Source organism: Rhizobium oryziradicis, from assembly GCF_001939045.1.
Taxonomy (GTDB): Bacteria; Pseudomonadota; Alphaproteobacteria; order Rhizobiales; family Rhizobiaceae; genus Allorhizobium; species Allorhizobium oryziradicis.
Window position 1 is genome coordinate 173,014 of record NZ_MKIM01000031.1, and the last position, 57,671, is coordinate 230,684.

51 protein-coding genes, 4 tRNA genes, 3 pseudogenes and 2 riboswitches (1 of these 60 running past the window's edge) are annotated in these 57,671 nt (G+C 54.5%); of the genes and pseudogenes, 36 read left to right on the forward strand and 22 right to left on the reverse strand.

From position 1 onward, the window contains the following. From rplU to BJF95_RS20705, 4 genes are all read left to right on the forward strand, one after another. Window positions 1-118: the 3' end of a 50S ribosomal protein L21 gene (gene rplU, locus BJF95_RS20690; RefSeq protein ID WP_075641381.1), read on the forward strand. The gene continues 197 nt to the left of window position 1, outside the view; the window shows 118 of its 315 coding nt (coding positions 198-315); its start codon lies off the left edge, out of view; it ends in the stop codon at window positions 116-118. A 39-nt stretch (window positions 119-157) separates the two neighbouring features. Then, entirely contained in the window at window positions 158-430 is a 273-nt protein-coding gene (rpmA, locus tag BJF95_RS20695) for a 50S ribosomal protein L27 (RefSeq protein ID WP_075641382.1), read from the forward strand. Between the two features lie 132 nt (window positions 431-562). Beyond that, window positions 563-1,195 (forward strand): GNAT family N-acetyltransferase, encoded by a 633-nt coding sequence (locus tag BJF95_RS20700; protein ID WP_075641383.1) that lies wholly within the window; start codon window positions 563-565, stop codon window positions 1,193-1,195. Then, the gene (locus tag BJF95_RS20705; protein ID WP_083638933.1) at window positions 1,135-1,776 is read left to right on the forward strand and encodes a GNAT family N-acetyltransferase; all 642 of its coding nucleotides are present in this window, start codon (window positions 1,135-1,137) and stop codon (window positions 1,774-1,776) included. The genes BJF95_RS20700 and BJF95_RS20705 overlap by 61 nt, the downstream gene beginning before the upstream one ends. Window positions 1,777-1,811: 35 nt before the next feature. Here BJF95_RS20705 and BJF95_RS20710 read toward each other — a convergent pair whose 3' ends face one another. After that, window positions 1,812-2,675 (reverse strand): endonuclease/exonuclease/phosphatase family protein, encoded by an 864-nt coding sequence (locus tag BJF95_RS20710; protein WP_075641385.1) that lies wholly within the window; start codon window positions 2,673-2,675, stop codon window positions 1,812-1,814. Window positions 2,676-2,887: 212 nt separating this feature from the next. Here BJF95_RS20710 and obgE point away from each other — a divergent pair. The 8 genes and pseudogenes from obgE to bfr all read left to right on the forward strand — a co-directional run. After that, window positions 2,888-3,875: pseudogene (obgE, locus tag BJF95_RS20715) on the forward strand (GTPase ObgE); the annotation flags it as partial. Window positions 3,876-3,966: 91 nt separating this feature from the next. After that, the gene (gene proB / locus BJF95_RS20720) at window positions 3,967-5,133 is read left to right on the forward strand and encodes a glutamate 5-kinase (protein WP_075641387.1); all 1,167 of its coding nucleotides are present in this window, start codon (window positions 3,967-3,969) and stop codon (window positions 5,131-5,133) included. Next, a complete protein-coding gene (locus BJF95_RS20725) occupies window positions 5,126-6,409 on the forward strand; it encodes a glutamate-5-semialdehyde dehydrogenase (protein ID WP_075641388.1) in 1,284 nt (427 codons plus the stop codon). The genes proB and BJF95_RS20725 overlap by 8 nt, the downstream gene beginning before the upstream one ends. A gap of 37 nt (window positions 6,410-6,446) precedes the next feature. Beyond that, a complete protein-coding gene (locus BJF95_RS20730; protein WP_425348720.1) occupies window positions 6,447-7,040 on the forward strand; it encodes a nicotinate-nucleotide adenylyltransferase in 594 nt (197 codons plus the stop codon). 23 nt (window positions 7,041-7,063) lie between these two features. Further along, a complete protein-coding gene (gene rsfS / locus BJF95_RS20735) occupies window positions 7,064-7,540 on the forward strand; it encodes a ribosome silencing factor (protein ID WP_075641390.1) in 477 nt (158 codons plus the stop codon). Window positions 7,541-7,640: 100 nt separating this feature from the next. Beyond that, complete coding sequence (gene rlmH, locus BJF95_RS20740) at window positions 7,641-8,123, forward strand: 23S rRNA (pseudouridine(1915)-N(3))-methyltransferase RlmH (RefSeq protein ID WP_075641391.1); 483 nt, start codon at window positions 7,641-7,643, stop codon at window positions 8,121-8,123. A gap of 63 nt (window positions 8,124-8,186) precedes the next feature. Then, window positions 8,187-8,519: a (2Fe-2S)-binding protein gene (locus tag BJF95_RS20745; protein WP_245297392.1), complete on the forward strand. Its 333-nt coding sequence runs from the start codon at window positions 8,187-8,189 to the stop codon at window positions 8,517-8,519. 253 nt (window positions 8,520-8,772) lie between these two features. Beyond that, a complete protein-coding gene (bfr, locus tag BJF95_RS20750; RefSeq protein WP_075641392.1) occupies window positions 8,773-9,258 on the forward strand; it encodes a bacterioferritin in 486 nt (161 codons plus the stop codon). A 70-nt stretch (window positions 9,259-9,328) separates the two neighbouring features. Here the strand turns inward: bfr and htpG are convergent, their stop codons facing one another. After that, window positions 9,329-11,224 (reverse strand): molecular chaperone HtpG, encoded by a 1,896-nt coding sequence (gene htpG / locus BJF95_RS20755; RefSeq protein ID WP_075641393.1) that lies wholly within the window; start codon window positions 11,222-11,224, stop codon window positions 9,329-9,331. 350 nt (window positions 11,225-11,574) lie between these two features. Here htpG and BJF95_RS24510 point away from each other — a divergent pair. Further along, window positions 11,575-12,224, forward strand: a pseudogene (locus tag BJF95_RS24510) (transposase); the annotation flags it as partial. Between the two features lie 147 nt (window positions 12,225-12,371). Then, a complete protein-coding gene (locus BJF95_RS20765; RefSeq protein ID WP_175577303.1) occupies window positions 12,372-15,791 on the forward strand; it encodes a glycosyltransferase in 3,420 nt (1,139 codons plus the stop codon). 90 nt (window positions 15,792-15,881) lie between these two features. Here BJF95_RS20765 and BJF95_RS24515 read toward each other — a convergent pair. The 5 genes and pseudogenes from BJF95_RS24515 to BJF95_RS20785 all read right to left on the reverse strand — a co-directional run. After that, window positions 15,882-16,118 (reverse strand): annotated as a pseudogene (locus tag BJF95_RS24515) (IS481 family transposase); the annotation flags it as partial. Between the two features lie 233 nt (window positions 16,119-16,351). Next, the gene (locus tag BJF95_RS20770) at window positions 16,352-16,540 is read right to left on the reverse strand and encodes a Trm112 family protein (RefSeq protein WP_075641395.1); all 189 of its coding nucleotides are present in this window, start codon (window positions 16,538-16,540) and stop codon (window positions 16,352-16,354) included. Between the two features lie 15 nt (window positions 16,541-16,555). Continuing rightward, a complete protein-coding gene (locus BJF95_RS20775; RefSeq protein WP_075641396.1) occupies window positions 16,556-17,230 on the reverse strand; it encodes an LON peptidase substrate-binding domain-containing protein in 675 nt (224 codons plus the stop codon). Between the two features lie 302 nt (window positions 17,231-17,532). Beyond that, on the reverse strand, window positions 17,533-18,513 hold the full coding sequence (trxA, locus tag BJF95_RS20780) for a thioredoxin (protein ID WP_075641397.1): 981 nt from the start codon (window positions 18,511-18,513) through the stop codon (window positions 17,533-17,535). 60 nt (window positions 18,514-18,573) lie between these two features. Further along, entirely contained in the window at window positions 18,574-19,095 is a 522-nt protein-coding gene (locus BJF95_RS20785) for a prolyl-tRNA synthetase associated domain-containing protein (protein ID WP_075641398.1), read from the reverse strand. A 362-nt stretch (window positions 19,096-19,457) separates the two neighbouring features. Here BJF95_RS20785 and BJF95_RS20790 point away from each other — a divergent pair. From BJF95_RS20790 to BJF95_RS20805, 4 genes are all read left to right on the forward strand, one after another. Further along, window positions 19,458-19,532: transfer RNA gene (locus BJF95_RS20790), tRNA-Gly, on the forward strand. A 220-nt stretch (window positions 19,533-19,752) separates the two neighbouring features. Next, a tRNA-Gly gene (locus tag BJF95_RS20795) sits at window positions 19,753-19,827 on the forward strand. 220 nt (window positions 19,828-20,047) lie between these two features. Next, window positions 20,048-20,122 (forward strand) — tRNA-Gly (locus BJF95_RS20800). 220 nt (window positions 20,123-20,342) lie between these two features. Next, window positions 20,343-20,417: transfer RNA gene (locus tag BJF95_RS20805), tRNA-Gly, on the forward strand. 283 nt (window positions 20,418-20,700) lie between these two features. Here the strand turns inward: BJF95_RS20805 and BJF95_RS20810 are convergent. The 3 genes from BJF95_RS20810 to metA all read right to left on the reverse strand — a co-directional run bounded on the left by BJF95_RS20810 (window position 20,701) and on the right by metA (window position 23,232). Next, window positions 20,701-21,711: an aldose epimerase family protein gene (locus BJF95_RS20810; RefSeq protein WP_075641399.1), complete on the reverse strand. Its 1,011-nt coding sequence runs from the start codon at window positions 21,709-21,711 to the stop codon at window positions 20,701-20,703. A gap of 143 nt (window positions 21,712-21,854) precedes the next feature. Then, complete coding sequence (locus tag BJF95_RS20815; protein WP_075641400.1) at window positions 21,855-22,304, reverse strand: GNAT family N-acetyltransferase; 450 nt, start codon at window positions 22,302-22,304, stop codon at window positions 21,855-21,857. A gap of 4 nt (window positions 22,305-22,308) precedes the next feature. Further along, a complete protein-coding gene (gene metA, locus BJF95_RS20820) occupies window positions 22,309-23,232 on the reverse strand; it encodes a homoserine O-acetyltransferase MetA (protein WP_075641401.1) in 924 nt (307 codons plus the stop codon). A 91-nt stretch (window positions 23,233-23,323) separates the two neighbouring features. Further along, window positions 23,324-23,401, reverse strand: a riboswitch (SAM riboswitch). Between the two features lie 429 nt (window positions 23,402-23,830). Between metA and BJF95_RS20825 the strand changes: the two genes are divergently transcribed. From BJF95_RS20825 to BJF95_RS23690, 6 genes are all read left to right on the forward strand, one after another. After that, complete coding sequence (locus tag BJF95_RS20825; RefSeq protein WP_075641402.1) at window positions 23,831-24,094, forward strand: cold-shock protein; 264 nt, start codon at window positions 23,831-23,833, stop codon at window positions 24,092-24,094. Continuing rightward, window positions 24,087-24,227, forward strand: coding sequence for a hypothetical protein (locus tag BJF95_RS24150; protein WP_175577304.1), 141 nt, complete (start codon window positions 24,087-24,089; stop codon window positions 24,225-24,227). Before BJF95_RS20825 ends, BJF95_RS24150 begins: the two co-directional genes overlap by 8 nt. A 33-nt stretch (window positions 24,228-24,260) precedes the next feature. After that, window positions 24,261-24,509 (forward strand): 30S ribosomal protein S21, encoded by a 249-nt coding sequence (gene rpsU / locus BJF95_RS20830; protein ID WP_075641403.1) that lies wholly within the window; start codon window positions 24,261-24,263, stop codon window positions 24,507-24,509. A 76-nt stretch (window positions 24,510-24,585) separates the two neighbouring features. Beyond that, window positions 24,586-25,239, forward strand: a complete 654-nt coding sequence (locus tag BJF95_RS20835) for a thiamine diphosphokinase (protein ID WP_075641404.1) — start codon at window positions 24,586-24,588, stop codon at window positions 25,237-25,239. A gap of 3 nt (window positions 25,240-25,242) precedes the next feature. Then, complete coding sequence (locus BJF95_RS20840) at window positions 25,243-27,081, forward strand: ABC-F family ATP-binding cassette domain-containing protein (RefSeq protein ID WP_075641405.1); 1,839 nt, start codon at window positions 25,243-25,245, stop codon at window positions 27,079-27,081. Between the two features lie 170 nt (window positions 27,082-27,251). After that, a complete protein-coding gene (locus tag BJF95_RS23690) occupies window positions 27,252-27,776 on the forward strand; it encodes a hypothetical protein (protein ID WP_083638934.1) in 525 nt (174 codons plus the stop codon). A gap of 67 nt (window positions 27,777-27,843) precedes the next feature. Here BJF95_RS23690 and BJF95_RS20850 read toward each other — a convergent pair whose 3' ends face one another. Both BJF95_RS20850 and BJF95_RS20855 read right to left on the reverse strand, forming a co-directional pair. After that, a complete protein-coding gene (locus BJF95_RS20850; RefSeq protein ID WP_075641406.1) occupies window positions 27,844-29,628 on the reverse strand; it encodes an ABC transporter ATP-binding protein/permease in 1,785 nt (594 codons plus the stop codon). Window positions 29,629-29,869: 241 nt separating this feature from the next. After that, entirely contained in the window at window positions 29,870-30,574 is a 705-nt protein-coding gene (locus tag BJF95_RS20855) for a hypothetical protein (RefSeq protein ID WP_139317586.1), read from the reverse strand. A gap of 176 nt (window positions 30,575-30,750) precedes the next feature. Further along, window positions 30,751-30,859: riboswitch (TPP riboswitch) on the forward strand. 58 nt (window positions 30,860-30,917) lie between these two features. On the opposite strand from BJF95_RS20855, the gene thiB reads away from it, so the two are divergent. The 4 genes from thiB (at window position 30,918) to BJF95_RS20875 (ending at window position 36,066) form a co-directional block, all read left to right on the forward strand. Then, a complete protein-coding gene (gene thiB, locus BJF95_RS20860) occupies window positions 30,918-31,931 on the forward strand; it encodes a thiamine ABC transporter substrate binding subunit (RefSeq protein ID WP_083638935.1) in 1,014 nt (337 codons plus the stop codon). 17 nt (window positions 31,932-31,948) lie between these two features. Next, complete coding sequence (gene thiP, locus BJF95_RS20865) at window positions 31,949-33,565, forward strand: thiamine/thiamine pyrophosphate ABC transporter permease ThiP (RefSeq protein WP_075641408.1); 1,617 nt, start codon at window positions 31,949-31,951, stop codon at window positions 33,563-33,565. Beyond that, the gene (locus BJF95_RS20870; RefSeq protein ID WP_075641409.1) at window positions 33,562-34,284 is read left to right on the forward strand and encodes a thiamine ABC transporter ATP-binding protein; all 723 of its coding nucleotides are present in this window, start codon (window positions 33,562-33,564) and stop codon (window positions 34,282-34,284) included. The genes thiP and BJF95_RS20870 overlap by 4 nt, the downstream gene beginning before the upstream one ends. 264 nt (window positions 34,285-34,548) lie before the next feature. Further along, the gene (locus BJF95_RS20875) at window positions 34,549-36,066 is read left to right on the forward strand and encodes a M48 family metalloprotease (protein ID WP_075641622.1); all 1,518 of its coding nucleotides are present in this window, start codon (window positions 34,549-34,551) and stop codon (window positions 36,064-36,066) included. Window positions 36,067-36,174: 108 nt separating this feature from the next. On the opposite strand, the gene BJF95_RS20880 is transcribed toward BJF95_RS20875, so the two are convergent. Then, the gene (locus BJF95_RS20880; RefSeq protein ID WP_075641623.1) at window positions 36,175-37,032 is read right to left on the reverse strand and encodes an RNA polymerase factor sigma-32; all 858 of its coding nucleotides are present in this window, start codon (window positions 37,030-37,032) and stop codon (window positions 36,175-36,177) included. A 314-nt stretch (window positions 37,033-37,346) separates the two neighbouring features. Then, on the reverse strand, window positions 37,347-38,561 hold the full coding sequence (locus BJF95_RS20885; protein WP_075641410.1) for a ubiquinone biosynthesis hydroxylase: 1,215 nt from the start codon (window positions 38,559-38,561) through the stop codon (window positions 37,347-37,349). Between the two features lie 85 nt (window positions 38,562-38,646). On the opposite strand from BJF95_RS20885, the gene tesB reads away from it, so the two are divergent. From tesB to xth, 6 genes are all read left to right on the forward strand, one after another. After that, complete coding sequence (tesB, locus tag BJF95_RS20890) at window positions 38,647-39,531, forward strand: acyl-CoA thioesterase II (protein WP_075641411.1); 885 nt, start codon at window positions 38,647-38,649, stop codon at window positions 39,529-39,531. A 215-nt stretch (window positions 39,532-39,746) separates the two neighbouring features. Further along, a complete protein-coding gene (locus tag BJF95_RS20895) occupies window positions 39,747-40,097 on the forward strand; it encodes a P-II family nitrogen regulator (protein WP_275893418.1) in 351 nt (116 codons plus the stop codon). 28 nt (window positions 40,098-40,125) lie between these two features. Beyond that, window positions 40,126-41,484, forward strand: a complete 1,359-nt coding sequence (locus tag BJF95_RS20900; RefSeq protein WP_075641413.1) for an ammonium transporter — start codon at window positions 40,126-40,128, stop codon at window positions 41,482-41,484. Between the two features lie 239 nt (window positions 41,485-41,723). Beyond that, complete coding sequence (locus tag BJF95_RS20905) at window positions 41,724-44,381, forward strand: FtsK/SpoIIIE family DNA translocase (protein WP_075641414.1); 2,658 nt, start codon at window positions 41,724-41,726, stop codon at window positions 44,379-44,381. Between the two features lie 196 nt (window positions 44,382-44,577). After that, window positions 44,578-45,246 (forward strand): outer membrane lipoprotein carrier protein LolA, encoded by a 669-nt coding sequence (locus BJF95_RS20910; RefSeq protein WP_075641415.1) that lies wholly within the window; start codon window positions 44,578-44,580, stop codon window positions 45,244-45,246. Between the two features lie 136 nt (window positions 45,247-45,382). Beyond that, window positions 45,383-46,186 carry an exodeoxyribonuclease III gene (gene xth, locus BJF95_RS20915; protein ID WP_075641416.1) on the forward strand — a complete coding sequence of 268 codons (804 nt, stop codon included), beginning with the start codon at window positions 45,383-45,385 and terminating at the stop codon, window positions 46,184-46,186. Between the two features lie 97 nt (window positions 46,187-46,283). Here the strand turns inward: xth and BJF95_RS20920 are convergent, their stop codons facing one another. Both BJF95_RS20920 and BJF95_RS20925 read right to left on the reverse strand, forming a co-directional pair. Further along, the gene (locus BJF95_RS20920) at window positions 46,284-46,739 is read right to left on the reverse strand and encodes a cyclic nucleotide-binding domain-containing protein (RefSeq protein ID WP_075641417.1); all 456 of its coding nucleotides are present in this window, start codon (window positions 46,737-46,739) and stop codon (window positions 46,284-46,286) included. Window positions 46,740-46,756: 17 nt separating this feature from the next. Beyond that, on the reverse strand, window positions 46,757-47,440 hold the full coding sequence (locus BJF95_RS20925; RefSeq protein ID WP_075641418.1) for a response regulator transcription factor: 684 nt from the start codon (window positions 47,438-47,440) through the stop codon (window positions 46,757-46,759). A gap of 223 nt (window positions 47,441-47,663) precedes the next feature. On the opposite strand from BJF95_RS20925, the gene BJF95_RS20930 reads away from it, so the two are divergent. Next, the gene (locus BJF95_RS20930; RefSeq protein ID WP_075641419.1) at window positions 47,664-48,212 is read left to right on the forward strand and encodes a L,D-transpeptidase family protein; all 549 of its coding nucleotides are present in this window, start codon (window positions 47,664-47,666) and stop codon (window positions 48,210-48,212) included. Window positions 48,213-48,372: 160 nt separating this feature from the next. Continuing rightward, on the forward strand, window positions 48,373-49,203 hold the full coding sequence (locus BJF95_RS20935) for an aldo/keto reductase (protein WP_075641420.1): 831 nt from the start codon (window positions 48,373-48,375) through the stop codon (window positions 49,201-49,203). Between the two features lie 79 nt (window positions 49,204-49,282). Here BJF95_RS20935 and leuC read toward each other — a convergent pair whose 3' ends face one another. The 6 genes from leuC to BJF95_RS20965 all read right to left on the reverse strand — a co-directional run bounded on the left by leuC (window position 49,283) and on the right by BJF95_RS20965 (window position 57,659). Continuing rightward, window positions 49,283-50,692, reverse strand: coding sequence for a 3-isopropylmalate dehydratase large subunit (gene leuC / locus BJF95_RS20940; RefSeq protein WP_075641421.1), 1,410 nt, complete (start codon window positions 50,690-50,692; stop codon window positions 49,283-49,285). 289 nt (window positions 50,693-50,981) lie between these two features. Then, window positions 50,982-52,103, reverse strand: a complete 1,122-nt coding sequence (locus BJF95_RS20945; protein WP_075641422.1) for an ABC-2 transporter permease — start codon at window positions 52,101-52,103, stop codon at window positions 50,982-50,984. 1 nt (window position 52,104) lies between these two features. Continuing rightward, window positions 52,105-54,837, reverse strand: a complete 2,733-nt coding sequence (gene rbbA, locus BJF95_RS20950) for a ribosome-associated ATPase/putative transporter RbbA (protein WP_075641423.1) — start codon at window positions 54,835-54,837, stop codon at window positions 52,105-52,107. Further along, complete coding sequence (locus tag BJF95_RS20955) at window positions 54,834-55,853, reverse strand: HlyD family secretion protein (protein WP_075641424.1); 1,020 nt, start codon at window positions 55,851-55,853, stop codon at window positions 54,834-54,836. Before BJF95_RS20955 ends, rbbA begins: the two co-directional genes overlap by 4 nt. A 162-nt stretch (window positions 55,854-56,015) precedes the next feature. Then, window positions 56,016-56,840: an amino acid ABC transporter permease gene (locus BJF95_RS20960; RefSeq protein ID WP_075641425.1), complete on the reverse strand. Its 825-nt coding sequence runs from the start codon at window positions 56,838-56,840 to the stop codon at window positions 56,016-56,018. A 21-nt stretch (window positions 56,841-56,861) separates the two neighbouring features. Further along, window positions 56,862-57,659 (reverse strand): transporter substrate-binding domain-containing protein, encoded by a 798-nt coding sequence (locus tag BJF95_RS20965; protein WP_075641426.1) that lies wholly within the window; start codon window positions 57,657-57,659, stop codon window positions 56,862-56,864. Between the last annotated feature and the right edge of the window lie 12 nt (window positions 57,660-57,671).

The following is a 57,671-nucleotide window of genomic DNA, read 5'->3' on the forward strand; positions in this document are numbered from 1 at the left end:
TAACCGTGGCAAGAAGGTGATCGCGTTCAAGAAGCGTCGTCGCCAGAATTCCAAGCGGTCGCGCGGCCATCGCCAGCACCACACAGTCGTTCGCATCACCGACATCGTCGCTGCGTAATTGGTCCAACGAGAAACTAGGTTTTAAAGGAGAACTCCAATGGCACATAAAAAAGCTGGCGGTTCATCGCGCAACGGTCGCGATTCGAATTCCAAGCGCCTTGGCGTGAAGAAGTTCGGCGGCGAAGTCGTCATTCCAGGCAACATCATCATTCGTCAGCGCGGCACGCAGTGGCATCCGGGCGCAAACGTCGGCATGGGCAAGGACCATACCCTCTTTGCACTCACCGCTGGCAATGTGAACTACCGTACGAAGTCTAACGGCCGCGTATTCGTGTCCATTATGCCAAAAACGGCGGAAGCCGCAGAATAAAGCCGGAGCGTTTTTAACAACCGGCGTCTCATCGACCCGGTTGAACGTTTAAGGTTCAGTCCAGAAAAAAGGGAAGATGAGGCGTCAAAACCTCTCTTCCCTTTTTTTCTTACCTCCAAAGGAGACTGAACCATGGAACACTTACTTCTTAGGGATGACCAATACCGGTCGCCCGATGATCGGCTGAGGCCTGATCGGTTAAGGCAGAGTTGCCCCGTCCTCTTATCGCAGCGGCTGGTTTTGCGCGCTCCGCATGTTGAGGACATTGACGCCCTTACCCATCTCGCCAATAACGCCGCCGTTGCGACCATGGTGTCGCGCATGCCACATCCCTACACGGCATCTGATGCCGCCGATTTTGTGCGACGTTCCAATCTCGGCGAAATCGGTAAATGCGTGTATGCCATCACCAAAGCGGAAAACGGCGAATTTCTCGGTTGCTGCGCGCTAGAGCCGCATACCGACCTTGAAACGCTGGAAATCGGCTATTGGCTGGGTGAACCTTACTGGAATGAGGGTTATGCCACGGAAGCGGCCCATGCACTGATCGATATGGCCTTTCGCACCCGTGATATTGCCTTCATCGACGCCCGCTGCCGGGTTACCAATGTGGCAGCTAGACGGGTGATCCAGAAGTGCGGCTTCCAGTTTCAGGGCGGCGGCATGGTGGGGCACTTGGCAGCACGCGGCATGGTGCCGGTGGAATGGTACAGGCTGGATCGCAAGACCTGGATGTCCCTCAAGAGCTGGGGGGAAATGCGGTGATTGCTGTTCAGGAAAGACGACCAACCCCGTTATCGACACCGGGCTCCTGCCCGGTGATTGAAACGCAGCGGCTGATTTTGCGCCCGCATCGGATGGGCGATGCGGATGCGATTGCAACATCGCTCAATGATTGGCAGGTGACGCGGATGTTGAGCCGGGTACCGATACCCTATCATCGGCAAGATGCGGTGGATTGGCTCAACAAGATCAAAGCTGGTGTGACACCGGATTGGTATCTGGCCATCACCTCTGGCGATGATGTGCATATTGGTATGATCACGGTGGAGCTGCGCCATGGGCTTTGGCACATGGGCTATTGGCTCAACCGCTTCTATTGGGGGCGCGGGCTGATGAGTGAGGCAGCGGATGCGGTGGCGGATCGATTCTTCATGCGGATGCCCGAAGCGGAGCTGCATTCCGGCGCGTTTGCCGATAATGCAGCCTCGCTGAAAATCCAGCAAAAGCTGGGTTTTACCATCACCCGGTGTGGCGACCTCTACAGTTTGGCACGCAATGCCATGGCTCCACACCTTGAAACCCGGCTGACGCAGGATGGATTTCAGGGAGTGAAGGCACATTGAACGATACGAGGGCGGCCTTGCTGGTCGCCCTTGTTTTAAGACAATTCCACCCAGACCGGGAAATGGTCTGAGCCAACCGCGTTGATATCGACATGGGCCGTCTTCAAACGATGGGCAAGCGAGCCACTGAGAAAGGCGTAATCCAGATGCAGACGTTTTTCCGGGTTGCCAACCTCTTCCCAGCTATAGCAGCCGGGCGTGAGTTGCCCCAAGCGGGCCAGCGCATCGATAGGTGCATCATGGCGGGCGGTGCGGCCGTAATAGGCATCGATTGTGCCGAGCATTTCAATATATTCCGGCGATTCCGGCTGCATGTTGAAATCGCCCAGCAGAATGTAATCGTCTGGCAAAGGCGGCTGGGCCAGATTGTGCAGCTCATGCGCGCCGGTCAGCGCGCCACCTTCTGCCGTAAAATTGACAACGCGCTGTTTCAAAAAGCGAATTTGGGCAATGCGCTCATCGGGGGCAACATGGTCCAGATGCACAGAATAGACTCGCAAGGGGCCGGTCGGTGTGTCAATCACCGCTTCGGTGGCACCGCGCTGGATGTTGAGCTTTTCAAAGGTGCGGGTGCGCGGCAACAGCAGCAGCCGGTTGGTCAGGATCGGCCAGCGCGACAGGATCATATTGCCGATCTGGTGCCGCTTATCCACCCGGCGGCCTTTGATCAGGGCAGATGATGCATGCAGATCGCAAGCGGGGCCGTAGACATAATGGTGTTCAGGGAAATGATTGGCAAAAATCTCCACGAGATCGGCCCCGCCATTGGCAGGCGAGCCGCGGGTGACTTCCTGAAGGGCGATGATGTCTGCCCCCTCCAGATTTCGAGCAATGCGTTCAGGGTTGAATTTTCCATCCAAACCGACGCCATATTGGATATTGTAACTGGTGAGACGCACGATACTCTTTGACCTCTGGCGAAAGCGGCTATAACGATGGCCACATGCAATGGGTGTTCAGCCGGGACAAGAAGGATGACCTTCTGATCTTGCTGATCATCTGATTTTTTTATTCATGCGCAGAAGCATCCGATCACACGCGCCCCTCGGGTTGTTGCATCTGATTAGGTCACTGCGCTCAGGTATCCTGACACAGGAAGTATGGCAAACACATGAAGTTTCTCGACGAAGCGAAAGTCTATATTTTTTCCGGAGCTGGGGGCGCGGGTGCCGTATCCTTCCGCCGCGAGAAGTTTATCGAGTTTGGCGGACCGGATGGTGGCGATGGCGGTCGCGGCGGCGATGTGTGGGTGGAGGCCGTCAATGGTCTCAACACCCTGATCGATTTCCGCTTTCAGCAGCATTTCAAGGCATCCATTGGTATGCACGGCATGGGCCGCAACCGCACCGGCTCCAATGGCGAAAGCGTGACGCTGAAAGTGCCGGTGGGCACGCAGATTTTTGAAGAAGACAATGAAACGCTGATTATTGATATGGTCACCGAGGGCCAGCGCTTTCGTCTGGCCACAGGTGGCAATGGCGGCTTTGGCAATACGCATTTCAAATCCTCCACCAATCAGGCTCCAAACTGGGCCAATCCCGGTCTGCCGGGTGAGGAAAAGACCGTCTGGCTGCGGCTGAAGCTGATTGCCGATGCCGGTCTGGTGGGGCTTCCCAATGCGGGCAAGTCTACGTTCCTGGCATCCGTGACCCGTGCGCGGCCGAAAATTGCCAATTATCCTTTCACCACGCTGCACCCCAATCTGGGTGTCGCCACGGTGGATGAGCGCGAATTCATTCTGGCCGATATTCCCGGCCTGATTGAAGGTGCACATGAAGGCGTTGGCATTGGCGACCGCTTCCTCGGCCATGTGGAGCGCACCCGCGTGCTGCTGCATCTGGTGTCCGCACAGGAAGAGGATGTGGCCAAGGCCTATAAGACTGTCAGCTATGAGCTGGAGGCCTATGATGGTGGCTTGGAAGACAAGCCGGAAATCGTTGCCCTGTCACAGATTGATGTGCTGGATGAGGACGAGCTGAAGAAAAAGGCCAAGGCCCTGCAAAAGGCCTGCGGCAAGAAGCCTCTGCTGATTTCGGCCATCACCGGCAAGGGCATGACCGAAGTGCTGCGTGCGCTGCGCGATGTGATTGTTGAAAACCGCAGTGATGCCGACAATGTTCTCTCGGATCGTCCCAAGAAGATGCGCCATAAGCTGGAAGATACCATAGAGGAGATTGAGGAGGACGAGGAATGAGCGCACCGCTTGCCTCACTTTCCGGCTATCGTCGCATTGTGATTAAAATCGGCTCCGCCCTGTTGGTTGACCACGGGGCAGGGCTGAAACATCAATGGCTGGATGCGGTCTGTGATGACATTGCCGCCCTTCGCGCAAGCGGCGTTGAGGTGTTGGTGGTGTCGTCGGGGGCGATTGCGCTGGGGCGCACCGTGTTGTCGCTGGCACCGGGTGCTTTGAAGCTGGAAGAAAGTCAGGCGGCCGCTGCCGTTGGCCAGATTGCGTTGGCGCGGCATTGGTCCGAGAGCCTGTCGCGCTCATCCATCGTTGCGGGTCAGATTTTGCTGACGCTGGGCGATACAGAAGAGCGCCGCCGTTATCTCAATGCGCGAGCCACCATCAACCAACTGTTGAAGCTGGGTGCGGTGCCGATCATCAATGAGAATGACACCGTGGCCACCACCGAAATCCGCTATGGTGATAATGATCGGCTGGCGGCGCGGGTGGCGACCATGACGGGCGCGGATCTGCTGATCCTGCTCTCCGATATTGATGGGCTGTATACGGCTCCGCCGCATCTGGACCCCGAGGCCAAGCTGCTTCCGGTGATTGCCGAGATTACGCCAGAGATTGAAGCGATGGCGGGTGGTGCGGCGTCGATTTTTTCGCGCGGCGGCATGCGCACCAAGATTGATGCGGGCAAGATTGCCACCAGCGCAGGCTGCGCCATGATTATCACATCTGGCAAGCCTTTTAACCCCTTGAAGGGCATTGACCAAGGTGCTGCCCATTCGTGGTTTGCGCCATCGGCAACGCCAGTGACAGCGCGCAAGACGTGGATTGCCGGGCAATTGCAGCCAGCCGGAACGCTGACAGTCGATGCCGGTGCCGAGCGGGCTTTGCACGCTGGCAAAAGCCTGCTACCTGCGGGTGTGTGCGACGTGATCGGTCAGTTTCATCGCGGCGATACGATTTCCGTGGTGGGGCTGGAAGGGCGCGAAATTGCCCGTGGTTTGGCGGGCTATGACGCCGATGAGGCGCGGCGCATTGCCGGGCATAAATCGGCGGATATTGAAGACTTGCTGGGCTATGCCGGACGCGCTGCGATGATTCACCGGGATGATCTGGTGATGACGGAAGCGACGGGCAAGAAGACAGAGAAGAAGGACGAGATCCATGCTTGATAAGGTCGCTGAGGCGAATGGGATTGACGCTTTGATGCAAGAGATTGGCAAATCTGCCAAAGCAGCAGCGCGACCATTGGCCATGGCACCGCCGGAGCAGAAAAATAAAGCGCTTCTGGCCATGGCCGATGCGCTGGAAGCCTCCAAAGACGCCATTCTCGCGGCCAATGCCGTGGACATGGCGGCGGCTAAGGAAGCAGGCCTCGCAGCATCCTTTATGGATCGATTGTTGTTGAATGATGAGCGCATTGCGGCCATGGCGCATGGCTTGCGCGAAGTGGCAGCGCAGAAAGATCCGATTGGCGAGGTGATCACCGAGTGGGATCGTCCCAACGGCCTGCATATTGAGCGCGTGCGCACCCCCTTGGGCGTGATTGGCGTGATTTATGAAAGCCGCCCGAATGTGACGGCAGATGCGGGAGCACTTTGCCTCAAAGCGGGCAATGCGGTGATTTTGCGCGGCGGTTCAGACTCGGCCCACTCATCCCGCGCCATTCATGCCTGCATGGTGGAGGGTTTGAAGGCAGCGGGCTTGCCTGAGACAGCCATTCAGTTGGTGCCGGTGACCGATCGCGCAGCCGTGGGCGCTTTGCTCTCCGGCCTTGGCGGCACGGTGGATGTGATTGTGCCACGCGGCGGCAAAAGCCTTGTGGCACGAGTGCAGGCAGAAGCGCGGGTGCCGGTTTTCTCGCATCTTGAAGGCATTTGCCACGTCTATGTCGATGCTTCCGCCGATCTGGAGATGGCTAAGAAAATTGTCGTCAATGCCAAGATGCGCCGCACCGGAATTTGCGGCTCGGCTGAAACCCTGCTGGTCGACAGTGCGGCTTTGGGCACGCATTTGCAGCCCATTCTGGAGGCGCTGACCGAGGCTGGCTGCGAAGTGCGTGCTTCTGCCACCGTGCTGAAAGTGCTGCCGTTTTTCAAACCCGCCGACGAAGAGGATTGGCGCACGGAATATCTCGATGCCATCATTTCGGTGGCGATTGTCGACGGCGTTGGCGGGGCAATCAATCATATCGCTCACTATTCATCCAACCATACCGAGGCGGTGATTGCCGAAGACCCAGACGTTGTGGAGCGCTTCTTCAATGAGGTGGATTCGGCCATTGTGCTGCACAATGCATCAACCCAATTTGCTGATGGCGGCGAATTTGGCATGGGCGGCGAAATCGGCATTGCTACGGGCAAGATGCATGCGCGCGGGCCAGTGGGTGTTGAGCAATTGACCTCGTTTAAATACCGGGTGCGTGGCACCGGGCAAATACGGCCCTAACGTGCCAGAACAGAGAATAGACGCTCACTATTTGCGGATGCCGCATACCGAGCGCGGCATGGCCATTGGCCTGTTCGGCGGATCGTTCAATCCGCCGCATCAGGGCCATGTGCTGGTGGCCGAAATTGCTTTGCGCAGGCTGGGGCTGGATCAACTCTGGTGGATGGTCACGCCGGGAAATCCGCTGAAAAACCACAATGGTTTGGCTCCATTGTCACAGCGTTTGGCCCTGTGCGAGCAGATTGCCGAAGACCCGCGCATTAAAATCACAGCCTTTGAGCGCGAGCTGGGCAGCAGCTATACGGCCAACACGTTGGCCCATGTGAAGCGTTTGAACCCGCATGTGCATTTTGTCTGGGTGATGGGGGCGGATAATCTGAAATCCTTCCACCATTGGCAGAATTGGGAAAAGATCGCCACGACCTTTCCCATTGCGGTGATTGACCGGCCGGGGGCGACACTCTCCTATCTTTCTTCCAAAATGGCCCATAGTTTTGGCTATGCCCGCGTGGATGAATCGGACGCGGGCGTGCTTTGGAAAAAGAAGGCACCGGCCTGGACCTTTATTCATGGTCCCCGCTCAACGCTCAGTTCTACCGCACTTCGTGAGAAGCCTGTCTTGAAAGATTAACCATTCAATGCCACCTTATAAGTATGGCTCAGGGCAATGGGTGCCGTGAGTCGTTTTCGTGCTGTTACTTTCGGAAAGGTCGAACACTGACAACAGTACACTTCAAGGGACGCGACGCGATCGCGACACCCCGCAGCCCGGAACGTGGCGAAACTGCCGCTGCCCGCGCGCTTGAGCTGGTCCTTGCTAGTCTTGAGGACTCAAAAGCAGAAGATATCGTTTCCATCGACATTGCTGGAAAATCCGCGATTGGCGACTACATGGTGGTCGTATCCGGTCGCTCATCCCGCCATGTCATGGCGATCTGCGAACATCTCGTCACCGATCTGAAGCAGGAAGGCCTTGGCGCACCGCGCGTTGAAGGCGCTGAAGCCGGTGATTGGGTGCTGATCGACGGTGGAGATGTTATCGTCCACGTCTTCCGTCCTGAAATCCGCGAATTCTACAACATCGAAAAGATGTGGTCGGCCCCGGATATCGACGAAGGTCGTTTGCACTAAATAGAAGCTTTGGTGACTGCGACCACCGCTGAGGGTCGACAGGGGGTGGGCTGATCTCTATGGATGGCGTAAATATCACTGTCGCCTGAAGAGAGTTTCTATGCGCGTAGGCATTGTTGCCGTTGGCCGGTTGAAAGCCGGGCCTGAGAAAGATCTTGTGTCTCGCTATCTGGACCGCTTTGCCAAGGCAGGCCCAGCCAGCGGTCTTGATTTCTCACGGGTCACCGAACTGGTGGAAAGCCGCGCCTCGAATGCGGCTACCCGTAAGCGTGAAGAAGCGGTGCAGATCGAAAAAGCGCTACCAGACAATGCGCTGGTGGTGGCACTGGATGAACGCGGCAAAAGCTGGGACAGCGAAGAATTTGCAGCCTATGTTGGTGATCATAAAGACCGTGGCCGCCGCGATATGGTGCTGATCATTGGCGGTGCCGATGGGCTGGACCCGGCCTTGCGTGATCGCGCCGATCTCACCCTTAACCTTGGGAAAATGACCTGGCCGCATCAGGTGGTGCGTATCCTGTTGGCCGAGCAGCTTTATCGGGCTGTGACGATTCTATCCGGCCACCCCTATCATCGCTCATAAAGCTCAGATTTCTTTCTTGACAAAAGGGGTCTTGTTTCGGCATAAATCACGATAGTAAATGTCATGTTTGATAGGCATGCCGAAATGTTGGTCTGTAGCTGCAATTACATCACTGAAAAAGAGATCCGCGACACCATCACGGAATTTCTCGATGAAGACTGTTGGCAATTGATTGTGCCGGTCAAGGTCTATCATGCGATGGAAAAGCGCGGCCGTTGCTGCGGTTGTTTCCCCAATGTTGTCGATATTATTGTCTCCACCACACAGGCCTATCATGCGGCGCGCCAAACGGACGGCGATAAGGTTGTGGACTTCATGGAGCGTTTGAAGCGCTTTCAGGAAGAGCAGAAATCCGAAATTATCGAGCGTCGCAATCGGGTTAACCGATCTGCTTGAGGCTGGTTTTGGATCATGAACAAGCCCCGGTTCCAGCCGGGGCTTTCTTTTTATCCGTTTTCCCCTTTTGTTTGGAATGATTCTAAATATGACACTCGACTTTTCCGGGCAATCCTGCTTTTATAGCTGAGGGCAATGGGATGCGCCGGTTCGGCTGCAGCTGTTGTAGCGATTTGAAATATAACTGTTTTCCTCTATGCCATGGTGGTTCGAGGAAGAGATGAGATTAAAACACGTATAAGGGAGTCCTCCGATGAAGGGCGATGCAAAAGTTATTGAACGTTTGAACCAGGCACTGTTTCTGGAGCTTGGTGCCGTCAACCAGTATTGGCTGCATTTCCGCCTGTTGGAAGACTGGGGCTTTACCAAGCTGGCCAAGAAGGAACGGGCTGAATCGATCGAAGAAATGCAGCACGCTGACAAGATCATTGAGCGCATCATCTTCCTCGAAGGTCATCCAAACCTTCAGACCCTTGCTCCGCTGCGAATTGGCCAGACCGTGAAGGAAGTGCTGGAAGCTGATCTTGCTGGCGAATACGAAGCTCGTACCGCTTACAAGGAATCCCGCGATATCTGTCATCAGGCTGGCGACTATGTCTCCATGAAGCTGTTCGAACAGCTGATGATCGACGAAGAAGGCCATATCGATTTCCTCGAAACTCAGCTGGAACTGTTCTCCAAGCTTGGCGAAGAAAAATACGGTCAGCTCAATGCTGACTCGGCTGACGCCAGCGAATAACCTATTTGGATTGAGAAAAGGCCCGGTCTGTGCAAGCAAACCGGGCCTTTTTTTGTCCGCTGGAAAGGTTTTATGCCTTCAACGCCTTTTCAAACAGCCGCCCCATGCGCTCGGCAAAAGCGCGTGGATCGGCAGGCTTATCGCCGTCCAGAATGCGAGCCTGATCGTAGAGCAGGTGAACGGCATCCTGTTGCAGGGCAGGACTGCTTCCAGCCGAGGCAATGGCCTTGATGAGGATGTGGTCTGGGTTGATTTCCAATACCGGCTTGCTTGCTGCCTGCAATTGGCCAGCACCGGCGAGGATTTTTTCCAGCTGGCGATCATAACCGCTCTCAGAAGCCACAAGGCAGACAGCGCTTTCGGTGAGGCGATCAGAGGCGACAACGTCAGACACGTCATCGCGCAATTGCTCCTTGGCCAGAGCGACGAACCCTGAAATCTCGGCCTTTGCTTCTGGCGTTTTTTCTTCCTCAGCGCTTTCCGGCTTGGCAAATTGCGCCAGATCAGCAGCCCCCTGGCTCACAGATTTAAAGCTCTTGCCTTCAAATTCCGGCGCATTCATCACCCAGAAGCTGTCAACCGGATCGGCGAGCAGCAACACTTCAATGCCGCGAGCCTTAAAACCTTCGAGCTGCGGAGAGACGCGCAATTGCTCAACACTGCTGCCGGTCAGGTAATAGATGGCGTTTTGCTCGGGCTTGGCATCCTTGACATAATCGGCCAGGGAGCGCTGATTTTCGCCGGACGTGGTGGTGCGGAAGCGGGCGAGGCCCAGCAACTGGCTTTTGCGCTCGTAATCGTCGTAGAGGCCTTCTTTCAGCACAATGCCAAAATTGTTCCAAAACGTCTGGTAGGCATCCGCATCATCCTTGGCCTGTTTTTCAATGGCGCTGAGCACGCGGTTGGTGACGCCTTTGCGGATGGCGGCCAGAATCGGGCTCTCCTGAATCATCTCGCGCGAAACGTTCAGCGGCAGGTCGGAGGTATCCACCAGACCCCGCACAAAGCGCAGGTAACGCGGCAAAAGCTCGGCATCATCGGTGATGAAAATGCGCTTGACGTAAAGCTTCATCCGGCCTTTGCGGTCGGGATCAAACAGATCAAACGGTGGCGTGGTCGGCACGAAAGCCAGCGTGGTGTATTCGTGGCGGCCTTCGGCGCGGAAATGCACGGTCAGGGACGGGTCGTCATATTGGCCTGATACGCCATGGTAGAAATCCGCGTATTCCTCCTTGGTGATGTCGTTCTTGGATTTGGTCCAAAGTGCTGTGCCGTCGGTGATTTGCGCTGGCTTTTCATCGGGCTTGTCATACAGCATGATTGGCACTGGCACGTGGCCGGACTGTTGCTTGACAATGGCTTCCACCTTGCCGCGACGGGTATAATCCTTGGCATCTTCCATCAGGTGCAGGGTGATGCGGGTACCGCGCGTTGGCGCATCCGCCAGATCCAGCGGGCGAACTTCATAACTGCCCTTGCCGTCGGATGACCACAGCCATGCCTCATCCTCGCCGCCCTTGCGCGAGGCAACATCAACGCGCTCAGCCACCATGAAAGACGAGTAGAAGCCAACGCCAAACTGACCAATCAGCTGTGCGCCCTCGGCGGCCTTGCTGGCCTCAATGCGCTCCATAAAGGCGCGGGTGCCTGAACGGGCAATGGTGCCCAGCGCTTCAATCAATTCAGCGCGGCTCATGCCAATGCCGTTGTCTTCAATAACCAGACGATTGTTGTCTGCATCCAGCACCAGCATGATGCGAGCATCAGGGTCGCCAGCTAAAAGCGACGGAGTGGAAATGGCCTCATAGCGCAGCTTTTCGCAAGCATCGGCGGCATTGGAGACCAATTCGCGCAGGAACACATCCTTGTCGGAATAAACCGAATGGACCATCATATGCAGCAGGCGGGCGACATCGGCCTCGAAGACATGGGCTTCTGCTGGTTTCTCAGCGGTAGCAGTCGACATTTCTCTCTATCTCCCCAATCAGTTAGAAGGTGAAGCGGACAGGTGTTTTTGCACCAATCACGAGTTTCCTCTATCCGGCGATCATTTCTGCTCACAGGATAGTTTGGATGCCGTATAAGCACAATGAACACCGCCGACACAAGATACTATGGCAGAAATTCAAGATCACGATCTATGCCGTATAGAATGAAAGCCTTCGGAGACGCAGTGATTTGACTGTCTGGATCAATGCTGATGTGGACAATCATACGGGCGGATAGACGAAGGTTATCGGGACTTGAAATTAACACTTTCAATACAGTCTGGCACAGATGCGCCCAAGCCAAAGCTGGTGCCGGGAACTTTGGATCTTCTACATTGCTTCGACAGGTTGCCAATGGCGGATTTTGTGAAAGGACGTCCTGCCTTATTCGACGGTGCAGGGTTATTTATATGAATGACGGGCCATGGGTTTTTATGGACTTGTATCAATCATTCTCTGGTCAAGGATACCGATGAACTTGAGGGGCGTGAAGCTTCACCATCGGTGAGTGATGGACAGTAAAGCGTTAAAACCATTGAAAGTGGAGAGAGTAGCGGCTATGTCGTGGGTAAGAAGATCAAGGACCGCAACATCGTTGTCGACACGCTCGGTCTTGTGGTTCACAGTGCGGACATCCAAGACCGTGATGGCGTGCCGGATCTTCTCGAGACAATCAAACGTCGCTGGCCGTTGTTTCTCCATGTTTTTGCCGTATGGCTTCTCTGCAGGCGGCATGCTGTGAGGCTGGTTAAAGAAGGTTGGCGAGTGGGCGCTGGAAATCATTACGCGAAAAGATAAGGTCAACGGATTTGAACTTCTTCCCGAAGTTGGCTCGTCGAGCGCATTTTTGTATTGCTTGGCAGAAAACGTGGGCTGGCAAAGGAGTAAGAAAAATCCATTGCATCCGTCAAAGAATGCATCATCATCGTCTACATCCGTATCATGACAAAGCGACTGGCAAGATATTGCTGTCGATGAATTCTTTCTGAGTCAGGCTTTTAGCGCACGGCTCATAGTCTCAATCTTGCAAGGTGGAAAAATTACAGATAAACCCTCCAAGATATCGAAGCTTACGCAACCAAAATCTCTATGGCTGCAGCAAATATTGTTACAAGGCGTCTGAATATGAAGCTCATTAGTGATAAGATTAGGTATATTTCCTCTCGCATTAAACGAGAAAACGTATTTGAAAAACGCTATACATCATTATTTGATAGTAAATATTATTACTCTGCTTATCCAGATGTGAGAAGGTCTGGTGTTGACGCTTGGAACCATTATAGTTCTGTGGGCTGGAAAGAAGGGAGAAATCCTTCTAGCAAGATCAATACGGTCGCTTACATTGTTGAATATCCATCCATAATCGATCTTGATATAAATCCTGTTATGCATAGCGTCGACGTAGGTAATAAACATGTCGAGGCAGTTCATTCAAATTACCCATCGACAGAGAAAATAAAGAACATACTGGAAAAGGAAAACCTTCCTGAAAGCCTGCGTGTTTTTATTTCGAGCTATTACTTAATAAAAAATTCCGAAAATTTTGATAAAAATTATTATGCGGGGAAAATGGGGGCGTCTATACTCGACCCTGTCGAGCATTACATCCGGTACGGTGGATTGGGGATGATATCGCCTCACGCCGACTTCGATCCTGTATTCTATTATGAGGCTTATCCTGACGTAAGACGGGCAGCTATCGATCCGTTGTTGCATTATTTGCGGCATGGCCAACATGAAGGGCGTCAGCGAAATTCGGCAGAATTTGCAAATGAAAATGGACGCACCGGAAACGGAAGTAGATTTCGGGCGGCCCAAATCGAGCAAAAAATCCATAATACTTGTGCGGATATAAGAGAGAGATTGGAGCGTGCGCCGAGGTCTGCTCCGAATGTTTCGGGTCCACTTATATCGATTCTAACGCCGGTTTATAATGTCGATGCTCACCTTCTCAGAGAGATGGTGCAGTCAGTTTTGAGGCAAAATTACACGAATTGGCAGCTTTGTTTGGTGGATGATGCATCGACCAATACCGAACTAAGAGACGTACTTGGTGAAATTGCAAGTCTCGATTCGCGTATCGATGTCGCTTTTCGTCCTGCAAATGGAGGCATATCCGCTGCCACGAATGACTGCCTAACAATGGCACGGGGGGAATATGTTGCTTTGGTTGACAATGACGACTTAATCACCTCCGACGCTCTCGCCGAAATGGTTAAGGCTATCAATGAAAATAATTTTCCTGATTGGCTTTATAGTGATGAATGTAAAATTGACGTTGACAACAACGTGTCAGACCTTTTCGCGAAGCCTGACTGGTCGCCTTTGCTTCTAGTAAATTACATGTACACTGGCCATCTCACACTCTATCGGAGATCGTTGGTAAACAAGCTTGGTGGCTTCCGCTCAGAGTATGACTTTTCCCAAGACTATGACCTTGCGCTTCGAATGTCTGAATGCGCGAAAAATATAGTACATGTTGAAAAATATTTGTACTGCTGGCGGATGATTCCAACCTCCGGCTCAATGGGGGGTAAGCCAACTGCTAGAATATCTAACATCGCTGCACTCAAAGATGCGGCTGATCGGCAGTCGCTGAATGGCGAAGTATCGGCACTTCCGACGGCTAACAGACTAAAAATAACGGTGTCGAATGATAAGGTATCGATAATTATACCTTCGGACAATAAAGAAAACATTCGCCAATCGATTGACTCTATAATATCGCTTTCCACATATAAAAATTATGAAATAGTAGTTGTCACAAATAGCGTTATTGTTGACGATTTAAATGTATTTTATTCAAATGAAAATCTAATTTGGAAAAGATATGACAAGCCCTTTAATTTTTCGGATAAGTGCAATGCGGGCACACAAGCGTCATCAGGCAAATATGTTATATTCTTCAATGACGATGTTCGAGTCATCACGCCGGATTGGATAGAAGCCATACTAGAATGTTTTTCTTTCCCAAACGTGGGCGCGGTTGGGCCGAAATTGCTATACGAAGATGGCTCGATTCAACATGCAGGCATGGTCACAGGCGTAAGACGATTTGTGGGGACTGCATTTCATACCTATCCGAGTGATACTGGTGCTCACTTTAATTTTGCACAGTGCTTGCGCGAGGTTTCGCTTATCTGCGGAGCTTTACTTGCCATACCCCGGGAAATTTTTGATAACGTGGGTGGCTATGACGCGATTAACACTCCGATAAATCATTCTGATGTGGATCTCTGCTTTAAGATTCGTGAGGCCGGCTTTACCTGCGTTTACACGCCATACGCCAGCCTTTTTCATATCGGGCATGTTTCGATTGGAGCTGAGGAACAGTTATCTTCGCAAAAAAAGATCGAAAAAAAGAAAGAAAAAATTGACACCTATCTCATTCATAGGTGGGGAAATTATATAGCTCGTGATCCTTATTTTCCGCAATCAATCCGTGACCTTACATTCATCGATTCCCAAGAGCCATTTGATTTTTACCCCCCACAACCCCAAGCCTCTGGTGACCGCGACGTCTTGATCATTTCACATGATCTGAGCGGGAGTGGCGCACCCAAGCTAGTCTATGATTTGGCCATTATGTTACGCCGCTCTGGCTGCAGAGTGGTCGTTGCATCCCCTGCGGACGGCCATTATCGCCATCATTTGAGTAACGAAGGTTTTGCGGTTATAGTCGACCCATTGATAGCAATCGCGCACGAAGCATCGATGGTTGTTTTGGGAGGGTTTGATGTCGTTATTGCGAATACTATCGTTTGCTGGAAAGCGGCTTCCGAGTTAAGTAAAAGCGCTGACGTCTATTTATATGCTCATGAGACCGAGCTGGTGAGGCACTTTGTGTCTCACAACGAAGAATTCGTTAAAGCTCTTTCTGGAATTAAAGGTGTTTGGTGCGGCAGTGAGCAATCGGCCAGGTATTTGCGCGAAGCCGGAATTGTGCCCGAGATTATAGAATACGGCGTGGATGATTTGGCTATAATGCCTAGATCGCCAAGGATATCTATATGTTTGTTTGGATCAATTGAGCCCCGTAAAGCGCAAGATCTGGCAGTACTAGGATTTGCAGAAATTGCAGACGATATTAGAGATAAAGCTAAACTTGATATTTATGGAAGAACGCTTGATAAAAATTACAAGTCGGAAATAGATCGAATCGTAACATCATTCGATAATGTTCGCTTACATGGAGAACTCGACTATAAAGGCTATCTCGAAGAGCTTGAGCGATGCGATATCGTCTTAGTTTGCTCCAGAGATGATACGCTTCCTTTGGTTTCCCTTGACGCACTTGCGTTGGGCAAGCCGTTGGTCTGCAGCCGCACGACTGGAACGTCTACCTACTTGGTGCATAAGGAGTCTGGGATTGTTCTTGAAGAAAACAGCCCACATGAAATCGGACAGGCCCTCCAGTCACTGATTGATAGTAGCGACCTTCGTGAGGAGATCGGCCGTGGCGGTAGATTGGTGTTTGAAAAACATTTTACTCGGTCTGCCTTCTCGCGAAGATTGTCAGAGCAATTGCAATTCTCGGTCAATTAAGTAGGTCTGTGATTGCGCTCGAGTTCACCGTACATATGTGGACGGCCCACTCTTGCCATTGTGAAATTTTGTTGTGATCAGAATGCCTACGCGCATCAGATGAGAAATCGTCGGTAGAGAGGCATAAAGAGAATCATCAAGAGCGCGGAGCGTGTGGCGCGGCAAAACGCAACGATCACCGCTTCGGCCTCCGGTGACAGCACTGTCGAGTGTGCTGCTTTTGGGGCGGTGGGCAGATCAGCCACAGACGTTCTTCTCCCAGTTGGCAACAGTCCTCTGATCAATCCCTTAGCGCATTGAGAGCATTCGCAGACTCGTTTGACTGTTTTACATTGCTTGGCCGATTGACCTTGCCTTCAAAGGAAAAATAATGCGCCATTAAAGTGTATATTCAGACAGATAGACGATGCGTGATTGCTTTTGTTTCTATCTTGCCGCGTGCAAATCTGGCGCTAAACGGTGAGTCATGTGTCGACCGTAGCCTGCCCCTCGGCAAACAGTTTGAGACACATGCCAATTGAGACACATGCCAAGTCCTGCCTTCAATATGAGGCTTGGGTTCAATCCAGAATTTTCCGGGCTTCCGAATCCAGCATGATCGGAATGCCGTCGCGAATCGGATAGGCGAGTTTAGCCCTCTCTGACACCAGTTCGTTGCGCTCGCGGTCGAGTGTCAGCCGTCCGTTTGTCAGCGGGCACACCAGCAATTCCAGCATTTTCGGATCAACGCCATTGACGCGACGCTCCATAGGGGCACCTCTTGTTTATTGCAGGATCGTATCCGCATCACCGTAATCGCGGGCCAAATAAATCTCGGTGATCGCGATCAAGGTTTCGGCGCGAGTTTTCAAATCGGGTGCCTCCAGCAAGGCTTGTTTTTCTGCCGGTCCAAAAGGAGACATCATCGAGAGAGAATTGACCAGCGTGAGATTGCTTGCCCGCTGCACGCTTTCCCAATCGGCCTCGAGCCTGTTGGCTTCCAGATAGGCTCGAAACACGGCCAGAAGACGCTGACGATCAACCGTGCTTTCCTCGTCTTTTGCGGTCAGATCGCTCATAAAGGGCGAGATATGGGCGCAGCGGAACGGATGGGAGGATTTGATCTCCTCCATGACCCGAAAGCGGCATACGCCGCTGAGCGAGACGATATAGCGCCCGTCGCCGGTCTCGGAAAACGAGGTGATGCGGCCAATGCAGCCAACGCGCGCCAAGGCCGGCATACCCGGCGAGATCTCAAAGGGTTCGTTCAAGGACACTTGCACCATGCCGATCAATCGATTGGTGCGCAGCGCGTGATCAAACATTTCCAGATAGCGTGGCTCAAAAATATTCAAGGGAAGCTGACCGCCGGGCAGAAGCAAGCCGCCCGTCAGAGGAAAGACCGGCAGGGTTTCCGGCAGATCTTCCGCTGTCAGATATCGTGCGTTGCCAACGTGCATTCTTGACCTCCTCTAAGGGTGATTGAGGACATCTTCACCCTCATGACTGCCAGCATCTTTCAGGTTCAATTTGACCCTCAAAGACCTTGGCTTGTTTTGTCGTCGTTTGTCGTTCGAGAAAACCGTATTCCGCTTTTCTCCGACACACTCTAATGTGGCGCTAGTCTTTCAAATCTCAAGAGCGTGAAAGTTCATTGACACGCCCTGTAGGAGAGTGACCTCTGAAGCACGCCACCCTTTCGTTGAAAGGATGGCTTTATCGCCATTTCTATCTTTGCGTGTTTCTTGATGCAAACCCGCAATCAAGAAAACAGAACAGCAGACAGCTTGCGCCGCGCCTGAATTGTGGCGGGATCTTTCGGTCCCCACACATCAAACAATTCCACCAACTGGCGGCGCGCACCATCGTCATCAAAGGTGCGATCTTTCTTCATGATCAGCAGAAGATGATCGGCAGCCTCATCGCGCTTGCCTTCAACATTGCGAATCTTGGCCAGCTTCAAGCGGGCTTCATGGTCATCCGGGTTCAGCGACAACACATGTTCCAGTGCAACCGGATCACCCAGCTTGCGCGCCTCTTCAATCTGCTCAAGCTTTTTGACAACCGTTTGGATTTCAGGTGCGGCACTCATCGCTTCCGGCAGGCCATCGACAATCTGGCGTACGCGCTCGTGCTGATTAAGCGCGAGCATGCAATCGGCAATGCCGGCCACAGCCTTTGGATTTTCAGCATCTGCCTGCATGACGGCGGCATAGAGTTGGGCTGCGCCATCAAAGTCACCTTGCTCGAACAGCCCTTTGGCCTCTTCCAGCACAGCTTCAATTTCGGCGGCCTGGTCGCCACCTGCATCGGGTCCTGCCAGCTTGTCGACAAAGGCTCGCACCTGACTTTCTGGCAAGGCCCCCATGAAGCCATCGGCTGGGCGGCCATCAATGAAGGCAACAACGGCGGGAATGGACTGGATACCAAGCTGACCTGCAACGGCCGGGTGATCATCAATGTTCATCTTGACCAGCTTGACCTTGCCGCCAGCTTCATTGATCACTTTTTCAATCACGGGCGTGAGTTGGCGGCAGGGACCGCACCAGGGTGCCCAGAAATCCACCAGAACCGGCTGGTTGCGCGATTCTTCCAACACATCCTTGGCAAAGCCCTGGGTGGTGGTGTCCTTGATCAGGCTGCCGGACGCGGCTGTTGGTGCAGGCGTGCTGCCACCAAACTGCGCCTGTGCCGTCATCTGGCTGCCATAAGAGCTGCCGTAAGGATTTCCTGTCTTGCTCATCGCCGTCTCCCGCCATTCCTGCGTCGGCCCCAACGGGCCATGTGGTGTATAAATCGTATGTCAGGCCGTGACTTTCAAGGCAACTGGCAAGATAAGCGGCTTATGTCCTGTGGCTTCAAGGAAGCGAACAAGCTCATCGCGGCCAATGGATGTGGTGGCATCATTGGAAAGGGGGTGACAATTGATAATGTCTTCCTCCATCAAGGTTTCGTCCAGCACAAAGGTCACGTTGTGGCCGACATCATTGATGGCCCCAAAGGCTGTGACGGAGCCCGGTATCACGCCAAGATATTCCATCAGTTTTTCCGGCTTGCCAAACGAGACCTTGCTGGCGGCTCCAATGATGGTGTGCACGGTTTTGAGATCCACCGAGGCATGTTCCTCCACCGTCAGCAAAAAGAACTGGTCTTTTCTATCCTTCACAAACAGGTTCTTGGTGTGCCCACCGGGAATTTCATCGCGCAGCGAACTCGATTCTGCCACGGTGAAAACCGGCGGATGGCTCTTGGTGCTGTGCGCAATCCCAAGGCTGTCGAGATATTGGTAAAGATCCTCAGGGGTTTTGGGTGTGATGTCGGTCATGGGAATCCTGCGTGAAGAAGAGCGTGTGCCGCTTTTAGAGCATCGGCTGAAAAGTGGGAACCGGTTTTCAGAGAAACCCGATGCGGAAACAAAAACTTAGAGCATCGCGCCGATTCTGATTTTCGGCACGATGCTCTAAGCAACTATGGGGCAGGGTTCTACGCCTGATCAAAGCCTGTCGCAATTCAAAATAATCTTAAATTTCGTTTTAAAGACAATGGCTTCTATGAATGTCGGTGAAATTCGCGCCAATTGCTTCATTTCCCTGTTGCATTCCAAAAAACTTTGGGCGATATAGCACCCGTCGCCGCACAACAGCGACCCACGGTTCAGCGAACTACCCCGGACCGGTGGATATATGAGCGGGTGTAGCTCAGGGGTAGAGCACAACCTTGCCAAGGTTGGGGTCGAGCGTTCGAATCGCTTCACCCGCTCCATTTCTCTCCGATATTGAAAATAGTCGCCCTTCGGGCAAGAGAATTTGCGCTGATCTGCGTCGATTTCCGCGCTGTATTTCACGCTCAAAAAATCAAAACCAAATGCAGATTGTTGTCATTTTTCTATTGCATTTCAAAAAACTTTGCGCCATATAGCACCCGTCGCCGCAAGTCAGCGACCCACGGTTCAGCGAACTACCCCGGACCGGTGGATATATGAGCGGGTGTAGCTCAGGGGTAGAGCACAACCTTGCCAAGGTTGGGGTCGAGCGTTCGAATCGCTTCACCCGCTCCATTTCTCTCCGATATTGAAAATAGTCGCCCTTCGGGCAAGAGAATTTGCGCTGATCTGCGTCGATTTCCGCGCTGTATTTCACGCTCAAAAAATCAAAACCAAATGCAGATTGTTGTCATTTTTCTATTGCATTTCAAAAAACTTTGCGCCATATAGCACCCGTCGCCGCAAGTCAGCGACCCACGGTTCAGCGAACTACCCCGGACCGGTGGATATATGAGCGGGTGTAGCTCAGGGGTAGAGCACAACCTTGCCAAGGTTGGGGTCGAGCGTTCGAATCGCTTCACCCGCTCCATTTCTCTCCGATATTGAAAATAGTCGCCCTTCGGGCAAGAGAATTTGCGCTGATCTGCGTCGATTTCCGCGCTGTATTTCACGCTCAAAAAATCAAAACCAAATGCAGATTGTTGTCATTTTTCTATTGCATTTCAAAAAACTTTGCGCCATATAGCACCCGTCGCCGCAAGTCAGCGACCCACGGTTCAGCGAACTACCCCGGACCGGTGGATATATGAGCGGGTGTAGCTCAGGGGTAGAGCACAACCTTGCCAAGGTTGGGGTCGAGCGTTCGAATCGCTTCACCCGCTCCATTTTTCCAACTCATAATTGAGTGCATATGAAAGCCGACACGGCTTTCCTGATCCGTAGCGCACAGCGTTGCTGTGGGTCTGGCGTTGCCGCAAGTTGGCCTCTGCCTCCAGCGTCATTCTTTGCATTGAACGCTCTTTGCGGGGTGGACATGATTTTTGACTTTCGGACCGAAAGCGGGTCTCACTGTTCAAGGCGCAATGAAAAACCCCATCCCGGCAAGGGGAAGGGTCTTTCTTTTTGCGTCGTGTGCTATGCCCGCTTTTCGGACCAAAGCTGTCGATTTTACTCTTTTGAAAACACGTAGTCTGTTTCCTGTCGCAGCACTTCGCCGGGGCGCAGCACGGCGCTTGGAAAGCCGGATTGGTTGATAGCGTCTGGCCACACTTGCGTTTCCAAGCAAAGGCCCGCGAATGGGCCGTAGCGACGGCCCTCAAGCCCGGCGACAGGTATGTTGAGATACACACCTGCATAAAACTGCACACCGGGTTCCGTGGTGCGAACTTCCATGGTCACGCCAGAGGTAATGCTGCGCACCAGCGCGACGCTGCGCTTGGCACCGCGGTCGTTTGAGAGGCAGAAATTATGATCGAAGGGCACCTGTGCGCCATCGTCCTGACGGCGAATGCTGTGCATTTGCCGGAAATCAAAGGGCGTATCAGTCACGGATCTTTGCTCGCCCAAGGGGATCAGCTTGTCGTCGACAGGAAGATAGTGATCGGCGGCAATCATCAATTCGTGGTCCAGAATATCGGGCGAATCATCGAGATTGAAATAGGAATGCTGGCAGACATTGACCAGCGTTGGTGCATCCGTCGTGCTTTCATACACAACCGATAACACGCCATTGTCTTGCAAATGATAGGTGGCGCGGGTGGTGACATTGCCGGGGTAGCCAGCACGGCCATCTGGGTCACAAATTTCGAGCACAACGCGATCGCTTTCAAGCTCGACGATCGACCAATTGCTCTTGCCCATGCCATCGCTGCCGCCATGAATATGGGTCAAGCCGCGCTCGTTGCATTCCAGCTGATAGGCATTGCCATCCAGTTCAAACCGGCCATTGGCGATGCGGTTGGCGCAGCGGCCCGGCGTTGCACCAAAATAGGGGGAGCGGATGGCGTAGTCTTCAAAAGTCTCAAAGCCCAGCACCAGAGGTGCCACATGCCCCTCAAGCCGCAGATCCTGGATAACGGCACCCCATGTCAATATTCTGGCGGTCAAACCGCCGCCGTGCAGCAGCACCAGTTCCACGGTTTCGCCCTTGGCTGTGGTGCCGAAATTAAAACGTTGCATGCAATTCCCCTCTGTCGGGCGTGTGGTGCCCGGAGAATTCTCCAGATCCTCCACCCCAGTCTGTATTCAAGTCTGTCAAATGCCTGTTGTGCAGAAATATGGCTGGCTTTGGCAAAAGTCCAATGTTTGCGCAAAAGCACCCGTCAAATTGGCTTTTGATAGATGATAAATGGCGTTTTTGTCGCCAGCCGGTCATAGAGCTGGCGGGCTGTGGCGTTAAACTCCTGTGTCATCCAATAGAGCTTGCGAGCACCAGCAGCCGTTGCGGCGTGATGGACCGCTTCTATCAGCGCCCGGCCCACGCCTTTGCCGCGTATCTCGGGATCAGCGTAAAGATCCTGAAGATAGCAAACATCATTGATATACCAGCAGGAGCGATGGAAAACGTAATGGGTCAGGCCCACGGGCTTGCCATCGACAATGGCCAGAAAGCCACGAAATTCGCCTGCCGCATCGCCGGTCAGGCGGGCGAATGTGGTGGCGTAGATTTCTTCCGGCAATTCGGTTTCGTAAAAGGTGAGATAGGCCTTCCACAGCCGTCGCCATTCTGCCTCATCGCTGCTGTGCAGCGGCCTGATCTCAACGGATGTCATTGTCTCACCCCTTTTTGCCGATCTCGTTCAAGTCATAGGTTGTTGTCTGGTAAATCTCGTTGATCCAATTGCCAAACAGCAGATGGGCATGGCTGCGCCAGCGGTTTTGTGGCGGCAGCGTATCATCATTGTGCGGGAAGTAGTCATGCGGAATCTTGATGGGGATGCCGGCGTTGACATCGCGGAAATACTCATCGGCCAGCGAGGTTGAATCATATTCAACGTGGTTGAACATGTAGAGGCGCTTTCCGTCCTCTTCCTGCACAAGGCACACGCCCATTTCATCGGATTCCATCAGGATATTCAATTCAGGCACGGCCTCAATGTCCTTGCGGCGCACTTCGGTCCAGCGCGACACCGGTACCTGAAAATCGTCTGAAAACCCGTTGAGATAGATGGATGACGGGGCCAGATTGCGATGGCGGAAAACGCCAAAGGCTTTTTCCTTCAACGGATGCTTTGGCACCTTATGGAAGTGATAGATGGCAGCCATCGCCCCCCAGCAGACATTCATGCTGGAGTGGACATTGGTTTTTGTCCATTCGAAAATCTCGCACAATTCATCCCAATAGGTGACCTCTTCGAAGGGCAGCATTTCCACCGGCGCACCGGTGATAATGAAGCCATCGAATTTGCGCTCCTTCACCTCTTCCCAGGTGTTGTAGAAGGACAGAAGATGCTCTTGCGAGGTGTTTTTGGCCGTATGACCACCAACCCGAACCAGCGTCAACTCGACTTGCAAGGGGGATGCCCCGATCAGCCGCGCAAATTGCACTTCGGTCTTGATCTTGTTGGGCATGAGGTTGAGCAGCCCAATCTGCAACGGGCGAATATCCTGACGGATCGCCGCAGTTTCAGCCATAACCCGCACACCCTCGTTCACGAGGGTTTCAAAGGCGGGCAACGTATCGGGTATCTTGATCGGCATGGGTTCCAACTTTCCTGTCACCACGGATTTTCACCGCTTCAACAAAAACACCGGCAGCTTTTTTTAAATTGCCAACGGCCTCGGAAAGTTTGGAGAACTTGCCTCGGCCCTTTAGCAACTTATTTAACGTGGCTGCAAGCCGGCCGGCCAAATCACCACGATGAGTGCTTTTCATACGCTCACAAACATTGCTAATCAATGAAAAAGCGCCATATGGATTGGTACTCGGGTTCGCAGAAAAGTTTATGGCTGCCAGGCAAGTGCAAATAAAGCTTGTAAAATGCCATAAATCTGCGAGGCTAAAGGCGCATCTTGTTCTGAGATCCGGATCGGGTGGCGTTTTGGCAGAAAAGCGTCAATGCCCGGGATTATGCTGAACCGTATTTTCTCTGCCGTCTTCGGATATTGATCCATCATTTGGATTGTTCATCCGCCACCATTGTTGGTCGCATTGTTCTCGCGGCGTTTCACTGATCTGTTGCAGCATCCTTTTTGCGAAATGGAAAACGCATAAAGGATGCTGCAATCTTGGTTTTTTGCAATTTTATCGCTGGAGCCGTGTCTCAATCCTTGAGCGACACCGTCCAAGGAGAAAGACATGGCAGCGCATCTCTACCAGAGCGGCGATATGATTATGCTAAAAGACGGACCTTTGCGCATGGCCCGCTCCGGTGGCTCTTGCGAGGTGCTGGCCACCTTGCCCGAATCGCAAGGGGCAAAGCGGTACCGTGTTCGTTTTGCCAACGAAACATTTGACCGTTCTGTGTCTGAAGACGAAATCGATCTTACTCTCTCGCCTCAATCTGGCAAAGTGCTGGCTGGCAACGTGCTGGTTGAGAGCAAAGGAAAAAACCATGGCTAAAGGTCAGCAGCGTTCGAACAAGGAAGTCAGAAAGCCAAAGAAGGACAAAGACAAGGCAGCCCCTGCGGCAGCCTCTCCCTTCGCGGCCCAAATGAAGAATGCCGAAGCCCCCAAGGGTGGTAAGAAACCATAAACACTTATCGTTGCAACAACCAAAGGAGAAACTGTGCAGGTACTCGTTAGAGATAATAATGTTGATCAGGCGCTGCGTGTTCTGAAGAAAAAGATGCAGCGTGAAGGCTTGTTTCGTGAAATGAAGGCCCGTTCGGCCTATGAAAAGCCATCGGAAAAGAAGACCCGCGAAAAGGCAGAAGCCATTCGTCGCACGCGCAAACTGGCGCGCAAAAAGCTTCAGCGCGAGGGCCTTTTGCCTGCGCCGAAGAAGAAAGTTTTTGCAGCAGCATCTGCTCGATGATCAAACAGGCGTTCCATGTGGTTTCCACGCTTTGGAACGCCTTTTGCTTTTTGCCCAAGTAGGCTAAAGGCAACGCATGATCGACACCACTTTCACCATCCTGCTTGGCGGAATGCTGCACCCAACAGACCGGCTCAAACGCGCCGTGATGCACAGCCGTGCCATTGCCGCGGATGGCGGCATGCGCAACGCCACACCGCTTGGCCTTCAGCCTGAGCTTTGGGTTGGCGATTTTGACAGCTCCAGCGATTTGGCCGTTGATGCTTTCTCCGATGTCGAGCGTATGCCCTATCCTGCCCAAAAGAACCTGACTGATGGTGAAATTGCCATTGAGCAAGCCCGTTTGCGTGGTGCAAAGCGGCTGATTTTGGCCGGTGCCCTTGGCGGGGAGCGATCCGACCATGCCTTGATGCATCTGTTACTGTCGGTGGCGCTGGCGGCTGAGGGGCTGGATGTGCATCTGTCATCCGGCACGGAAGAGGCTTGGCCTCTTTTGCCGGGCAAGGCGCTGACCCTGGACCTGCCAAAAGGCTCGCTGTTTTCCATTCTCGGCTTTTCTGCCCTGAAGGGCCTTTCCATTCGCGGTGCGCGCTATCCACTCAAGGATTTTTCCCTTGCGTTTGGCTCGTCACGCACTATTTCCAATGTGGCTGAAGGGCCGGTTACGCTGTCGCTGGACAGTGGTGATGCCGTCGTCCTCGCCCGCCCTTATGACATGACCGGAGCGTGACCCTTGGCACCGCCTATCCTGAAACTCGACGATATTTTTCTGTCCTTTGGTGGCGCGCCGCTGCTCAATGGTGCCAATTTGCAAGTGGAGCCGGGCGACCGCATCTGTCTGGTGGGCCGCAACGGGTCGGGCAAATCGACATTGATGAAAATTGCCGCCGGTCTGGTGGAAGCCCAGTCGGGTGAGGTTTTCCGCCATCCATCGGCCACCATTCGATATCTGGAACAGGCACCTGATTTTGCGGGCTACACCACTGTGCAAGCCTATGCCGAAGCCGGTCTTGGGCCGGGGGATGATCCGTATCGCGTTGCTTATCTTTTGGAACACTTGGGCCTGACGGGGCAGGAAGATCCCAAAAGCCTCTCTGGTGGTGAAGCGCGCCGCGCCGCTTTGGCGCGGGTGCTGGCCCCTGAGCCCGACATTCTAATGCTGGATGAGCCAACCAACCATCTCGACCTTCCCACCATCGAGTGGCTGGAAGAAGAGTTGCGCAAGACCCGCAGCGCCCTCGTGCTGATCTCCCATGACCGTCGCTTTTTGGAAAAATGCTCCACTGCCACCGTCTGGCTGGATCGGGGCTTGGCGCGACGCCTTGGCAAGGGCTTTGGCTTTTTTGAGGAATGGCGCGACAAGGTTCTGGAAGAAGAAGAAATTGAGCAGCACAAGCTGGGCAAGGCAATCGAGCGCGAAGAACATTGGCTGCGCTATGGCGTAACGGCCCGACGCAAACGCAACATGCGCCGCCTTGGCAATCTACAAAGCTTGCGTGCCGATTATCGCGGCCACAAGGGGCCGCAAGGCACCATTCAGGCCAGTGCTACCGAGGGCAAGGAAAGCGGCAAGCTGGTGATTGAGGCAACCCAGATCACCAAGCATTATGGTGATCGCACCATCGTTGCGCCTTTTTCCATTCGCGTGCATCGGGGCGATTGCATTGGTTTGGTGGGGCCAAATGGTGCTGGCAAGACCACGCTGTTGAAAATGCTGACGGGCCAGCTCAAGCAGGACGAGGGCAAGATCAAGCTCGGCACCAATCTGGAAATCGCAACGCTGGATCAAAAACGCGAAGACCTGAACCTTGAGGATACGCTGGCCCATTATCTCACCGATGGACGGGGCGATAACCTGCTGGTCAACGGCGAGCAAAAGCACGTCACCGGCTATATGAAAGAGTTTCTGTTCCAGCCGGAGCAGGCGAGAACCCCGATCAAGAATCTGTCTGGCGGCGAGCGTGCCCGCCTGATGCTGGCGCGGATTATGGCCAAGCCCTCCAACCTGCTGATCCTCGACGAGCCGACCAACGATCTCGACATCGAGACGCTGGACCTGTTGCAGGAAATTGTCTCCAGCTATTCCGGCACGGTCATTCTGGTTAGCCACGATCGTGACTTTCTCGACCGCACCGTGACCTCGACCATTGCACCTGCCAATCCAGACGCGCCCGATGGTCGCTGGATTGAATATGCTGGCGGCTATTCCGATATGTTGGCGCAGCGCAAGGGCGTAGAGGATGAGCGCAAGCGAGCGGAAAAAGCCGAAAAGGCTGACGCTGCCAAAGCGTCTGGCACCCCTTCAAAAAGCAATGATGGGGCTGCCAAAAACAAGGGCAAGCTGTCGTTCAAGCAGAAATTTGCTCTCGAAAACCTGCCAAAAGAGATGGAAAAAGCCCAAGGCCAGATTGACGCCAACGAGGCGAAAATGGCCGACCCTAATCTCTTCACCAAGGATGCGGCCACGTTCAACAAACTTGCCGTGGAAACGGAAAAGCTGCGGGATTCGATTGCCCGCATGGAAGAGGAATGGCTGGAGCTGGAAATGCTGCGCGAGGAATTGGAAGGGTGAGGGAGCGTGGTGTTTTTTGTGTGAGGAGCATAAGGTAACGGGCTCCGGGATTAACTCGCGGTTGGCAGTGTTTTTTTACGGTTTCTTGTTATGATTTCTCCTTTGAGTGAAGTTCTGACTCGACTCATTGATCCGATGTTGGTTGATTGCGATGCAATCAGAGGATTTGTATGAGCAAGATAGCCATCACTGCGGTTTTATTTTTTATCGGTGTTACGCAAGCTGTATCGGCATCGCTTTATGAAAAATATGATGCCGAGCGAGATATAGCCATCAATCCCGATAAACGTGCTGGATACATTAAATTGATGCGTAGCTGGAAAGCTAAGGATGGTTTTCAGCCGTTAGCAGGTGCTTTTTGCGTGAATGGCGATGAAGGATGCCTATCGGCTGCGGCTGAACTCTCTGTTAATGCTGCTTACGCTTATCGTGGTCTCTATCAAGCTCAACGGAATCTCGCATATTGTCTTGATAGTGGGTGTAGCGGAGCAATAACACCGAACCTTCAATTGTCGTGTGCTTGGCGAATTGTCGTTCTTGCATCGGCCCATGTTGATGCGGATGATACCGATATAATGAACCTCCAAATTTGTTTGCGGAAATCCAATCCCATGCAAATTGCAGCAGCAAAAGCCCAAGCAGCAAGGCTTTTCAAGGTGGTTTACAATAAAGAGATCAGTAGAGACTGGCGTTAATTTTCACCTGTCCTACGGGGTGAGCAGCTACTGTGGCCCGCATAGTGTAGACCTGTTGTCAAAAACTCTAATCCGCACCCGGCACTGGCACATCTAGCCGTTCCAGATGCAGCACGCGGGGCGAAAGGGCTTCAAGATAGGCGGCGTTGCGGCCCAGATAGATGAGAGTGGCATCCTTTAAATCCGCCATGATGCCGGTCAGGATGTCAGTGGTGTCTGGCTCCAGCCCTTCGAGCACGTCGTTGAACACCACCCAATGGGGCTTGCGCAGCAGGATATGGGCAAAGGCGAGAGACATTTGCTCTTCCTTGCTCAGCGCCCGGTCCCAACGCTGGCGGTCATTGAGGGCGCTGGTGAGACGGCCAAGCTTGACGGCTTTCAAGGCGGCAACAATCGCCTCATCATCATAAATTTCCGCAGCCTCGGGATAGGCCAGCAGATCGCGCAACCGTCCCTCTGGCATGTAAGGGGTCTGCGGCACAAACAGGATGTGGTCTTCTTCAGGCAGGCGGATGGTGCCTTCGCCATAGGGCCAAAGACCGGCCATAGCGTTGAACAATTGACGCCGGTTGATGCCAGGGTCACCGTTGATCAGGATTCGCTCTCCGGCCAGAATGCTTGGATTGTCTTCTTTCAGATGATAGCCGCCCCAATTGGCCTCGGCCTCTTTGGGAGTACGGATATAAAGATCTTCAAAGGTCAGAACGCCCGGTTTGCCCACCTCGACCTGAATTTGTGCGCCAACCGGATCGACCAGATCCGGCTCGGTCAGGGCCGCGCGCAGCACCATGACGCGCAAAAGCGTTGCCTTCCAATCGGCAATGGCTCCAAAATTATCGACATACCAGCGCAGCGCCGTGTAGACCTGCGTAAAGGCCGATGCTGCCATCATCAAGCCGCCAAAGCTCATGGTGCCAGAGAAAAAGGCAGGGGATGCAATCAGCACCGGCACAATCAGCGCAAGCCAGCCAAAGGCGGCGGACACCCAAGTGAGATTGGTCAGCGCCATGGCCAGTTTGCGGATAATGCCCAGAACGTTGTCGATGGTGCTGTGAATGGCGGTACGCTCGACATCTTCACCACGGGCCAGCGCGATTTGCTCCAGGTGTTCGTTGCTGCGCATCAGGGCTGCGCGCATTTCGGCCTCGCGAGCGTAGCGAATCGCGTTCAAGCGTGTCAGGCGTGCGCCCACCAAATTGCTGGCCACGGCAGCACCGCCAGCATAAATCAAAGCCCCCCAAACCATATAGCCGGGTATGGACACCTGATGACCGAAGATCGGCAGCACAAAATGGCCTGATAATGCCCACAGCACGCTGACAAAACTGATCAGAAGAATGGTGGATTGCACCAGCCCAACACTGAGGGAGGTGGTGGATTCGGCCAGCTTGCGCGCATCTTCATGCAGGCGCTGATCGGGATTGACGCCGAGCGGGCTGGACACCGAGAGGCGATAGGCGCGCCTGCCTTTCAGCCATTGGTCGACCATATCGCGGGCAAGCCCTTCGCGCATATAGAGCGCTGTCATTTGACTGAGATAGGTCTGGGCAACATTGATCACCAGCAGGAAGGCGGCAATGTAAAAGAAATTGCGCAATTCATGCCAGAAAGCGCTGAGATCGCGGTTTTCCAGTGCATTGTAAAACGGCTGATTCCAGCGATTGAGCAAAATCTGCCCATAGGTCAAAAGCAACAAAACCCCAAGCAGCGACAGTGACAGCAGGATGATGCGCCCACGCACCCGGCTGGCCCAGAACGACTGGCCCGCCATCCGCAATTGATCCATGAAGGACATGTCCAGTCCGGCGGCCGAGATAACATCGTCAGAAACAGGTGTTTTGGGTGCAGTCATCGGTGATCATGGCCTTGAACTATTTGCTCCTATCCATACCATGATATGGTTAACGCTCCTTGGCGGCCTCTGTTTTTTTTAAACCGCCTGCTGATTTCAGCGTGGTGTGGCGCCGGCAATAGCGCTTGATACAAATTGCTCCTGGAGTTCGTCAGGGAAAAGTGGAACCCGGTTTCCCTAAAAGACACACGAAAACAAGAGAAGCGACAATCTGTCTGGTTCAATCTGAACCTGACGGACTTTAGCTCATTTCTTGCGGCGCTTTTCTCTTGCTGGTTCTTGGGACAGCGATAATGTCTCGCGACGAGATCATTCGGAAGTCCTTGGCCTTTTTATAGTCAATCACTTCCAGTTCGGCGGGCTTTCCTATCCCGGCCACACTCCCGGCAAATCCCGTTGGTGGCGTCGTAAATCGAATTTCCTTTTTGGGATTTTGTAAATTTTGGGCGGCAACATGCACGCATTGCGTAAATCGCTGAGCTTCAGGATGCCACCTGTAGAGATTTGTTGTCCAGACCTTGACCTTCAAAACCTTGATCGTTCTTTGGACGGCTTCCTCGACAAACTCCCATTCAACGTTTAATGCCCCGGTTGCATATTGCCAGTCCTGGTTCTGAAATTCAGGTTGGTGAACCGGTATGACCCCTGCCATGCCTTTCAAAGGTTGTTTTGCTGCATCACGCGCATCGGCTTGGACGTTGATTTCACGAAAGATTTTGGAACGAACACCGGCATCTTCATCCAGCAATGTTTTCATCGAGAATGTTACATCGGTCCCACTGCCCTGAAGATAATGGGTCAGGAAAGCTTCAGCCCTGCCGCCACGCTTCATCGCAAATTCTCTTGCAAGATTCATGATTTGCAGATCAGACCAAGTCTCATTGTGACCTGTCATGACGCCCAATGCACGAACGACCGAACATGCTGTAGAAACTGAATTTGCCATTTTCATTCCTCCATTGCAAAATTCATTTCGTTTTTGATATGTCTCAGAATTAAAATCCCAGAATTGTGGATCGTCAATATAAATGGCGCATCAATGCTGAATTGCCACTTATGGGACGCAATTTTTATTGTGCTCTTCAGGCCTTGTCAGTTTCATTTCCGCTCGCTAAACCATCCCATGATCTAACGGGGTGCAATGTGTGCAACACATTGCTGAGAGGCTTTGCGCCAACCCGCGGAACCTGATCCGGTTAACACCGGCGGAGGGATTAGATGTGTGGCCGCCATGCCGCCCTATCCCCTATGATAACCTGTTGAAGAGGAGAGGCGAATTGGCCACTTTGATGTCGCGTATTCACCACACATTCGGAGCCGCTTTTGCAGCACTGTTGCTCACATCTGCCATCGCAAAAGCAGATGACAAGGTGTTGACGGTTTATACCTACGAGAGCTTTATCTCTGAATGGGGGCCCGGTCCCAAGGTCAAGGAAGCCTTTGAAAAGACCTGCGGCTGCACAGTCAATTTTGTTGGCCTTGAAGATGGCGTGGCGCTGCTCAATCGCCTCAAGCTGGAGGGTGCCTCCAGCAAAGCCGATGTGGCCTTGGGCCTTGATACCAATCTGATTGAAGAGGCCAAGCAAACCGGCCTTTTTGCCCCGCATGGCATTGATACGTCTGCGGCTCACGTGCCCGGCGATTTCAAGGATGACGTGTTTGTGCCCTATGATTACGGCCATTTCGCTGTGGTCTATGATACTCAGGCCATCAAAAATCCGCCGAAAAGCCTGAAAGAGCTGGTGGAGGGCGATCCTGCCCAAAAAATCGTGATTGAAGATCCGCGCACATCCACACCGGGCCTTGGCCTGCTGCTGTGGGTCAAATCGGTCTATGGCAAGGATGCGCCCGCCGCCTGGGCCAAGCTGAAGGACCGCGTGCTGACCGTCACCCCCGGCTGGTCGGAAGCCTACGGCTTGTTCACCAAGGGTGAAGTGCCGATGGTGCTGTCCTACACCACATCGCCTGCCTATCACATGGTCGAGGAAAAATCGGATCGCTATCAGGCGGCCGAATTCTCGGAAGGCCATTACATCCAGATCGAAGTGGCCGGGATGTTGAAAAGCAGCAAGCATCAGCCATTGGCGCAGGATTTTCTGAAATTCATGCTGACCACCGGCTTTCAGGATCAAATCCCGACCAAAAACTGGATGATGCCGGTTGCCAAGACATCTACACCTTTGCCGGAAGCTTTTTCCAAACTGGTGCAGCCCAAGAAGACATTTTTGATGAGCCCGCAAGAGGTTGCCACTAATCGCAAGGCTTGGATTGCTGAGTGGCAGACGGCCATGGCGGCAAAATGAGCCAGCTGTAGGCTCGTATTGTGACGCGCAACCAACGTATAACATCAATTGCTGGCGGGGCCTTTGGCCTTGCCAGTGTTTTGGCGTTTATTGGCCTGTCGGTTTTTGCGCTGCTGGCGACAACGGGTTTGGGCGTTGCCGTTGAGTTTGACAGCTACACCCTTTCCATTTTGCGTTTCACCCTTTGGCAGGCTGGCCTTTCCACTTTGCTATCACTGCTGTTTGCTTTGCCTGTGGCACGGGCGCTGGCGCGTCAGCGGCATTTTATCGGTCGTCAGTGGCTGATCCGGCTGATGGCATTGCCCATGGGGCTGCCGGTGCTGATTGGTGCCTTGGGCTTGATTGGCGTCTGGGGCCGCAATGGCATGGTCAATGATCTGCTGGCGCTGCTGGGCAAGCAGGCACCGGTGAATATTTATGGCTTGAGCGGCATTTTGCTGGCCCATGTGTTTTTCAATATGCCGCTGGCGGCCCGGCTTTTGCTGGCCGGACTGGAGCGGCAGCCGCCGGAATATTGGCGCATTGCCACAAGCCTTGGCATGACGCGGATGTCGATTTTTCGCCTGATCGAATGGCCAGCCTTGCGCGGCCTTCTGCCCGGAATTGCGGGCTTGATCTTCATGCTCTGCGCCACCAGTTTCACGCTGGTTTTGACCCTGGGCGGCGGGCCGGGGGCAACCACGCTGGAAGTGGCGATTTATCAGGCCCTGCGATTTGATTTTGATCCGCCAAAAGCGGTGGCCTTGGCCTGCTTGCAACTGTTGATCACGGCTTTGCTTTTGGCGGTGTTGACATTGATGCCGCCGCCCGATGATGGGGCGATGACGGATGAGCGGCCTATCCGCCGCATGGATGGCGAGAGCAAAACCGCACGCATCGGCGATGGCATTGTGCTGGCATTATCAGCGGCCTTTCTGCTGGCTCCGCTCTTGGAGATTCTGCTGGCGGGCTTGAAATCGGATCTGATGAAACTGGTCATGGACCCCGCTGTCGTTCGGGCATTGGGCACCAGCTTTGCCATGGCCATTCCGGCAGCTCTGGTCTGCCTTGTGCTCAGTTGGCTGTTCATCAATGCGCGCGCAACACTTCAATCCCTGCGTCACCCCACTCTGCTGAGCTGGCTGTTGTTTCGCTTGATTGGGGCCACATCCTCGCTGGTGCTGCTGGTGCCTGCCATTGTGTTGGCCACAGGCTGGTTTTTGGGTCTTCGTCAGTTTGGCGATGCAGCACCTTTTGCGGCTCCGGTTGTGGTTGCCATCAACGCCATCATGGCTTTGCCGTTTACCATGCGGGTGCTGGCTCCGGCCATAGCTGTTCATCGTCATCGCACCGTGAGGCTTTGCGAAAGCCTTGGCATTTCCGGGTTTGCCAAATGGCGGCTGATCGACTGGCCCGGTCTTCAACGGCCCCTTTTGATGGCTTTGTCCTTCGCCATGGCGCTGTCTTTGGGGGATCTTGGAGCAGTTGCCCTGTTTGGCTCCGACACGCTCATCACCCTGCCATGGCTGCTCTATAGCCGCATGGGCAGTTACCGCACCACCGATGCCGATGGTTTGGCATTGTTGCTGGGCCTTGTCTGTCTGCTGTTGACCATTCTGGGCACGGCCGGTAGCCGGTCGGAGGAAAAATCATGACCCATGCTTCGATCTGCCTTGATCACGTGACTTTGACGCTGGGCACGGCCGATTTCGCCTTTGATGCACAGATTGCGCCGCAAAAAATAACCGCCGTCACTGGAGCATCCGGCTCTGGCAAATCAACATTTCTCAATCTGATTGCCGGTTTCGAGGTGCCTGCGCGCGGTCGCGTGCTGCTCAATGGTAAGGATGCAACACAGCTTTCGCCGGGCGAGCGGCCTGTGTCGCTGGTGTTTCAGGACCATAACCTGTTTGCCCATCTGGATCTGGCCACCAATATCGGCCTTGGGATTGATCCCGCGCTGCGGCTGAGGACTGAGGACAAGGCCGCCATCACCCATGCCCTGCAGCGGGTTGGCCTTGGCGGCTTTGAACACCGTAAGCCCTCCAGCCTGTCGGGCGGTGAAAAGCAACGGGCGGCTTTTGCGCGGGCTTTGGTGCGCGACAAGCCGATATTGCTGCTGGATGAGCCGTTTGCAGCGCTTGATCCGGGCCTTCGCGCCAGCATGGCCGAGTTATTGCTGACGCTGCATCGGGAAACCGGCAACACGGTGCTGATTGTCACCCATGATCCGCGCGATGTGGAGCGCTTGGCCGATGATGTGATTTTTATCGACCACGGCACAATTCATCTGCACGGCACGAGGGCGGATTTTTTGCACGCGGAGAAAACTGAAGCCCTGCAAAGCTTTCTTGGCCTTGCAAAAAATCAATAGATCGGGCCTTGCCTGCCTCATTTCAGACCCCCGCCTCATTTCAGACCAAAGTCATCGCCATCTGTTTTTGCTCTGCAACGCACAAAACAATGCGAGCGTTAATATTTTCTTATCCAAATTAACGATCTTGTGCAGTGTGCAGTTTTATCGAAATCGATAATGTGCTGTTAAGTATTAAGTGAATCGTAAGAACCCCGATTTGCGAAAAATCGAGGCAGACGTTGATGAGCAGGGGACCAGCAAGTTTTTAGGATGCGCCGCAAAATGACCGCGATGGTGTCGATCTGTTTTGACAGGGCACCCCGCCACCATGCCGCTGTGCGCAGGCTCAGTGCCGGCATCTCTGTGCTTGCCGTTTTGTCGCTTGCCGGTTGCCAGTCTATCTTTGAGCAATCCTATCAAGCCAATGTGGCACCATCGTCGTCGCCGCAAATTGTCAAGGAAGTGCAAAAAGACGATCCGCGGGCGCAGATGGGCGCGCGGGAGCATCCTCGCATTCTGGCAAGCTATGGCGGCGAATATCACGATGCCAAGACCGAGCGGCTGGTGGCAAAAATTGCCGGTGCCCTGACGGCGGTGTCAGAAAATCCGCAGCAATCCTATCGGATCACCATTCTCAATTCGCCCAATATCAACGCCTTTGCGTTGCCGGGCGGCTATCTCTACGTCACCCGCGGACTTTTGGCGCTGGCCAATGATGCGTCGGAAGTGGCAGCGGTTTTGTCCCATGAAATGGCCCATGTCACCGCCAATCATGGCATAGAGCGCCAACGCCGCGAAGAGGCGGAGGTGATTGCCAGCCGGGTGGTTGCCGAAGTGTTGTCGAGCGATCTGGCGGGCAAGCAGGCTCTGGCCAGAGGCAAAATGCGTCTGGCGGCTTTCTCGCGCCAGCAGGAATTGCAGGCGGACACCATTGGTGTGCGCACGTTGGGTGAGGCAGGCTATGACCCTTATGCCGCCGCCCGTTTTCTGGATTCCATGGCGGCCTATCAGCATTATAATTCGTCTGATCCCAACGCGGATCAAAGCATGGACTTCCTGTCCAGCCACCCCAGCACGCCACAGCGGGTTGAGCTTGCGCGCGATCACGCCCGTGCTTTTGGCCCCGAAGGTTCGACCGGCGACAAGGGCCGTGATTATTTTCTCGATGGCATTGATGGCTTGCTCTATGGCGATAGCCCGCAGGAGGGCTATGTGCGCGGCCATACCTTCTTGCATGGTGGCCTTGGCATTCGCTTTGATGTGCCTGATGGCTTCCAGATCGACAATAAGGTCGAAGCGGTTATGGCCACAGGCCCCGGCGATATTGCCGTGCGCTTTGATGGTGTGGCTGACACCAAAAGCCGCAGCCTGACCAATTATATCTCCAGCGGCTGGGTCACGGGCCTGTTGCCGGATACCATTCGCGCCATCAAGATCGATGGCATGGAGGCGGCAACGGCACGGGCCTCCGCCGACCGGTGGGATTTTGATGTGACGGTGGTGCGGCTGGGCGATCAGATTTTCCGTTTTCTCACCGCGGTGCCGAAGGGCAGTGATCAGCTGGAGCCGACTGCCGAGGTGTTGCGCCGCACTTTCCGCCGGATAACACCGGAAGAGGCGAAAAGCCTCAAGCCGTTGCGGGTCCGCGTGGTCACCGTTGGCCCATCGGATACGCTGGCAACGCTATCGGCCCGCATGATGGGCACGGATCGCAAGCTGGAGCTGTTCAAGGTGTTGAATGCGCTGCCCGCAGGCCAGGCACCCGCCGTGGGCAGCCGGGTCAAAATCATCGCAGAATAGGCTTGTTTGCTTGCATCAAAAAAGCCGCGCACCTGATAGGCTGCGCGGCTTTGCTGTGAGAGCGAGGGAACTTTCAAGAATAGGGAACTCTTAAGAATGTAGAGTGGCTCACGCCACCATTTGCGGATTGGTTTCCACCAGCGCCACTTTGAGCTTCTCCATGGCGCGGGTTTCAATCTGGCGCACACGCTCCTTGGAAATGCCCAGCTCAGAGCCTAGCTCTTCCAGTGTTGCGCCATTGTCCGAGAGGCGACGGGCGCGGATGATGCGGGTTTCGCGCTGATTGAGATTGCGCATCGCCCCTTTCAGCCAGTCCAGACGGCGTTCCGTGTCGATCATGTCGGTCACCTGTTCGTCCGGTGTCGGCGCATCGCTCACCAACATATCCAGACGCTCGGCACCGTCATCGCCCGCGGTTGAGACCGGCGCATTGAGCGATGTGTCGTTGCCAGACAGACGGGCATCCATCGATTGGACGTCGGAAATGCTCACGCCAACCGCTGCGGCAATTTCGGCGTGAATGGCCTGATCGGTCAGGCGCTGGTCACCTTGGGCGAGCTTGGCGCGCAAACGGCGGAGGTTGAAAAACAGCGATTTTTGCGCAGAACTGGTACCGCCGCGCACAATCGACCAGTTGCGCAAGATGTAATCCTGCATGGAGGCGCGAATCCACCAACCGGCATAGGTTGAAAACCGGAATTCTCTTTCGGGCTCAAACCTTGCCGCGGCTTCCAGAAGCCCTATATAGCCTTCTTGAATGAGGTCGCTGAGCGGCAGACCGAAGCCACGGAATTTGGAGGCCATGGCAATGACAAGCCGCATATGCGACATGGCAATCTGATTGCGGGCGTTCTGATCGTTGCTGTCTTTCCAGCGAACGGCCAGATCACGTTCCTGGGCGCGCTCCAGATAGGGTGCGGCCATAGCGGTTTTGATAAACTTTTTGTCAGCTTGCACAGAATCCACGACAACCTCCATTCGGGCAGCAAAAGCGCCTTGATCGAAATCAGTTTAATGAGCATCCGTGGTGATCTACGCCCTTGAGTGCCAGTTGGATCACCGAACCCTTATGGCAAGGTAAACACGCCGGGAGACAGAATGTTCCCCGACAAAGGCAGATTTTTTGGCCAAGCCAATGGAAGGAAGTTTCAAGCTTGAAGCGCAGAGCGCTTTATCCTTCACTTGGGCATGTACGTTATCGTTCAACTAAGCCCGATTGAACGCGACATGCTGTAATATGGCGCTGCGTCTGAATTGGTCAAGCGGTGCCGAAAAAAATGCTAAATTGCATGCCCTGTCAAAAGTTTAGGGTTATTGGCGACAGTTGTTCCGGCAGCCTCCGAGATAAAATAGTTTTTCAGCTTGGGCAGGCGTTCCACCAGTCCAAGGCCAAAATCGCGGGCAATGCGCAACGGCATCACATCGTTGGAGAATAGCCGGTTCAGCACATCGGTGGTGACACCCATGCGGAAAGTGTCAAAGCGCCGCCATGTCTGATAACGCTCCAGCACATGGATGGTGCCGATGTCGAGGCCCAGACGATCGGCGTCAACAATGGTTTCGGCAAGGGCTGCCACATCCTTGAAGCCAAGGTTGAGTCCTTGGCCTGAGATGGGGTGAATGCCGTGGGCGGCGTCGCCCGCCAGCGCCAGCCTCGGTGCCACAAAGGCCCGTGCTAAGGTGAGGCCCAGCGGAAAGGCGCGACGGTCGTGTGATGCACGAATGGCACCCAGCTTGTGACCGAAGCGGCGCTCCAGCTCGGTGTCAAACACCAGATCATCCGAGGCCACCAGCCGATCCGCATCTTCTGTGCGCTCTGTCCACACCAGGGAAGAGCGATTGCCGGTCAGCGGCAGAATGGCGAAGGGGCCTGCGGGCAGAAAGTGCTCTTCTGCCACGCCTTCATGCGGACGTTCATGTTCAACCGTGGTGACAATGCCGGACTGGCCATAGGCCCAGGTGACGGTTTTAATGCCAGCCATATCGCGAATGCGCGAGCGCACGCCATCGCAGGCGACCACCAGACGTGCACTCAGCGTTGTGCCGTTGGATAGGCTGATGTCTGCCTGATGGCCGCTGTTGGAAAACCCGGTGGCCCGCACATCATTGTGGATCGGAATGCCCGCTTTTTCAGCCGCTTTCAGCAAGGCACCGACCATGGCGACATTGGGGACCATATGGGCAAAGGGCTCGCCGTTCTCGACTGTGCCATCAAAGGTTAGAAACACGGGCCGCACAGGGTCGCTGGCTTTTGAATCGGTGATGATCATTTTGTTGATCGGTTGCGATTGCGGGGCAATCTCATCCCACACGCCAAACACCGTCAGCATTTTTGTGGCCGCCGAAATGATGGCGGAGGCGCGGGGATCATGCTTCCACTGGTTTTGAGGGGCCGCCTCGATCACCTGAATATCAAGGTGCGGCGCTGCCAGCTTGACCGCGAGCGCTGCTGAGAGGCCAACATAGCCACCGCCAACCACAATCATATCCGCCATCGCTCATTCCCTTGCACATTGTATTGCTTTGCTCCTCTATATAGATCACTTCAATGCATCTTCCTACCACCGGGGCTTTTCCAAAATGACGCAGCCAGCACTTTCCACCACACCTATGGAGCAATTGCTTGAGACGCTTGATCTCGAGGTGCTGGAGGTCAATCTGTTTCGGGGCACAAGCCCGCAGGTGGGCTGGCAGCGGGTGTTTGGCGGGCAGGTGATTGCGCAGGCGCTGGTGGCGGCGCAACGCTGTGTGGATGCAAATCGCTACGTTCATTCCCTGCATGCCTATTTCATGCGTCCGGGCGATCCCGCGGTGCCGATTGTCTATGAGGTGGAGCGCATTCGCGATGGGGCAAGCTTTGCCACACGCCGGGTTGTGGCCATTCAGCACGGCAAGGCCATTTTCTCCATGTCGGCATCGTTTCAATATGACGAGGAGGGGCTTGATCATCAGGTCGATATGCCCGCCGTTGTACCACCGGAAAAGCTGATGGCGGAAGCGGACTTCCGGCAGATGTTTTTGGCCCAAGCCCCGGAATCCGTCAAAAAATACTGGGGACGGGAGCGCCCGGTGGAGTTTCGTCCCACATCGTTCAAACACTATATGTCGACCGACAAGCTTGAACCAACATCGGATATCTGGGTGCGCCTGACCGGCCCTGTGCCGGATGATCGCGGCCTGCAGGCGGCAGTGCTGGCCTATCTTTCCGATATGACGCTGCTGGATGTTTCGCTCTATGCCCATGGCATGTCGATCTTCGATCAGCGCATTCAGGCAGCCAGTCTTGATCACGCCATGTGGTTTCACCGGCCCTCGCAGCTTGAGGATTGGATGCTCTATAGCCAGGATAGTCCCAGCACGTCTGGCGGGCGTGGCATGAGCCGTGGCTCGATTTATACGCGATCCGGGCAGCTGATTGCCTCTGTTGCCCAGGAAGGTTTGATTCGGAAAAGAGCAAATGATTAATATTTGTGCACATTTGTGCAAATGCACAAAAAATGCAGGAATATTGCCTAATCAATTGCCTTTTTCTTAATCTTCTCCTCGTTCATCTTTACTTTTCAATAGGTTATTGGCCTTTTTCAAACTGGCACGATGTTTGAATGTAAGAGGACAGTCGCTGCTGGTAAATGCTGGCCAGCGGCAAGGAGATCGGTGTCAAGCCGAGGATAAACCAGAGGATGGGAAACCAGATGAAGATTGTGATGGCCATTATCAAGCCGTTCAAGCTGGATGAAGTGCGTGAGGCACTGACAGCCGTCGGTATACAGGGCCTGACCGTGACCGAAGTGAAAGGCTACGGGCGTCAGAAGGGGCATACTGAGATCTATCGCGGCACCGAATATGCTGTCAGCTTTTTGCCAAAGCTGAAAATCGAAGTCGCTGTGTCATCCGACATTGCTGAAAAGGCTGTTGAGGCAATCGCATCGGCTGCCAAGACCGGTCAGATCGGCGACGGCAAGATTTTCGTTTACGCCATCGATCAGGCTGTGCGTATCCGTACCGGCGAAACAGACACCGAAGCCTTGTAAGATCGGCCGTCAAGGGGAGTTCATTTCTATGTCATTTTCCAAGTTTACATCCCGGGCCGCGAGCCTTGGTGCTGCATCGGCAGCGCTGTTGGCACCGGTCGTGGCCTTTGCGCAGGACGCTGCACCTGCTGCGGCAACGGCTGCTGCTGCCGTGCCTGAAAAGGGCGATACAACGTTCATGTTCATCTCCACATTGTTGGTGCTGTTCATGGTGGTGCCAGGTCTCGGCCTGTTTTACGGCGGTCTGGTCCGTGCCAAGAACATGCTATCCGTGTTGATGCAATGCACCGTCATTGCCTGCATGGTCATGATCATCTGGGTTATATACGGCTATTCCTTTGCGTTTGGCGGCAGCGAAAGTCCTTTCTTCGGCGGCTTTGCCAAGTTGTTCCTCTCGGGCGTTACGCCTGCATCCACGGCTGCGACCTTTACCAAGGGCGTTGTTATCCCTGAATACATCTTCATGCTGTTCCAGATGACCTTTGCGGCGATCACGCCCGCCCTGATCATCGGTGCCTTTGCCGAGCGCATCAAGTTCTCGGCTGTGATCCTGTTTACATTCCTGTGGGTCACCTTCGTTTATTTCCCGATTGCGCACATGGTTTGGGACAGCAACGGCTATCTCTTCAAGCTGGGCGCGCTTGATTTTGCAGGCGGCACGGTTGTTCACATCAACGCCGGTGTTGCTGGCCTGGTGGGTGCCATTCTCGTTGGCAAGCGTACCGGTTACGGCAAGGACATGATGGCTCCGCATTCGATGACCATGACCTATATCGGTGCCGCTATGCTGTGGTTCGGCTGGTTTGGCTTCAACGCCGGTTCTAATCTGGAAGCATCCGGTGGTGCGATGATCGCGACTGTAAACACCTTTGTGGCAACGGCTGCTGCAACGCTGTCGTGGTGCGTGGTTGAATCGTTTACCCGCGGCAAGGCATCCATGTTGGGTGCGGCATCGGGCATGGTTGCCGGTCTGGTTGCTGTCACCCCTGCGGCCGGTATCGTTGGCCCAATGGGTGCGATTGTTCTCGGTGCGATCGTATCGCCGCTGTGCTACTTCTTCGTTTCGGTTGTGAAGAACAAGTTCGGCTACGACGATACGGCTGACGTGTTTGGCGTGCATGGCATTGGCGGCATGTTCGGTGCGATTGCAACCGGCATCTTCGCAAGCGCCTCGCTCGGTGGCGTCGGCTATGCTGAAGGTGTGACCATGGGCCATCAGGTCATGGTTCAGATCCAGGCTGTGGTCATCACCATCGCATGGACCGGCATCGGCTCTTTCATCCTCTACAAGATCGTCGATATGGTTGTTGGTCTGCGTGTGCCTGTTGAGGCTGAGCGCGAAGGTCTTGACCTCGCTTCTCACGGCGAAGCTGCCTACCACAATTGAGTGGGTTGAGGGTCGGTTCCGTTCTGAAACGACCCTTGCGATCCTCTTCAACATCCTCGAAAGCCCGGTTCGTGCCGGGCTTTTTGTTGTTTTCGGGCGGTTTTGGTCGCGAATTCTCCATGGTTAAAGGAGCATTAACTCCGCATCGGCTACGGTGTGCTGTTAGAAGACCGGATTTTATCTGACTGATTCGTCCGGTCTGCCCCCTTTGTCTCAATTGTACTGGCAGGCGAACAGGTATGAGCAGAACCACGCTGGCAGCATTGGAAGAGAGAACGCCCCGGTCCGTTGTGATCGGTTTTCTCATCAGGCAGTTTATGGTCCTGATTGGTTTTGGCGTGTTTCTGGGTCTGGTCGCGGCTGTTGCGGCACTTTCCACCTGGAATATCGACGATCCCAGCTTTTCCTATGCCACAGATCGCGCACCCACCAACATTCTTGGCTATCCCGGTGCGGTGTTTGCCGATCTTTCCATGCAGTTTTTTGGCTTGGCCTCGGTTGCCGCCTTGCTGCCTGTTTTGGCCTGGGCGCTGTCTTTGATTTCAGGCCGCCGAATCACACGTCTGCCACGCCGCCTTGCCGCCTGGGGGGCTGGTGCCGTTGTGGGGGCCGCGGTGTTTGGCTGCTTTCCGCCGCCTGCTACATGGCCAATCCCCAATGGTATCGGCGGCGTTATTGGCGATATGATTTTGCGCTTTCCGGCGCTGTTTGTCGGAGCCTATCCCACCGGCACGTTTGCAATGACGATTGGCTGCATTCTGGCTGTTCCCATGCTGTGGTTCATGCTGTTTGCTGCCGGTATCATTGGCAATTCCGAGGATGAGGATGTTGAAGACGACATTATTGCCGTCCGCGCCCGTCCAAATGGGGCAGCGGCCAAAAATCAGACCGATAAGGGTGCGGCAAACAAGCAGAGTGCCCGTGACATTGAGGACGAGGAAGAAGAGGATCGCGTTGGCCCCTTTGCCCTGATTGCAGGCAGCATTACACATGCATGGTACACCGGCAATGCCCGCATCCGCCGTTTGGCTGGCCTCAAGCCCAAGACGCGTGAGCGGGCCGATTTCGATCAGCCCTATGATTTCAACGATGACGAATTTGCTGGCGGTGATGCCCCGCATATGAGCGGTGTTCGTGCCGAGCCAGCCTTTACGCCTGCAAATGTGCGGCGACGTATTGCGGCTCCATCTGTGAGCTTTGACGACGAACGGGATCAACCGCCTTTTGACCTGAAGGGAAGAGGCCGGTCCTCGGACGATATTCTGTTTGATGATGACGATGAGGATCTCGCGCCGCAGCCAACGGGACGGCGTGGTCCGGCGCGCTCTGAGCGGCCCCGTGCGGCACCTGTGGCCCCTGCTGGTCCCCGCAACAATCGCGGCTTCCAGCTACCGTCTGTGGATTTGTTGATCGAGCCACCGCGCAGCGTGACCAAGGATGTCACGCTGTCCGCTGACCAGCTGGAGCAAAATGCCCGTCTGCTGGAAGGTGTGCTGGAAGACTTTGGCGTCAAGGGCGAGATTATCGAGGTGCGTCCCGGCCCGGTCGTCACCCTCTATGAGCTGGAGCCAGCACCGGGTATCAAATCGTCGCGTGTGATTGGTTTGGCCGATGATATCGCCCGCTCCATGAGCGCCATTGCCGCGCGTGTTGCCGTGGTGCCGGGCCGCAATGCTATCGGCATCGAGCTGCCAAACCGCACGCGTGAGACGGTGTATTTGCGCGAAATGATCAGCAGTCGCGATTTTGATGGCTCAAAGGCCAAATTGCCGATGGCGCTGGGTAAAACCATTGGCGGTGAGCCAGTGATTGCCGATCTGGCCAAAATGCCACATTTGCTGGTGGCGGGCACCACCGGTTCTGGTAAATCGGTGGCGATCAACACCATGATCTTGTCGCTGGTCTATCGTCTGCCGCCGGAAAAATGCCGCCTGATCATGATTGATCCGAAAATGCTGGAACTGTCGATCTATGATGGCATTCCGCATCTGCTCTCGCCCGTGGTGACCGATCCGAAAAAGGCAGTTGTTGCCTTGAAATGGACCGTGCGCGAAATGGAAGAGCGCTACAAGAAAATGTCCAAGATCGGCGTGCGCAACATCGATGGCTTCAACAGCCGGGTGGAACAGGCGATTGAAAAGGGCGAAGTGCTGACGCGCACCGTGCAGACCGGCTTTGACCGCCAGACCGGCGAGGCCATGTATGAAACCGAAAAATTCGATCTCAAGCCCATCCCCTATATCGTTGTGATTATCGACGAAATGGCCGATCTGATGATGGTGGCTGGCAAGGACATTGAAGGTGCTGTGCAGCGTCTGGCGCAGATGGCGCGTGCGGCGGGCATTCACGTGATCATGGCGACCCAGCGTCCATCGGTGGATGTGATCACCGGTACCATCAAGGCCAACTTCCCGACCCGTATCTCGTTTCAGGTGACGTCCAAGATCGATAGCCGCACCATTTTGGGCGAGCAGGGTGCCGAGCAGCTGCTCGGTATGGGTGATATGCTCTACATGGCAGGCGGCGGGCGCATTCAGCGCGTTCACGGCCCGTTTGTATCGGACAATGAGGTCGAAGACATTGTCGCTTACCTCAAGACGCAAGGTGCGCCGGATTACCTTGACGCGGTCACCATTGACGAGGAAGACGACGAGGGTGGCCCGGCGGGAACCGGCAATCTGGCGGCGTCCGATGATCCTTATGATCAGGCCGTGGCGGTTGTGTTGCGCGATGGCAAGGCCTCGACCTCCTATGTTCAGCGCAGACTGGGCATTGGCTATAACCGCGCGGCCTCCTTGATCGAGCGTATGGAGCAAGAGGGCATTATTGGCCCGGCCAACCACGCTGGAAAGCGCGAAATTCTTGTGCCGACCGAAGCCGATATCATTGAAAGATAATAATCGGACCATAGATCGTGACATAAGAGCATCGGCTGAAAAGTGGGAACCGGTTTTCAGATAAATCCGATGCGGAAACAAAAACTGAGAGCATCGCGCTGATTCCAGTGTTCTGCACGATGCTCCCTTGTGGCTGAGCGATCACGATGGTGTGTGCGTCATTATGATGCCGTCTTGATACATCACTGTCGAGGCGATGAAGGAGAATAGAATGCGTGAAAAACAAGCCGCTGCGGCTGGCTCTTCCTGTTTCAACCGCCGTGGCTTTCTGGGCCTTTCGGCTGCTGTTGCTGCAAGCTTGGCGTCTGGTTCGCCGGTGTTTGCGCAGGCCACCAGCAGCACGGCGCAGAAAATTGCCGATCACTTTGCCTCGGTGAAAACCATGATGGGCGAATTTGTGCAATTTGGCCCGCGCGGTGATCAGACAGCCGGTAAATTCTATCTGGAGCGCCCCGGCAAGCTGCGGTTTAACTACGAGCAACCTTCGCCCATGCGGGTTATTTCTGATGGTCGCAATGTGGCAATTGGCAATACCAAGATGAAAACATGGGATGTTTATCCCTTGTCGAAGACGCCGCTCAGCCTGTTGCTGTCTGATCGCATCGATCTTGGTCACCAGATGGTGCGTCAGGTGAAGGAAGAACAGGATCTGACCACCATTGTGCTGGGCGATAAGTCGATTTTTGGCGACCAGACGATCACTTTGATGTTTGACCCCAAGACATTTGAGTTGCGTCAGTGGACGGTAACGGATGCGCAAGGCAAAGACACGTCGGTGATGATTTTCAACGTGCAGCAGGGCGTGAACTTCGACGATAAGGTGTTTCAGGTGCCCTATGACGAGATCAACAAGCGCGGTGGCTGATCTGTTGATGACTGCTTGATGTGGAAAAGGCGCGGGCTCGGTAAGCTTTGCGCCTTTTTGCTGTTCAAGGCCGCCGCCATTGCCTAAACCGATCTATCGGCTTTGCGGTCGTGCCGGCAAAAGGATTGTTTCTGTTATGGCTTTTTCACTCTCCACCTGGAACATCAACTCGGTGCGTCTGCGCATGCCGATTGTCGAGCAGTTTGTTGCCGCCCATCAGCCGGATATTTTGTGCCTGCAGGAAATCAAATGCCAGAACCACGAATTCCCGATGGAGGCCATGCAGGCCCTTGGCTATCCGCATGTGCTGGTGCATGGGCAGAAGGGCTACCACGGGGTCGCAATCGCTTCAAAGCTGCCGTTGACCGAAGATTATCGCAAGGATTATTGCGGCGTGGGCGATAGCCGTCATATCTCGGCGCTGTTCGAGGTGGGCGGCCGGCGCATTCGGGTGCATAATTTCTATGTGCCCGCCGGTGGCGATGAACCAAACCGCGAGATCAACCCGAAATTCGGCCATAAGCTCGATTTTGTCGAGGAAATGAAGGTTCTTTCGGCGACAGCCGAGCCTCAGACCTCGGCTATTTTGGTGGGCGATCTCAATATTGCTCCGCTGGAGCATGATGTTTGGTCGCATAAGGCGCTGTTGAAAATTGTCAGCCACACGCCGGTAGAAACCGAAGGCCTGCTAGAGGTGATCCAGAAGGGCGGATGGGTGGATCTGATGCGCGAACTGGTCGATCCATCGCAAAAACTCTATACGTGGTGGAGCTATCGCGCCAAGGATTGGGATGCCGCCGACAAGGGACGGCGTCTGGACCATATCTGGTCGTCACCAGACCTGCGGCCTGCGCTCAAATCGATTGATATTTTGCGCGAAGCCCGTGGCTGGGACAAGCCATCCGATCATGTGCCAGTGACAGTGCATTTCGATTTCTAGAGTTTGTCAGGGAAAAGTGGAATCCGGTTTTCCCGAAAAGACAAACGAAATCAAAGGAAGCTAGAGTCTGTCTGGTTCAATTTGAACCTGACAGACTCTAGCGAAACTGATCTTCCATGCTCTTTGCGCCGCTGGCCAAAGCCATAAGGTTCTGGCGAATCCGGTCCTGCATCACAGAACCCAACCTTGGGTATTCTTCCAGCAGGCGGTGAAACAATTGGCGGGGAATGCGCATCACCTCGGTGTCATCAAGGGCAACCGCGGTGTATTTGCGCTCGACCATGGTCGCCATGGCCAGCTCGGATAGCATGGTGCCGGACCCGACCGTTGTAACAACTTTTGGCTTGCCATCGCGCCCGAGGATAGAAAGTTCAAACTGGCCGCGCACCACCACATAGGCGCATTCGGCAGGTGAGCGTTCACGAAACAGGATCTGGCCCGGCCCAACGGTTCGGTGCTCGGCTCCAAAGGCAATCAGCCGCAATTCGTCTGGCTCCAGCCCGTGAAACAGGCTGAGAGCCGAGAGCAATTGCATGTCATCGCTGAGTGCCATCAGGACAAATCTCTAAATCACGGAATAATCTTGTATCCGCCGTTTTCTGTCACCAGAATTTCAGCGTTGGATGGATCTCGTTCTATCTTCTGGCGCAGACGATAGACATGGGTTTCCAGCGTGTGGGTGGTCACACCGGAGTTGTATCCCCAGACTTCTTCCAACAGCACATCGCGGGTGACCACTTTTTGGCCGGCGCGATAGAGATAGCGAATGATGGCCGCTTCTTTTTCGGTCAGGCGAATTTTCTTGCCGTCTTCAGTGGTCAGCAGCTTCTGGCTGGGCTTGAACACGTAGGGGCCAACGGTGAAGGTGGCGTCTTCGCTCTGCTCATGCTGGCGCAGCTGCGCACGAATGCGGGCCAAAAGCACGGCAAATTTGAACGGTTTGGTGACATAGTCATTGGCACCGGCTTCCAAGCCCAAGATCGTGTCGGAATCGGTATCATGGCCGGTCAACATGATCACGGGTGCCTTGAAGCCGCCCTTGCGCAGCAGCTTTACCGCTTCGCGGCCATCCATATCGGGCAGGCCAACATCCATAATCATCAGGTCGATCTGACCATTGCGCGCCGTTTGCACGCCTTTGGTGGCATTCGATTCCTGCTGAATGGAAAATTCCTCATAGAGGGAGAGCTGTTCTACCAGCGTTTCACGCAGATCGTCGTCGTCATCGACCAGAAGGATCGTCCGGGCAGCCATTCCACATATTCTCCCATACATCTTACAAGACGGATGTCTTGCAGTTTACTGTATAATTCCTTAAATCGGAATCGATTTAGGGAGAAAATTATACAGCAGATTTAAAGCGTTACAGTGTCCTTAGGATGTTTGATAAAACATGGGGCACTACAATATCTCTGTCTTACCTAATCACTTTAGATTACAATAAAAGCCCGCAGTTAAGCAAAAATACGTGAACAGAATGCCCAAGTCTCACATCAATGCCAAAACGGGTGTTTTTCATGTCATTGTTCGCCGTAAACCGGGGCATAAAACCAAAGCCATTGTGCAAGCTGGACCTTTGCGCTTGCAAGCCGCAATTGGCCGCAGCGGTATCACCAGTTTGAAGCGCGAAGGCGATGGAGCAACCCCGCGTGCCAGCATGGGGCTGCTCGGTGGCTTCTTCCGTGCGGATAAGCTTGGCATGGTAAAAACACGCCTGCCGCTGACATCAATCCGCTCGGATATGCTTTGGTGTGATGCGCCAGAGCATGCAGCCTATAACCAACGGGTCAAAGCGCCGTTCAAGCCCAGCCATGAACGGATGAAACGCGATGATCGGCTCTATGATGTCTGTCTGGTGATGGATTGGAACATTATATCACGACGGCGTGGCCGTGGTTCGGCGATTTTTTTCCACATTGCCAGGCCCGATTATAGCCCGACGGAAGGCTGCATTGCCATAAGCCCCGCCGATATGCGTCGTCTGCTGCCTTATCTGTCGCGGGCCACCACCGTAACGGTGTTATAATTTCACCTTTGCCAGCCTTTTGATTGGTAAATGCCGGATTCAACCCTATCTCTAAGGTTCGCATTGTTCTGATGCGATATGTTGCGCATGGCGTTGCGAACCTCTGTCCGTTTCTACGCTGCGCGACGTTTTGAGAAATTTTCAAACCGGAGATTTTAACGTGGCACATCAACCCCATATCACGTTTCACGACGGCAATAGCATTCCGCAGGTCGGCCTTGGTGTTTGGCAGACCCCCAATAATGACGCGACAACGGCGGTGAAAGCTGCGCTGGACGCTGGCTATCGCCATGTCGATACGGCGGCGATCTATGAAAATGAAGAGGGCGTCGGCAAGGGCCTTCAGGCTTCTGGCGTAGACCGCAAGGATATTTTCCTCACCACCAAGCTGTGGAATTCGGAACAGGGTTATGACACAACCCTGAAAGCTTTTGATGCCAGCCTCAAGCGTCTCGGCACCGATTACGTGGACCTCTACCTCATCCATTGGCCAGCGCCGAAAAAGGGCCTGTTTGGTGATACGTGGAAGGCTTTCGTCAAGCTCAAGGAAGAGGGGCGGGCGCGCTCCATTGGCGTTTCAAACTTCTATCCCGAGCATATTGAAAAGATTGTGGCGGAAACGGGTGTGACGCCGGTGATCAACCAGATCGAACTGCACCCGGATTTTCAGCAGAAAACCGCCCGTGCTTTCCACGAGAAGCACAAGATTATCACCCAATCCTGGAGCCCGCTGGGGCAGGGCAAGCTGCTTGATCATCCGGTGATTGGCAAAATTGCCGCAAAGCATGGCCGCACAGCGGCGCAAGTGATCATTCGCTGGCATATCGACAGTGGTCTGGTGGTGATTCCCAAATCCGTCACACCATCGCGCATTGAAGAGAATTTCAAGGTGTTTGATTTTGCGCTGGATCAGGATGATATCGCAGAGCTTGCCAAGCTGGACAGCGCCGGTGCGCGTATCGGCCCGGACCCGATGACGGCGACGTTTTGATTTCACGTGAATCATTGGTTAAAAAACAGATAAGGCGGCTCGAGAGCCGCCTTATCTATGTCAGCTTATACAGCCGCACTTATTTCCAGGTGCGAATGTCCACGAAGTGGCCAGCAACAGCCGCAGCAGCGGCCATGGCAGGCGACACCAGATGGGTGCGGCCCTTAAAGCCCTGACGGCCCTCAAAATTGCGGTTCGAGGTCGATGCGCAACGCTCTTCCGGTTTCAGGCGGTCGTCGTTCATGGCAAGGCACATGGAACAGCCGGGTTCGCGCCATTCGCAGCCAGCATCGAGGAAAATCTGATGCAGGCCCTCGGCTTCCGCCTGTTCCTTCACCAGACCGGAGCCGGGAACCACCATGGCCGACACGGTTGAGGCAACCTTCTTGTCTTTCAGCACGGCAGCAGCAGCGCGCAGGTCTTCAATGCGGCCGTTGGTGCAGGAACCGATGAACACGCGATCAATCTTGATGTCGGTAATCTTGGTGCCGGGCTTGAGGCCCATATAGTCCAGTGCGCGCCACTTGGAGGTACGCTTGTTTTCGTCTGTGATATCGTCTGGGTTTGGCACAACGCCTTCGACCGAGATCACATCTTCTGGAGACGAACCCCAGGACACGATTGGTGGCAGATTGGCGGCATCCAGCACCACGGTGCGGTCGAAATGCGCGCCTTCGTCGGTGTGCAGCGTCTTCCAATAGGAAATCGCAGCTTCCAACTGTTCGCCCTGTGGAGCGCGTGGCTTGCCCTTGATGTATTCAAAGGTCTTTTCATCCGGTGCGATCAGGCCCGCGCGTGCGCCGCCTTCGATCGTCATGTTGCAGACGGTCATGCGGCCTTCCATGGACAGGGCCTGAATGGCTTCGCCTGCGAATTCAATCACGTGGCCGGTGCCGCCAGCGGTGCCGATTTCGCCGATGATTGCAAGGATGATGTCCTTGGCGGTCACGCCTTCGGGCAGCTTGCCATCCACACGCACCAGCATGTTCTTGGCTTTCTTCTGGATCAGCGTCTGGGTGGCCAGAACGTGCTCCACTTCAGATGTGCCAATGCCATGCGCCAAAGCGCCGAACGCGCCATGGGTGGAAGTGTGGCTGTCGCCGCAGACAATGGTCATGCCGGGCAGGGTAAAGCCCTGCTCAGGACCAACGATATGCACGATGCCCTGACGCTTGTCTTTTTCCGAATAATATTCAACGCCGAAATCGGCAGCATTCTTGGCCAGAGCCTCAACCTGAATGCGGCTTTCTTCGTTCTTGATGCCTTCTGCACGATCAGGCGTGGTGGGAACGTTATGGTCCACAACAGCCAGCGTGCGGGCAGGCGAATGCACCTTGCGGCCTGCCATGCGCAGACCTTCAAAGGCCTGCGGGCTCGTGACCTCATGCACGAGGTGACGATCGATGTAGAGAAGACAGGTGCCGTCTTCCTGACGATCGACCAGATGGTCATCAAAAATCTTGTCGTAGAGGGTGCGAGGTGCGCTCATGGGGTTTCATCCATCGATGGTTTTTAAAAAGGGATTTCTGTCATTGGATCACGGAAATGCGACCAGAAAACAACAGCCGTCTTCGCGGCATTCGCGCTTAAGCTCGATGGCTGTTGAGCGCCCCGGAAATACGCGCAAAAAAGCGTGCCGGCAGACGCTTATGGTCTTGCAGCACGAATATGTGAGGCGCGAGACATCCGAATTTCGATCCCATGGCGGCACTTCTAGCAGCTTCTTGGGGCATCGGCAATTCAAACCTTTTGCCAGATGCCCATGCCCAGGCTTCTGGCTATGATGCCGATAAGAGCGTGCGCCGGAAGCGATAGAGTGCGATGCCGAAGAAGCCAGCACCAATCAGCACCAGCGCTCCCATGGACTGCCACACCAGCGAAAAGCCCGCGCCACGATAGAGAATGCCTTGTGACAGGGCGACAAAATGCGTCGAGGGCGAAATCTGCATGACATATTGCAGCCAGGACGGCATGCTCTCCATCGGCGTTGTGCTGCCTGACAGAAGGTTCATGGCAATCAGCACCGGAATGGCGATCAGGCCAAATTGCGCCATGGATGTTGCGGCTGTGGCAATCAAAATGCCCAGCGATGTCACCGAAAATTGATAGAGCAGGGCCGCCAGAATGAACAAGCCCAACGATCCGGCCACCGGCACACCCAGCACCTGCTCGACCATAACCACCAGCGACAGAATGGAGGCCGCCACAATGACCAGCCCGTTTGACCAGATTTTGGCAAACATGATCTCGCCGGGCGTGACGGGCATAACCAACAGATGCTCAATTGTGCCATGCTCGCGCTCGCGGATCAGGGCAGCCCCGGTGAGGATGACGGAGAGCATGGTGACATTGTTGATCACCTGCATCACCGCCGTAAACCACATGGACATCAGGTTGGGGTTGAAGCGGGCGCTGACCACGAGATTGATTGGAGATGCGGTCACCACTTGCGGCAGGGCGGCTTTGACCTCCTGCAAGATGATGCTCTGGATATAGGAGGCACCATTGCCGGCTTGCGACATGGCTGTTGCATCAATATCGAGCTGCACGGTGGGTTTCAGATTTTTGAGTGTGTCCTGCTCGAAGTTTGGTGGGATCTCCAGCACGAAAACATATTTGCCGCTGTTCATCGCTGCATCCACGTCTTTTGCCTCAATCAGGGCCGGTTCCTTGAAAAACGGCTTGATCAGGCCGTCGCGCAGCCGGGTGGAGAGCATGGAGCGATCCTCATCCACCACGGCCACAGAGGCATTGCTGACCTCCATATTGGCTCCGGTTGCCACAGTATAAATGGCGACGGTGAACGCATAGACAATCAGGATCAACATGACTGAATCGGCCCGCAGGCTGTAAAGTTCCTTGATGCCGAGGCGCAAGATTCGCAGAAGGCTTTGTTGCATGTCATGCACTCCGCTTGCGCAAGGCTGTGAGGGCCATGGCGATAAATCCGATGCCAAACAGCAAGAGCATGGCAAGGTTGCTCCACAGATCCGCAAACCCCAGCCCCTTGGTGATCACCCCGACGGTGATGGGCTGATACCAGGCTGCGGGAAACATCAGCCCCATCAAACGGCCACCACCCGATAGCGACGACACCGGCACCAGCAGGCCGGAAAAATTCACCGCAGGGACTATGGCAATAATGGCTGTTGCAAAAATCGCGGCTACCTGGCTGCGCACAAAGCTCGACACCACCAGACCAAACCCTGTGGCGGCAAACACATAGAGCAGCGAGGCCGACACCAGCGTGAGCATTGATCCCTTGATCGGCACATGAAAGACAAGGCGGGTGATCAGCAACAGCAGCAGAAAACTGGCAAAGGCGATGATCACATAAGGGAGTTGCTTGCCCAGCAAAAACTCGATCCGGGTGACAGGTGTTGCCTGAAAATTGGCAATCGACCCGGTTTCTTTTTCCTTGACGATCCCAAGCGCCGTCATGATGGCCGGAATGAGAATGAGCACCAGAACAATGACGCTGGGCACAATGGCATTGGCGCTGACAAAGGCCTGATTATAACGGTAGCGACTATCAATCAGCACCGGCGCGGATGATGTGATTTTGCCGGTGCTGCGGGCTTGTGCGTCCGCCAGATAGCTGTTGACCAGCCCGATCATATAGCCACGGGCGGTTTCGGCCCGAAACGGCATGGCCGCATCCAGCCAGATGGAGACCTCCGGCGTGTTGCCCCGCTCAAGATCCCGGCCGAAATTGGGTGGTATCTCCACGCCAACGCTCAGCTCTCCACCTTGCATCCGCTCTTGCAATTCTTTCGATGAGGCAATGGCCCTGCGCTCCGTAAAGTAGCGAGAGCCTTGCAGGCTTTCCACCAATTGGCGGCTTTGTGCCGATTGATCCTGATCGTAAACGGCAAAGGGCAGGTGTTCCACATCAAAGGAAACACCGTAACCAAAGGTCAGCAACAGCAGGGCGGGACCGGCCAGCGCAAACACCAGACGGGCGCGATCCCGCAGAATTTCCAGCATTTCACGCCGGGCATAGGCCCAGAGCCTGCCCGGATCAAACCGTCGCATCACCCGGTGTTGATGGGTGTCAATTGTGGTCTCTGCCATCTCATCATTGGCGTCTGCGCCCATGCCCGCTTGCGTGAGCACATCAATAAAGGTCTCTTCAAGTGTTGTTTTCTGGCGCTGCGCGCATAATTCCTGCGGTTGACCAACGGCCAGCACGCGCCCTTGATGCATGAGGGAAATGCGATCACAGCGGGCCGCTTCATTCATGAAATGGGTGGAGAGAAAGATGGTAACGCCATGATCGCGCGACAGGGACATCAGTGAACGCCAGAACGTATCACGCGCCACGGGATCAACGCCGGAGGTCGGCTCATCCAGAATAAGCACTTCCGGCTGATGAATCACCGCTGCCGCCAGCTGCAAGCGCTGGCGAATCCCAAGCGGCAGATCATCGGGGCGCTTGTCTGCCACATCGACCAGATCATAGTCGGCAAGCATGGTCTTCACGCGCGGCTCGATCTCATCCTTGGGCAAAGCATAAAGCTGGGCATGCAGCACCAGATTTTGCCGCACACTCAGCTCGCCGTAGAGCGAAAAAGCCTGCGACATATACCCCACCCGCTTGCGGGTTTCGATGTCGCCGGACTGCAAGACCTGGCCAAACAGTTTGGCAACGCCTTCGCTAGCTGGCAAAAGCCCGGTCAGCATTTTCATGGTCGTGCTTTTGCCGCTGCCGTTTGAGCCGAGAAAACCGAAGATCTCGCCTTTGGGAATTCGAAAACTGACGTGATCAACGGCGACAAAATCGCCAAAGCGGCAGGTCAAGCCTTCCGCCTCAATGGCGGGCGGACCGTCAGTAAACACCCGTGGTGGCGGCGTCACCAGTGCCTCCGCAGCTTTTTGCGACACTTTTTGATCAACGGGCATCAGGCTGGCAAAGGTTTCATCCAACGTTGATTTGCCGGCTAAGGTTTTAACCTGTTCGGGGCTGCCTGTGGCCAGAATGTGACCATCATGCAAAGCCGCCAGCCAGTGAAAACCGTCCGCTTCTTCCATATAGGCGGTGGCCACAATCACGCTCATGGCGGGTCTGCGGGCGCGGATGCGATCGATCAATTGCCAGAACTGACGCCGCGACAGCGGATCAATGCCGGTGGTTGGCTCATCCAGAATCAGAAGGTCGGGATCATGCAAAAGCGAGGCGCAGATGCCGAGTTTTTGTTTCATGCCGCCAGAAAGCTTGCCAGCCGGACGGTCGCGATAGGGCGCAAGGCCCGTGACCGACAACAATTCATCCATGCGGGTCTGGCGCTGCTGGCTGCTTTGGCCGAAAAGCCTGCCGAAGAAATCCAGATTTTCCGCAACGCTCAAGGTCGGGTAAAGATTGCGCCCCAGCCCTTGCGGCATATAGGCAAGGCGGGCGCACACCTTGCTGCGATGACTGGCAAGCGCCATATCGCCGCCCAGCACCTCAACATGGCCGTGCTGAATGCGGGTGACACCGGCGATCAAGCCCAGAAGTGTGGATTTTCCAACGCCGTCGGGGCCAATCAGACCCACCATGCGGCCTGCCGGAATGGCAAGATCAATCCCGTCAAGGGCCGCCACATCACCATAGTGATGGGTGACGGATTGAAACTGTGCGACAAACTCCGTCATTGTGGCAGCTTCGTTTGCAACTCAGCGGGCCAGGCCGTTGCCGGATTGCTGCGCACATAGCCAATGCCGCGAATGCCGGTTTTGACCTGATTTTCATGACTTTTCAGCAGTTCGGGGGCGATCTTCAGCTTGACGCGGAACATCAGCTTTTCGCGCTCATCCGAAGTCTCCACCGTTTTGGGGGTAAATTGTGCCTCTGAGGATACAAAGGACACTTTGGCCGGAATGACATATTGCGGGATCGGGTCCAGAATAATGCGGGCCTCATCACCGAGTGATACCTGCCCTGCTGCCTTGGCCGGAACAAAAATGGTCATGGTGACATCGGAGAGATCAAGCAGGGTGGCAATCGGCGCACCCGCAGACACCACTTCGCCCTTTTGCACCAATCTATATTCGATCCGCCCGCGTGTCGGCGCTTTGAGCGTGGAATCATCGATCTGCGATTGAATGCGGGCCACCTCGGCCTGCGCTGCCTCGGCAGCAGCACTGGCATCAGCGCGGCTGGCGGTGGCGGCTTTCAAGGCGGCTTCAGCGACGCGCAACTGGCTTTCGCGTGCATCGCGCTGTTGCAGGGTGCCGCTGCCTTTCTCGCTCATGGTTTTGGCACGTTCATACTCCTGTTTGGCCAGCGCCAGCTCGCTTTGTCGCTGAGTGATCATGGCGTCGGCGGCCACTTCGCTGGTCAGGCTCTGGCGCACTTTTGCTTTGCTGCCCACCAGTTCAGCATCGAGTGCTGCGGTATCCATGCGCGCCAGCACAGTGCCGGCATCGACGATCTGGCCTTCAACGGCAAACATCTCCGCTACGCTGCCCGCAAGCTTGGAGGAGATGAGGATTTGCTGTGCCTCAATGCGGCCGTTCGAGGTGGCAATATCGGCTGGCAGTTTCTGGCCCGCCAATTTGCTCCACAGGGCCTCAAACCGGCTTTTCAAAGCTTGGTCGTTATCAGCCGCAAAACCGGGTTGCGCAAGAGAAAGGGCGAGCAGGGCCGCGACCAAAAAGTGTTTTGGCATCAATATCACAACAAATCTCCGACTGGATGAAACCATTGAATAGAAAGGACGATGCCCAAGCATGTCGCAGTCTCTCGGAGTCCGCTTTGATATGTGTCAAAGTGACGGTTTTGTTTGAGTGACAATTTCTATGGCAGTTATCCAGAAAACCAGCGGGGATACTTAATGGCTGGCGTGATCCTTGGCCCGCATGCGTTTTTCGATCCGCCTCAGCACAAGGGACAGGCCGATGGTCAGAATCAGATAGATATAGGCAACGATGGAATAGGTCTCGAAGAAGCGAAAGCTGCCGGAAGCGTAGATCTTGCCAGCCTGACTGATATCAGCCACGCCCAGCACCGAAACCAGCGAGCTATCCTTGACCATCGCGACAAAATCGTTGGAGAGCGGCGGAAAAATCACCTTGATGGCCTGCGGCAGCACCACAAGACGAAAGCGCTGGCTGCGGGTGAGGCCCAGCGATTTCGCAGCTTCAATCTGGCCCTTGTCGATGGATTCAATCCCTGCGCGAAAGATCTCGGCAATGAAGGCGGAGTAGCCGATGGTCAGCGCAATAATGGCCCGCCACATCAGCGAGACATCCCGCACCTGCAAAGGCTCCATCCATTCGGCTTTTATCAGCGGGGCGGCCAGCGTGTTGACCAGGCTGACAAACCCGGGGGCTCCGACAAAGGCAATATAAAACAGCAAAACCAGCACAGGAATGCCGCGAATGACCTCGATGTAAAACCGCGATATCTGCCGCAGTATGATGCTGTCAGCCATGCCCGCCAGGGCAATCAGCAGGCCGAGAAGCGAGGCCAGCGCAAAGCCCATGACCGTGACAAAAATGGTGACACCAATGCCCCGCGATACCGTTTCAAACACCTGCGCATAGATGTTGTTGACGGCAATGGTAATGGCTAGCCCCAGCGCCAACGCGCCAAGGGCCACCAGCCAATAGGGATAATCTTGCTTGCTGCCGCCTGGCAGGGTTTGCAGGCCCACGGATAAGGTCCAATCTGGGCTTTACTGACCCATTTTATAGGTGACGAACCATTTCTGGTTCAGCGCGTCCAGCGTGCCATCGGCCTTCATCTCGGCAATGGCAGCATTGATGGGCTTTACCAGAGCCGAGCCCTTGGGGAAGATGAAGCCAAAATCCTCGGCACCCAGCGGCTCGCCAATGATTTTCAAAGCGCCGTTGGAAGCATCCACATAGCCTTTTCCGGCAACGCTATCGCTCAACACCAGATCCACATCACCGGCCTTGAGGGCCTGCACGGTTGCACCAAAGGTTTCCATCAGCTTGATGCGCGGGTTTTGCTCATTGCCATCCAGCACGTCATTGACGGCGGTGTAAAACGGGCTGGTGCCGGGCTGCGCACCAATCAGACCTTTTTTGAAGTCGCGAAAGCTTTTGGCATCGGTAAAGCGGGTTTCATCGCCGCGCACCAGCATCACCTGTTGCGAACGCATATAGGGGTCGGAGAAATCGACCTTGGCCTTGCGCTCCTCCTTGATGGTAATGCCGGTCATGCCGATGTTGTATTGGCCATCGGACACAGCCTGAATCATCGCATCCCAAGAGGTGGTTTGATATTCCACCTTGAAATTCAGCCGTTTGGCAATTTCATTCATGGCGTCATATTCCCAGCCCACGGCCTGCCCGGTGTTGGGATCAACAAACTGCAAGGGTGGATAGGCATTTTCTGTCACCACCACCACTTTCATGCCGTTCAAATCGGGCAAATTGGCCGCCATGGCACCGAAAGGTGCAAGCAAAAGAGCGGAAAGACCGGCGAGAACGGCGCGGCGCAGCAGCATATGATTTCTCCT

Coding starts and splice junctions, on each gene's coding strand:
- rpmA (WP_075641382.1), top strand. CDS start 158: ATGGCACATAAAAAAGCTGGCGGTTCATCGCGCAACGGTCGCGATTCG.
- BJF95_RS20700 (WP_075641383.1), top strand. CDS start 563: ATGGAACACTTACTTCTTAGGGATGACCAATACCGGTCGCCCGATGAT.
- BJF95_RS20705 (WP_083638933.1), top strand. CDS start 1,135: ATGGTACAGGCTGGATCGCAAGACCTGGATGTCCCTCAAGAGCTGGGG.
- proB (WP_075641387.1), top strand. CDS start 3,967: ATGAGCGCACCGCTTGCCTCACTTTCCGGCTATCGTCGCATTGTGATT.
- BJF95_RS20725 (WP_075641388.1), top strand. CDS start 5,126: ATGCTTGATAAGGTCGCTGAGGCGAATGGGATTGACGCTTTGATGCAA.
- BJF95_RS20730 (WP_425348720.1), top strand. CDS start 6,447: ATGCCGCATACCGAGCGCGGCATGGCCATTGGCCTGTTCGGCGGATCG.
- rsfS (WP_075641390.1), top strand. CDS start 7,064: ATGGCTCAGGGCAATGGGTGCCGTGAGTCGTTTTCGTGCTGTTACTTT.
- rlmH (WP_075641391.1), top strand. CDS start 7,641: ATGCGCGTAGGCATTGTTGCCGTTGGCCGGTTGAAAGCCGGGCCTGAG.
- BJF95_RS20745 (WP_245297392.1), top strand. CDS start 8,187: ATGTTTGATAGGCATGCCGAAATGTTGGTCTGTAGCTGCAATTACATC.
- bfr (WP_075641392.1), top strand. CDS start 8,773: ATGAAGGGCGATGCAAAAGTTATTGAACGTTTGAACCAGGCACTGTTT.
- htpG (WP_075641393.1), bottom strand. CDS start 11,224: ATGTCGACTGCTACCGCTGAGAAACCAGCAGAAGCCCATGTCTTCGAG.
- BJF95_RS20765 (WP_175577303.1), top strand. CDS start 12,372: ATGAAGCTCATTAGTGATAAGATTAGGTATATTTCCTCTCGCATTAAA.
- BJF95_RS20770 (WP_075641395.1), bottom strand. CDS start 16,540: ATGGAGCGTCGCGTCAATGGCGTTGATCCGAAAATGCTGGAATTGCTG.
- BJF95_RS20775 (WP_075641396.1), bottom strand. CDS start 17,230: ATGCACGTTGGCAACGCACGATATCTGACAGCGGAAGATCTGCCGGAA.
- trxA (WP_075641397.1), bottom strand. CDS start 18,513: ATGAGCAAGACAGGAAATCCTTACGGCAGCTCTTATGGCAGCCAGATG.
- BJF95_RS20785 (WP_075641398.1), bottom strand. CDS start 19,095: ATGACCGACATCACACCCAAAACCCCTGAGGATCTTTACCAATATCTC.
- BJF95_RS20810 (WP_075641399.1), bottom strand. CDS start 21,711: ATGCAACGTTTTAATTTCGGCACCACAGCCAAGGGCGAAACCGTGGAA.
- BJF95_RS20815 (WP_075641400.1), bottom strand. CDS start 22,304: ATGACATCCGTTGAGATCAGGCCGCTGCACAGCAGCGATGAGGCAGAA.
- metA (WP_075641401.1), bottom strand. CDS start 23,232: ATGCCGATCAAGATACCCGATACGTTGCCCGCCTTTGAAACCCTCGTG.
- BJF95_RS20825 (WP_075641402.1), top strand. CDS start 23,831: ATGGCAGCGCATCTCTACCAGAGCGGCGATATGATTATGCTAAAAGAC.
- BJF95_RS24150 (WP_175577304.1), top strand. CDS start 24,087: ATGGCTAAAGGTCAGCAGCGTTCGAACAAGGAAGTCAGAAAGCCAAAG.
- BJF95_RS20835 (WP_075641404.1), top strand. CDS start 24,586: ATGATCGACACCACTTTCACCATCCTGCTTGGCGGAATGCTGCACCCA.
- BJF95_RS23690 (WP_083638934.1), top strand. CDS start 27,252: ATGAGCAAGATAGCCATCACTGCGGTTTTATTTTTTATCGGTGTTACG.
- BJF95_RS20850 (WP_075641406.1), bottom strand. CDS start 29,628: ATGACTGCACCCAAAACACCTGTTTCTGACGATGTTATCTCGGCCGCC.
- BJF95_RS20855 (WP_139317586.1), bottom strand. CDS start 30,574: ATGGCAAATTCAGTTTCTACAGCATGTTCGGTCGTTCGTGCATTGGGC.
- thiB (WP_083638935.1), top strand. CDS start 30,918: ATGTCGCGTATTCACCACACATTCGGAGCCGCTTTTGCAGCACTGTTG.
- BJF95_RS20870 (WP_075641409.1), top strand. CDS start 33,562: ATGACCCATGCTTCGATCTGCCTTGATCACGTGACTTTGACGCTGGGC.
- BJF95_RS20875 (WP_075641622.1), top strand. CDS start 34,549: ATGACCGCGATGGTGTCGATCTGTTTTGACAGGGCACCCCGCCACCAT.
- BJF95_RS20885 (WP_075641410.1), bottom strand. CDS start 38,561: ATGGCGGATATGATTGTGGTTGGCGGTGGCTATGTTGGCCTCTCAGCA.
- tesB (WP_075641411.1), top strand. CDS start 38,647: ATGACGCAGCCAGCACTTTCCACCACACCTATGGAGCAATTGCTTGAG.
- BJF95_RS20895 (WP_275893418.1), top strand. CDS start 39,747: ATGGGAAACCAGATGAAGATTGTGATGGCCATTATCAAGCCGTTCAAG.
- BJF95_RS20900 (WP_075641413.1), top strand. CDS start 40,126: ATGTCATTTTCCAAGTTTACATCCCGGGCCGCGAGCCTTGGTGCTGCA.
- BJF95_RS20905 (WP_075641414.1), top strand. CDS start 41,724: ATGAGCAGAACCACGCTGGCAGCATTGGAAGAGAGAACGCCCCGGTCC.
- BJF95_RS20910 (WP_075641415.1), top strand. CDS start 44,578: ATGAAGGAGAATAGAATGCGTGAAAAACAAGCCGCTGCGGCTGGCTCT.
- xth (WP_075641416.1), top strand. CDS start 45,383: ATGGCTTTTTCACTCTCCACCTGGAACATCAACTCGGTGCGTCTGCGC.
- BJF95_RS20920 (WP_075641417.1), bottom strand. CDS start 46,739: ATGGCACTCAGCGATGACATGCAATTGCTCTCGGCTCTCAGCCTGTTT.
- BJF95_RS20925 (WP_075641418.1), bottom strand. CDS start 47,440: ATGGCTGCCCGGACGATCCTTCTGGTCGATGACGACGACGATCTGCGT.
- BJF95_RS20930 (WP_075641419.1), top strand. CDS start 47,664: ATGCCCAAGTCTCACATCAATGCCAAAACGGGTGTTTTTCATGTCATT.
- leuC (WP_075641421.1), bottom strand. CDS start 50,692: ATGAGCGCACCTCGCACCCTCTACGACAAGATTTTTGATGACCATCTG.
- BJF95_RS20945 (WP_075641422.1), bottom strand. CDS start 52,103: ATGCAACAAAGCCTTCTGCGAATCTTGCGCCTCGGCATCAAGGAACTT.
- rbbA (WP_075641423.1), bottom strand. CDS start 54,837: ATGACGGAGTTTGTCGCACAGTTTCAATCCGTCACCCATCACTATGGT.
- BJF95_RS20955 (WP_075641424.1), bottom strand. CDS start 55,853: ATGCCAAAACACTTTTTGGTCGCGGCCCTGCTCGCCCTTTCTCTTGCG.
- BJF95_RS20965 (WP_075641426.1), bottom strand. CDS start 57,659: ATGCTGCTGCGCCGCGCCGTTCTCGCCGGTCTTTCCGCTCTTTTGCTT.